General features: G+C 32.3%; 62 protein-coding genes and 2 pseudogenes (1 of these 64 only partly in view). 24 read left to right on the forward strand and 40 right to left on the reverse strand.

Annotated elements, in window-relative coordinates; all coding sequences use genetic code 11:
- Nucleotides 1-290: the 5' end (the start) of a DNA topoisomerase III gene (locus SBL15_RS08860; protein WP_107614074.1), read on the reverse strand. The gene continues 1846 nt to the left of window position 1, outside the view; only the first 290 of its 2136 coding nucleotides appear in the window; it begins with the start codon at nucleotides 288-290; its stop codon lies off the left edge, out of view.
- A gap of 148 nt (nucleotides 291-438) precedes the next feature.
- Between SBL15_RS08860 and SBL15_RS08865 the strand changes: the two genes are divergently transcribed.
- The 3 genes from SBL15_RS08865 (at nucleotide 439) to SBL15_RS08875 (ending at nucleotide 3166) form a co-directional block, all read left to right on the forward strand.
- Nucleotides 439-1311 (forward strand): GNAT family N-acetyltransferase, encoded by an 873-nt coding sequence (locus tag SBL15_RS08865; RefSeq protein ID WP_317955783.1) that lies wholly within the window; start codon nucleotides 439-441, stop codon nucleotides 1309-1311.
- 173 nt (nucleotides 1312-1484) lie between these two features.
- Nucleotides 1485-2348: a GRP family sugar transporter gene (locus tag SBL15_RS08870; protein WP_107611821.1), complete on the forward strand. Its 864-nt coding sequence runs from the start codon at nucleotides 1485-1487 to the stop codon at nucleotides 2346-2348.
- Nucleotides 2349-2374: 26 nt separating this feature from the next.
- Nucleotides 2375-3166 (forward strand): glucose 1-dehydrogenase, encoded by a 792-nt coding sequence (locus tag SBL15_RS08875; RefSeq protein ID WP_037535999.1) that lies wholly within the window; start codon nucleotides 2375-2377, stop codon nucleotides 3164-3166.
- A gap of 69 nt (nucleotides 3167-3235) precedes the next feature.
- Here the strand turns inward: SBL15_RS08875 and SBL15_RS08880 are convergent, their stop codons facing one another.
- Complete coding sequence (locus SBL15_RS08880) at nucleotides 3236-4144, reverse strand: AEC family transporter (protein ID WP_107611822.1); 909 nt, start codon at nucleotides 4142-4144, stop codon at nucleotides 3236-3238.
- Between the two features lie 139 nt (nucleotides 4145-4283).
- Here SBL15_RS08880 and SBL15_RS08885 point away from each other — a divergent pair, with 139 nt between their 5' ends.
- Nucleotides 4284-4451, forward strand: a complete 168-nt coding sequence (locus SBL15_RS08885; protein ID WP_011275116.1) for an SE1832 family protein — start codon at nucleotides 4284-4286, stop codon at nucleotides 4449-4451.
- Nucleotides 4452-4596: 145 nt separating this feature from the next.
- Entirely contained in the window at nucleotides 4597-4914 is a 318-nt protein-coding gene (mspA, locus tag SBL15_RS08890; RefSeq protein ID WP_011275115.1) for a membrane stabilizing protein MspA, read from the forward strand.
- A 42-nt stretch (nucleotides 4915-4956) separates the two neighbouring features.
- On the opposite strand, the pseudogene SBL15_RS08895 reads toward mspA, so the two are convergent.
- From SBL15_RS08895 to SBL15_RS08905, 4 genes and pseudogenes are all read right to left on the reverse strand, one after another.
- A pseudogene (locus tag SBL15_RS08895) lies at nucleotides 4957-5121 on the reverse strand (IS5/IS1182 family transposase); the annotation flags it as partial.
- A gap of 83 nt (nucleotides 5122-5204) precedes the next feature.
- Nucleotides 5205-5413, reverse strand: a pseudogene (locus SBL15_RS13020) (hypothetical protein).
- A gap of 46 nt (nucleotides 5414-5459) precedes the next feature.
- Nucleotides 5460-8642 (reverse strand): efflux RND transporter permease subunit, encoded by a 3183-nt coding sequence (locus SBL15_RS08900; protein ID WP_317955787.1) that lies wholly within the window; start codon nucleotides 8640-8642, stop codon nucleotides 5460-5462.
- A gap of 137 nt (nucleotides 8643-8779) precedes the next feature.
- The gene (locus SBL15_RS08905) at nucleotides 8780-10039 is read right to left on the reverse strand and encodes a lipid II:glycine glycyltransferase FemX (protein ID WP_107611825.1); all 1260 of its coding nucleotides are present in this window, start codon (nucleotides 10037-10039) and stop codon (nucleotides 8780-8782) included.
- Nucleotides 10040-10202: 163 nt separating this feature from the next.
- Here SBL15_RS08905 and SBL15_RS08910 point away from each other — a divergent pair, with 163 nt between their 5' ends.
- The gene (locus SBL15_RS08910) at nucleotides 10203-10454 is read left to right on the forward strand and encodes a hypothetical protein (protein WP_107611826.1); all 252 of its coding nucleotides are present in this window, start codon (nucleotides 10203-10205) and stop codon (nucleotides 10452-10454) included.
- On the opposite strand, the gene SBL15_RS08915 is transcribed toward SBL15_RS08910, so the two are convergent.
- On the reverse strand, nucleotides 10451-11212 hold the full coding sequence (locus tag SBL15_RS08915) for a VOC family protein (protein WP_317955789.1): 762 nt from the start codon (nucleotides 11210-11212) through the stop codon (nucleotides 10451-10453). The genes SBL15_RS08910 and SBL15_RS08915 overlap by 4 nt on opposite strands.
- A gap of 176 nt (nucleotides 11213-11388) precedes the next feature.
- Between SBL15_RS08915 and SBL15_RS08920 the strand changes: the two genes are divergently transcribed.
- Together SBL15_RS08920 and SBL15_RS08925 are read left to right on the forward strand one after the other, a co-directional pair.
- Nucleotides 11389-11826 carry a MarR family winged helix-turn-helix transcriptional regulator gene (locus tag SBL15_RS08920; protein WP_037535988.1) on the forward strand — a complete coding sequence of 146 codons (438 nt, stop codon included), beginning with the start codon at nucleotides 11389-11391 and terminating at the stop codon, nucleotides 11824-11826.
- A complete protein-coding gene (locus SBL15_RS08925) occupies nucleotides 11823-13028 on the forward strand; it encodes an MFS transporter (protein ID WP_107611828.1) in 1206 nt (401 codons plus the stop codon). Before SBL15_RS08920 ends, SBL15_RS08925 begins: the two co-directional genes overlap by 4 nt.
- Before the next feature lie 55 nt (nucleotides 13029-13083).
- On the opposite strand, the gene SBL15_RS08930 is transcribed toward SBL15_RS08925, so the two are convergent.
- The 7 genes from SBL15_RS08930 to glp form a co-directional block, all read right to left on the reverse strand.
- Nucleotides 13084-13437, reverse strand: coding sequence for a SarA family transcriptional regulator (locus SBL15_RS08930; protein WP_011275108.1), 354 nt, complete (start codon nucleotides 13435-13437; stop codon nucleotides 13084-13086).
- Between the two features lie 299 nt (nucleotides 13438-13736).
- Complete coding sequence (moaA, locus tag SBL15_RS08935; protein ID WP_053016652.1) at nucleotides 13737-14759, reverse strand: GTP 3',8-cyclase MoaA; 1023 nt, start codon at nucleotides 14757-14759, stop codon at nucleotides 13737-13739.
- Nucleotides 14760-14772: 13 nt separating this feature from the next.
- A complete protein-coding gene (gene mobA / locus SBL15_RS08940) occupies nucleotides 14773-15378 on the reverse strand; it encodes a molybdenum cofactor guanylyltransferase MobA (protein ID WP_037535981.1) in 606 nt (201 codons plus the stop codon).
- Between the two features lie 6 nt (nucleotides 15379-15384).
- Nucleotides 15385-15618: a molybdopterin converting factor subunit 1 gene (gene moaD / locus SBL15_RS08945; protein WP_037535979.1), complete on the reverse strand. Its 234-nt coding sequence runs from the start codon at nucleotides 15616-15618 to the stop codon at nucleotides 15385-15387.
- A 1-nt stretch (nucleotide 15619) separates the two neighbouring features.
- Nucleotides 15620-16069: a molybdenum cofactor biosynthesis protein MoaE gene (locus SBL15_RS08950; RefSeq protein ID WP_107611829.1), complete on the reverse strand. Its 450-nt coding sequence runs from the start codon at nucleotides 16067-16069 to the stop codon at nucleotides 15620-15622.
- A 6-nt stretch (nucleotides 16070-16075) separates the two neighbouring features.
- Nucleotides 16076-16546, reverse strand: coding sequence for a molybdopterin-guanine dinucleotide biosynthesis protein B (gene mobB, locus SBL15_RS08955; protein WP_037558600.1), 471 nt, complete (start codon nucleotides 16544-16546; stop codon nucleotides 16076-16078).
- Entirely contained in the window at nucleotides 16543-17802 is a 1260-nt protein-coding gene (glp, locus tag SBL15_RS08960) for a gephyrin-like molybdotransferase Glp (RefSeq protein WP_107613251.1), read from the reverse strand. Before glp ends, mobB begins: the two co-directional genes overlap by 4 nt.
- Nucleotides 17803-17864: 62 nt before the next feature.
- Here glp and moaC point away from each other — a divergent pair, with 62 nt between their 5' ends.
- On the forward strand, nucleotides 17865-18347 hold the full coding sequence (gene moaC, locus SBL15_RS08965) for a cyclic pyranopterin monophosphate synthase MoaC (RefSeq protein WP_011275101.1): 483 nt from the start codon (nucleotides 17865-17867) through the stop codon (nucleotides 18345-18347).
- Nucleotides 18348-18454: 107 nt separating this feature from the next.
- Here the strand turns inward: moaC and SBL15_RS08970 are convergent, their stop codons facing one another.
- From SBL15_RS08970 to modA, 5 genes are all read right to left on the reverse strand, one after another.
- A complete protein-coding gene (locus SBL15_RS08970) occupies nucleotides 18455-18961 on the reverse strand; it encodes a molybdenum cofactor biosynthesis protein B (RefSeq protein ID WP_107611831.1) in 507 nt (168 codons plus the stop codon).
- 11 nt (nucleotides 18962-18972) lie between these two features.
- On the reverse strand, nucleotides 18973-19977 hold the full coding sequence (locus SBL15_RS08975) for a ThiF family adenylyltransferase (protein WP_107611832.1): 1005 nt from the start codon (nucleotides 19975-19977) through the stop codon (nucleotides 18973-18975).
- Between the two features lie 210 nt (nucleotides 19978-20187).
- The gene (locus tag SBL15_RS08980; RefSeq protein WP_107611833.1) at nucleotides 20188-20793 is read right to left on the reverse strand and encodes an ATP-binding cassette domain-containing protein; all 606 of its coding nucleotides are present in this window, start codon (nucleotides 20791-20793) and stop codon (nucleotides 20188-20190) included.
- A complete protein-coding gene (gene modB / locus SBL15_RS08985; protein WP_011275097.1) occupies nucleotides 20794-21465 on the reverse strand; it encodes a molybdate ABC transporter permease subunit in 672 nt (223 codons plus the stop codon).
- A 12-nt stretch (nucleotides 21466-21477) separates the two neighbouring features.
- Nucleotides 21478-22272, reverse strand: a complete 795-nt coding sequence (gene modA / locus SBL15_RS08990) for a molybdate ABC transporter substrate-binding protein (RefSeq protein ID WP_037535964.1) — start codon at nucleotides 22270-22272, stop codon at nucleotides 21478-21480.
- A gap of 201 nt (nucleotides 22273-22473) precedes the next feature.
- Here modA and fdhD point away from each other — a divergent pair, with 201 nt between their 5' ends.
- On the forward strand, nucleotides 22474-23268 hold the full coding sequence (gene fdhD / locus SBL15_RS08995) for a formate dehydrogenase accessory sulfurtransferase FdhD (RefSeq protein WP_107611834.1): 795 nt from the start codon (nucleotides 22474-22476) through the stop codon (nucleotides 23266-23268).
- 35 nt (nucleotides 23269-23303) lie between these two features.
- On the opposite strand, the gene SBL15_RS09000 is transcribed toward fdhD, so the two are convergent.
- From SBL15_RS09000 to SBL15_RS09040, 9 genes are all read right to left on the reverse strand, one after another.
- Complete coding sequence (locus SBL15_RS09000) at nucleotides 23304-24068, reverse strand: GNAT family N-acetyltransferase (protein ID WP_107611835.1); 765 nt, start codon at nucleotides 24066-24068, stop codon at nucleotides 23304-23306.
- Nucleotides 24069-24102: 34 nt separating this feature from the next.
- Complete coding sequence (locus SBL15_RS09005) at nucleotides 24103-24651, reverse strand: biotin transporter BioY (RefSeq protein ID WP_053016643.1); 549 nt, start codon at nucleotides 24649-24651, stop codon at nucleotides 24103-24105.
- Nucleotides 24652-24719: 68 nt separating this feature from the next.
- On the reverse strand, nucleotides 24720-25670 hold the full coding sequence (locus tag SBL15_RS09010; RefSeq protein ID WP_182477442.1) for a nucleoside hydrolase: 951 nt from the start codon (nucleotides 25668-25670) through the stop codon (nucleotides 24720-24722).
- A 101-nt stretch (nucleotides 25671-25771) separates the two neighbouring features.
- The gene (locus tag SBL15_RS09015; protein WP_037535953.1) at nucleotides 25772-26689 is read right to left on the reverse strand and encodes an ABC transporter substrate-binding protein; all 918 of its coding nucleotides are present in this window, start codon (nucleotides 26687-26689) and stop codon (nucleotides 25772-25774) included.
- Between the two features lie 310 nt (nucleotides 26690-26999).
- The gene (locus tag SBL15_RS09020) at nucleotides 27000-28142 is read right to left on the reverse strand and encodes an acyl-CoA dehydrogenase family protein (protein ID WP_182477443.1); all 1143 of its coding nucleotides are present in this window, start codon (nucleotides 28140-28142) and stop codon (nucleotides 27000-27002) included.
- 160 nt (nucleotides 28143-28302) lie between these two features.
- A complete protein-coding gene (locus tag SBL15_RS09025; protein WP_317955794.1) occupies nucleotides 28303-28647 on the reverse strand; it encodes a transcriptional regulator, SarA/Rot family in 345 nt (114 codons plus the stop codon).
- 486 nt (nucleotides 28648-29133) lie between these two features.
- Nucleotides 29134-29457 (reverse strand): PH domain-containing protein, encoded by a 324-nt coding sequence (locus tag SBL15_RS09030; RefSeq protein ID WP_011275088.1) that lies wholly within the window; start codon nucleotides 29455-29457, stop codon nucleotides 29134-29136.
- A gap of 20 nt (nucleotides 29458-29477) precedes the next feature.
- Entirely contained in the window at nucleotides 29478-30221 is a 744-nt protein-coding gene (locus tag SBL15_RS09035) for a transcriptional regulator, SarA/Rot family (protein ID WP_107612706.1), read from the reverse strand.
- Between the two features lie 263 nt (nucleotides 30222-30484).
- A complete protein-coding gene (locus SBL15_RS09040; protein ID WP_317955796.1) occupies nucleotides 30485-31213 on the reverse strand; it encodes an AraC family transcriptional regulator in 729 nt (242 codons plus the stop codon).
- Between the two features lie 803 nt (nucleotides 31214-32016).
- Between SBL15_RS09040 and SBL15_RS09045 the strand changes: the two genes are divergently transcribed.
- Nucleotides 32017-32766, forward strand: a complete 750-nt coding sequence (locus SBL15_RS09045; RefSeq protein ID WP_317955798.1) for a CHAP domain-containing protein — start codon at nucleotides 32017-32019, stop codon at nucleotides 32764-32766.
- Between the two features lie 446 nt (nucleotides 32767-33212).
- On the opposite strand, the gene nhaC is transcribed toward SBL15_RS09045, so the two are convergent.
- Entirely contained in the window at nucleotides 33213-34619 is a 1407-nt protein-coding gene (nhaC, locus tag SBL15_RS09050) for a Na+/H+ antiporter NhaC (protein ID WP_107612715.1), read from the reverse strand.
- Between the two features lie 27 nt (nucleotides 34620-34646).
- The gene (locus SBL15_RS09055) at nucleotides 34647-35717 is read right to left on the reverse strand and encodes an NAD/NADP-dependent octopine/nopaline dehydrogenase family protein (protein WP_317955800.1); all 1071 of its coding nucleotides are present in this window, start codon (nucleotides 35715-35717) and stop codon (nucleotides 34647-34649) included.
- A gap of 409 nt (nucleotides 35718-36126) precedes the next feature.
- Here SBL15_RS09055 and SBL15_RS09060 point away from each other — a divergent pair, with 409 nt between their 5' ends.
- From SBL15_RS09060 to SBL15_RS09080, 5 genes are all read left to right on the forward strand, one after another.
- Nucleotides 36127-36555 carry a DUF4870 domain-containing protein gene (locus SBL15_RS09060; protein ID WP_107612186.1) on the forward strand — a complete coding sequence of 143 codons (429 nt, stop codon included), beginning with the start codon at nucleotides 36127-36129 and terminating at the stop codon, nucleotides 36553-36555.
- Between the two features lie 318 nt (nucleotides 36556-36873).
- Nucleotides 36874-37521: a CHAP domain-containing protein gene (locus tag SBL15_RS09065; protein WP_317955802.1), complete on the forward strand. Its 648-nt coding sequence runs from the start codon at nucleotides 36874-36876 to the stop codon at nucleotides 37519-37521.
- Between the two features lie 637 nt (nucleotides 37522-38158).
- Nucleotides 38159-38488, forward strand: coding sequence for a DMT family transporter (locus SBL15_RS09070; RefSeq protein WP_037535934.1), 330 nt, complete (start codon nucleotides 38159-38161; stop codon nucleotides 38486-38488).
- Between the two features lies 1 nt (nucleotide 38489).
- Nucleotides 38490-38801 carry a DMT family transporter gene (locus SBL15_RS09075; protein ID WP_053016633.1) on the forward strand — a complete coding sequence of 104 codons (312 nt, stop codon included), beginning with the start codon at nucleotides 38490-38492 and terminating at the stop codon, nucleotides 38799-38801.
- An 81-nt stretch (nucleotides 38802-38882) separates the two neighbouring features.
- Nucleotides 38883-39839 (forward strand): 2-hydroxyacid dehydrogenase family protein, encoded by a 957-nt coding sequence (locus SBL15_RS09080; protein WP_053041464.1) that lies wholly within the window; start codon nucleotides 38883-38885, stop codon nucleotides 39837-39839.
- A 94-nt stretch (nucleotides 39840-39933) separates the two neighbouring features.
- Here SBL15_RS09080 and SBL15_RS09085 read toward each other — a convergent pair whose 3' ends face one another.
- From SBL15_RS09085 to SBL15_RS09115, 7 genes are all read right to left on the reverse strand, one after another.
- Complete coding sequence (locus tag SBL15_RS09085; RefSeq protein ID WP_317955805.1) at nucleotides 39934-41058, reverse strand: FAD-dependent monooxygenase; 1125 nt, start codon at nucleotides 41056-41058, stop codon at nucleotides 39934-39936.
- Between the two features lie 96 nt (nucleotides 41059-41154).
- Entirely contained in the window at nucleotides 41155-41934 is a 780-nt protein-coding gene (locus SBL15_RS09090) for an N-acetylglucosaminidase (protein WP_107612191.1), read from the reverse strand.
- A 25-nt stretch (nucleotides 41935-41959) separates the two neighbouring features.
- Complete coding sequence (locus SBL15_RS09095; protein ID WP_029376663.1) at nucleotides 41960-42178, reverse strand: hypothetical protein; 219 nt, start codon at nucleotides 42176-42178, stop codon at nucleotides 41960-41962.
- 280 nt (nucleotides 42179-42458) lie between these two features.
- Nucleotides 42459-42932, reverse strand: a complete 474-nt coding sequence (locus tag SBL15_RS09100; RefSeq protein ID WP_037535920.1) for a DUF1641 domain-containing protein — start codon at nucleotides 42930-42932, stop codon at nucleotides 42459-42461.
- Nucleotides 42932-45886, reverse strand: coding sequence for a formate dehydrogenase subunit alpha (gene fdhF, locus SBL15_RS09105; protein ID WP_107612192.1), 2955 nt, complete (start codon nucleotides 45884-45886; stop codon nucleotides 42932-42934). The genes SBL15_RS09100 and fdhF overlap by 1 nt, the downstream gene beginning before the upstream one ends.
- A gap of 327 nt (nucleotides 45887-46213) precedes the next feature.
- Complete coding sequence (locus tag SBL15_RS09110) at nucleotides 46214-47161, reverse strand: LCP family protein (protein ID WP_049395577.1); 948 nt, start codon at nucleotides 47159-47161, stop codon at nucleotides 46214-46216.
- A gap of 110 nt (nucleotides 47162-47271) precedes the next feature.
- Nucleotides 47272-48063, reverse strand: a complete 792-nt coding sequence (locus SBL15_RS09115; RefSeq protein ID WP_390894807.1) for an inositol monophosphatase family protein — start codon at nucleotides 48061-48063, stop codon at nucleotides 47272-47274.
- Between the two features lie 389 nt (nucleotides 48064-48452).
- On the opposite strand from SBL15_RS09115, the gene SBL15_RS09120 reads away from it, so the two are divergent.
- The 6 genes from SBL15_RS09120 (at nucleotide 48453) to SBL15_RS09145 (ending at nucleotide 54041) form a co-directional block, all read left to right on the forward strand.
- Nucleotides 48453-49151 carry a helix-turn-helix transcriptional regulator gene (locus SBL15_RS09120; protein ID WP_182703543.1) on the forward strand — a complete coding sequence of 233 codons (699 nt, stop codon included), beginning with the start codon at nucleotides 48453-48455 and terminating at the stop codon, nucleotides 49149-49151.
- A 69-nt stretch (nucleotides 49152-49220) separates the two neighbouring features.
- The gene (locus tag SBL15_RS09125) at nucleotides 49221-49571 is read left to right on the forward strand and encodes a hypothetical protein (RefSeq protein WP_107637828.1); all 351 of its coding nucleotides are present in this window, start codon (nucleotides 49221-49223) and stop codon (nucleotides 49569-49571) included.
- A 211-nt stretch (nucleotides 49572-49782) separates the two neighbouring features.
- Complete coding sequence (locus tag SBL15_RS09130; RefSeq protein WP_107612196.1) at nucleotides 49783-50835, forward strand: MupG family TIM beta-alpha barrel fold protein; 1053 nt, start codon at nucleotides 49783-49785, stop codon at nucleotides 50833-50835.
- Nucleotides 50835-51722, forward strand: a complete 888-nt coding sequence (murQ, locus tag SBL15_RS09135; RefSeq protein WP_107612197.1) for an N-acetylmuramic acid 6-phosphate etherase — start codon at nucleotides 50835-50837, stop codon at nucleotides 51720-51722. The genes SBL15_RS09130 and murQ overlap by 1 nt, the downstream gene beginning before the upstream one ends.
- A 12-nt stretch (nucleotides 51723-51734) precedes the next feature.
- Nucleotides 51735-53168, forward strand: coding sequence for a PTS transporter subunit EIIC (locus SBL15_RS09140; RefSeq protein ID WP_107637829.1), 1434 nt, complete (start codon nucleotides 51735-51737; stop codon nucleotides 53166-53168).
- Entirely contained in the window at nucleotides 53169-54041 is an 873-nt protein-coding gene (locus SBL15_RS09145; protein ID WP_107612199.1) for a MurR/RpiR family transcriptional regulator, read from the forward strand.
- A gap of 234 nt (nucleotides 54042-54275) precedes the next feature.
- Here the strand turns inward: SBL15_RS09145 and SBL15_RS09150 are convergent, their stop codons facing one another.
- Nucleotides 54276-55664 carry an amino acid permease gene (locus SBL15_RS09150; RefSeq protein ID WP_037535896.1) on the reverse strand — a complete coding sequence of 463 codons (1389 nt, stop codon included), beginning with the start codon at nucleotides 55662-55664 and terminating at the stop codon, nucleotides 54276-54278.
- Nucleotides 55665-56086: 422 nt separating this feature from the next.
- Here SBL15_RS09150 and SBL15_RS09155 point away from each other — a divergent pair, with 422 nt between their 5' ends.
- Nucleotides 56087-56437, forward strand: coding sequence for a hypothetical protein (locus SBL15_RS09155; RefSeq protein WP_107612200.1), 351 nt, complete (start codon nucleotides 56087-56089; stop codon nucleotides 56435-56437).
- The gene (locus tag SBL15_RS09160) at nucleotides 56437-56628 is read left to right on the forward strand and encodes a hypothetical protein (RefSeq protein ID WP_011275061.1); all 192 of its coding nucleotides are present in this window, start codon (nucleotides 56437-56439) and stop codon (nucleotides 56626-56628) included. Before SBL15_RS09155 ends, SBL15_RS09160 begins: the two co-directional genes overlap by 1 nt.
- Before the next feature lie 103 nt (nucleotides 56629-56731).
- Here the strand turns inward: SBL15_RS09160 and SBL15_RS09165 are convergent, their stop codons facing one another.
- Together SBL15_RS09165 and SBL15_RS09170 are read right to left on the reverse strand one after the other, a co-directional pair.
- Entirely contained in the window at nucleotides 56732-56923 is a 192-nt protein-coding gene (locus SBL15_RS09165) for a hypothetical protein (RefSeq protein ID WP_053016622.1), read from the reverse strand.
- Nucleotides 56924-56927: 4 nt separating this feature from the next.
- Nucleotides 56928-57572 (reverse strand): HAD family hydrolase, encoded by a 645-nt coding sequence (locus tag SBL15_RS09170; protein WP_107637831.1) that lies wholly within the window; start codon nucleotides 57570-57572, stop codon nucleotides 56928-56930.
- Between the last annotated feature and the right edge of the window lie 99 nt (nucleotides 57573-57671).

Below are 57671 nucleotides of genomic sequence, written 5' to 3' on the forward strand. Positions count from 1 at the left end.
TTCACTTTTTTATCTAAAATCAGTGACTTAACAGTTTTAAATTGTTTACTTGTTTTACCAATAACTACTGTTTGCATGTGTTTCGGTATGATAGGTAAATCTTCAAGTTTCCATTCCTTGTACGCTTTATCATAGTGTTCCGGTTGAGCATTAGTGACTAAATGACCCAATGCCCATGTGACAACATACTTTTCGTTTTCAATATATCCATTACGTTTTCCCTTTACGTTCATAGCTTCAGCTATATCTCTAGCTACGGATGGTTTCTCTGCCAAAATTAATGATTTCATAGAACTTTCCTTTCAATAAAAGATCTCTTAATACATGTATTTGATGTAAATACAATTGTAACACGATAGACAATAGTCTAAACTTTCAATTACTAATAAATAAACTTATAATTAATTTAACAAAATGATATTGAAATGGAGGTACGCTATGGACATAGTCAAAGTAAGCAACCTGAACCAAATCATATCTTTTATTAATACATCATCAGACACCCTTGCGTCTTATATATATAAACTTCATACGTCTAAAGGTGATGTAGAACAGTTACTAAATGAATCTATCCATACTACTGGTGTTTTCTGTTTAATAGAAGATGATTCAATTGTCGCATTAATCACTGGAATTTTATATGAAGAAGATAAATACAAAGTTATTGGACCATTTGTTAGTGAAGATTTTACTCTTACAGATAATCATTTTATCTCATTATTTTCTGCATTAATGGAATCACAATCTGTTCATGCTACTTTTAACTTCTCTTATAATGATTGTGCACAAGATTCAAAACCTTTAATGAAGTTAATTCATGCTAATTATAACTTCACAGATTACTATTTAAATGTTTATAAATCATTAAATGAACCCGAGTCAGATTTCAATATCATTGAATATCAGCCAGGGTTCCAAAGAGCTTTCAGTAAGTTACATGAACAGACATTTAGACACAACGCATTAACTCCTAAAGAAATAGTCAATACTTTAGATGAACATAACCGATTATTTTTATTTGTTAGTGAAGGCTTGTTAAAAGGATACCTTTATTTACAAATAGACACGTTATCATCACTAGCTGAAATACGATATTTTAGTTCACATACTGATTATCGTCTAAAAGGGATAGCATTTGACTTACTTTCATATGCAATTCATTATGCATTTGAGCATTATTCTATTGATAAAGTTTATTTTAAAATACGTAGTAAAAACGCCACTTTAGTTGAACGATTTAATGAATTGGGATTCGAAATTGAAAGTGAATATACTAAATATAAAATTGATCCAAGTCAATTGAATTACTAGCATGCCATTAGAGCATATTAAGATAATTACACATTAAATCTTAATATGCTTTTTTTATTTAATTCAACGTATGAGCGTTTACATTTTAAAAGTTATTTTTTTCAGATAAAATGTTCACGAGTGTTATAGGAAGGAAACACTTGAAGTAAATAAATAAGGAGAGTGTTTACATAATGCAATTTATAGATATACTTATCGCATTATTACCTGCCCTATTTTGGGGGAGTGTCGTTTTAATTAATGTTTTTGTTGGGGGCGGACCTTACAACCAAATAAGAGGTACAACATTGGGTGCACTTATAGTTGGTATTGTATTGCTCTTAATTGGTAAAGCACAATTTGATAATTTAACAGTAATTATTGTTGGTTTAATTTCAGGTGCTTTGTGGGCCTTTGGACAAGGTAACCAATTACGTTCAATTAGTTTAATTGGCGTTTCTAAAACAATGCCTATTTCTACAGGTATGCAATTAGTTGGTACTACATTATTTAGTGCTATTTTTCTTGGAGAATGGAGTACTGGTATTCAAGTAACAATGGGAATTATTGCCATGGTTCTATTAGTTACAGGTATCGCGTTAACCTCTTTACGCGGTAAAAATGAAGGTAAATCGAATGATCCAGAATTTAAGAAAGCAATGTTAATATTAGTGATTTCAACAATTGGTTATGTTGGATATGTAGTAATAGCCGATATCTTAGGTGTCAGTGGTACTGATGCATTATTCTTCCAATCAATTGGTATGGCTATAGGTGGCTTCTTGTTATCAATGAAACATGAAACTAATATTAAATCTACAGCCCTTAACTTAATACCAGGTGTTGTATGGGCGATTGGTAACTTGTTTATGTTCTATTCACAACCTAAAGTTGGTGTTGCAACAAGTTTCTCATTATCACAACTACTCGTAATCGTTTCTACTCTAGGTGGTATTTTCTTACTAGGTGAGAAAAAAGACAAACGCCAAATGATTGGAATTTGGTCTGGTATAATCTTAATCGTTATCGCCGCATTTATACTCGGAAATCTTAAATAATTTAACATTACAAAGGAGGAACCAAAATGTTTTCAGATTTAGAAGGTAAAGTTGTAATTATAACTGGTGCTGGGAGTGGTATTGGTAAATCCTTTGCAGAAAATTTTGGTAAATCAAAAGCAAAAGTGGTTTTAAATTATCGCTCTGATCGTCATTTAGATGAAATTGAAGAAATTAAGCATATGATTAGCGATGCTGGTGGTGAAGCAATTGCCGTACAAGCTGATGTGGCTGTCGAGGAAGATGTAAAACGATTAGTTCAATCTGCTGTTAAAGAATTTGGCACGCTAGATATTATGATAAATAATGCAGGATTTGAAAAACCTATCCCAACCCATAAAATGTCAGTTGATGAATGGCAAAAAGTGATAGATATTAATTTAACTGGTGCATTCATAGGTTCTAGAGAAGCAGTTAATCAATTTTTAAAAGAAGATAAAAAAGGAATAATCATCAATACATCAAGTGTACATGATACGATTCCATGGCCTAATTATGTTAATTATGCTGCTAGTAAGGGTGGCTTAAAGTTAATGATGGAAACAATGTCTATGGAATACGCACAATATGGTATACGCATAAACAACATTTCTCCAGGTGCGATAGTCACTGAGCATACTAAGGAGAAATTCTCTGATCCAGAAACTCGTGCTGAGACATTGGAAATGATTCCGGCTAAAGAAATTGGTGAAGCTCAAGATGTAGCTAATGTGGCATTATTCTTAGCTTCAGATTTAGCGAACTATATTCACGGTACTACCATTTACGTTGATGGTGGTATGACTAACTACCCTGCCTTTATGGGTGGTAAAGGTTAAATTTCAAACACTATGCAATAAAAAGCAAGCAATCCTTAAAGTAGAATTGCTTGCTTTTTTCATATTTAATCAAATAAATATCGCTTGATAAACATATAAAATGATTATACTTAAGATAATCGAAATGTTAGTAACCATACCTACTAAAGGCAATGTCTTGTATTTAAATTGAATAGAATACGGAATAATCGCTACTCCTACTGGTAATAACCAAGCAATGAGTAATGTCGTTTTAATCATATTATCTGAAACAGGTAAGAAGAAATGAACGAGTAAACCAGCTAATAAACCTAAACCATAATGAGCTAATAAATATTTAACTGCGATTGGTAGGAAATGACGTTCAATTTTAAAATTAAGCATAACACCTAAAAGTATCATTGATAGTGGCATATTCGCTTTAGATATTATAGTGAAAAAATCAATTGATACTTTAGGCAAATGAATATTTAACATATTTAAAGTAAACATGACGATATATGTGACAAGGGGCACAGAAGTAATTAATTTTTTGCCTAAAAATTTAAAATCAAACTGATCTCCACCTTGACTGAAATAGCTTCCTACAAAATAAGTTACTCCAAACATAATAATTGCCCCACCTATATCAGCCATTCCAAAATAAATCATTCCATTTTTTGGCCAAATCGTATCAACAAGTGGATATGCAAATAAACCTATATTAAGTGATGCAGTCATCATTCCAACTGTACCTTTTATATGATTGTTATGCTTATTAAACAGCCATAATACAGTGACTTTAGCAAGGACGCCATACACAATCATCATTATAGGTAATATCGAAAATGACAAATCTAATTCTGCACTATTTAGATTGACAATGACTAAAGAAGGTAGTGTGACATTGAGTACTAATGTTGATAATACCTGACTATCTGCCGCTTTTAAAAAGTTTATCCATTTCAATAAATAACCTAATGCGATTAAAAGAATAATCATTATAAACTGCTCTGTCACGATAGTTCCTTCCTTCTTTTTAACGTTATTATTACAGTTAATTACTTTAACATAATTTACTTCATTTTTAGAAGTGGATTGTTTCATGATATAATTCAATGTGATTGTTAAATTTTGAAATTAAAGGGGTTTAAGATTAATGAATTTAGAATCACAATTAGATGAATTGAAGTATGATTATGTTCGTTTACAAAATGACCTCGAGAAACGGGAATCTTTAAATCAAAATATAGACCCTCTCGTTAAGCAACTTGAAGATATTGAATTACAAATCTCTGAGATACGTTCAAAATTACGTCAGAAATAAATAATTTTTCTATCTTATGAGATGATTAAAGTTGTGTAAATCTAGTATGATTTCTATTCAGTAATTCAGTCAGCAACTTCGAATTTGTTATATAGTGTCAAAATTATATTTTGTCTAAGGTTAATTATAGAAAGGAAGACAACAGGTGAAACTTTACTTATTATTATTGCCTATTTTATATCTCATCGTTAGTTACATAAGCATTTTTAAAATGCATTCGATTATTACTCGCATTTTACGCATTATTATGGGTGTATTATTACTGTTTGTACTAGCAGTTACAACTCTACAATTCCCTGCTGAAAACTGGTGGGTATTTATTGTTTTAGCATTACTTGTTGGTAATGTTGAAGTAACTGCATTCAAAGAATTGAAACATGATACTAAAGCTGTTTCAATTTTAAATATTTTATCAGTTATATTATTTATCATTTATGTTATTTTAACTTTTATCATGTATTAAATTAGTATAATTCAGTCAACTACTGCCAATATATAGTTATATAGGATGGTACGAAGTTGCACCAAGGTGATGTCTGAATTCGTCGAATTCATTGTCAGGAATTGTTTCAACAATATCATTTACATGTCGTGAAATATCATTTGTGGGGATAAGAACTGAAGTTTCCATTGGTAGAGTAAGTTGAGTCATGTTATAATTTTTATACATAAGGCACCTCGTTAATTTAGTTTAGTGATGTTTATTAAATTATACGAAAGTGCCTTATTTTTTTAAAGTATTACAATGTAAAATTACATATAAATACAAAGTATTTTGGCGAGACTCTTGAGGGAACAGGACAAGCTGAAGACTACAAGGCTGAAGCTGTCCCCTAAGAAGGGCCCCAACACAGAGAAACTGAGTTAATTAGTTTCTACAAGCAAAGCACGTTGGGCAAGCGAGCCAACAATACGGAGTATTGTAAATAAAGAAGCCAGTAAATGAATTTGTTAAAACTCATTTACTGGCTATTTCTCTAGGAATTATGTCCCAGCCTCTTTTGTTTTTTATTTTCTTGTTAACTTACCTTTAAGTGTAAAGAGAATTTCGTAAATTACGGGAACAACAATTAATGTAAGAAGTGTAGATGAAATCAATCCTCCGATTACAGTTGCTGCCATACCTTTTGAAATCAATATTGAGCTATCTTGTCCAAATAATAAAGGCAATAATGCACCAATTGTTGCAATGGCAGTCATAAGAATTGGTCTAATACGAGTGCCTCCCGCTTCTAACAATGCCTCCTTCATTGACATACCTTCATGTTCATTTGTTATCACACGATCAATTAACACTATGGCATTGGTTACTACGATACCAATTAACATTAACATTCCAATTAAACTTGGAACAGATATTGTTTCACCTGTAATCAATAATGCTAATACGACACCAATAATAGTAAATGGTAGTGAGAATAGTATTGTGAAAGGTGCTAAGCCACCTTTAAATGTGATGACTAATACTAAATATACGATAACAATAGCGACTAACATGGCGAATGCCAGTTGCGTCATCGCTTGATTAATGTCATCAGTAGCACCACCCACATTAACTTTAACGTTGTCTGGTTTATCTATATTATTGATTTTATTCATTACCTTACTAGATACACCACCTACGTCTGAATCAGTAATTTTACCGGAAACAGTTGTTGCGTAGTCACCATCTTCTTGAACTAATTTACTTGGCGTAGTTGTACGTTCTAGTTCGGCTATATCTTTAAGTTTTACCGTTTCACCTGTTGGTGATTTTAATTCCATATTATTTAATTTATTTCGAGACCAATCCGTCTGCTTGTTTTGTTTTACTTTGACATCGACTTTATTGTCATTTTCTTTAACTGTAGTAATCGTCTTTTCAGGCAAATTCTCATTTAAATTTAATGCTAATTGTCCTGCAGAAATACCTTTCTCTGTTGCTTTATTTTGATCTACTTTAATTTCATATTGATCATAGGTTTGCGATAAATCTGATTTTACATTGGTGATTCCGTTTACTGATTTCATCTTTTGCTCTACTTTAGCAACTGTATCTTTAATTGCATTCGTAGATGGCCCTTTGACTGTAACTTCAACTGAATCATTACCAGAACCATTACCCATGTCTTGATTTTTCCATTCACCTGGTTGATTCATTTTTGATAAATGCGAGATAACTTTATCAGGCTCTTCTTCAAAGTTAGGTGTATCTTTGTCATATTCAACCATAATAGCCATACTATTCGTACTACCAGTTGGGTCTGCTGGTGAAGGACCTCCCACTGAATATTGAACTGTTTTTACTTTATCCTTGGATTGTAAATATTTCTGCGCTTGCTTTGCATGATCTAAAACAGCTTTTTCAGTTTCACCGGGTTTAGGTGTATAGGTTACGGCTAAGAATTTGTCATCACCTGTTGAAATATAGCTTGTACCTAATTTTGCACCACCTAACGCAATGCTTCCTACTAGAATAACGACACTAATAATTAAGACTATCCATTTATGATTTAATGACCAATTTAAAATTTTACGATAACTCTTGCTTACAACACCTAGTCCTCTATCATTCTGATGTTGTGAATTACGTTTTAACTTAATACCTTTTTTAAAAAATGTAGAAGCCAATGCTGGCACCACAGTAATGGATACAAGTAAAGATGCTAATAAACTAAATGCAATTGCTAATGCGAAAGGTCTAAACATTTCACCAACTGAACCTGACACAAATGCTAGTGGTAAGAACACGATTATAGTAACGATTGTTGAAGACAAAATCGGTTTAAATACTTCTCTTGTTGCACTAATGACTAAATTGTTGCCAGACAATTCTTCTTTAGAATCTGATAATCTTCGATAAATATTCTCTACAACAACAATTGAGTCATCTATCACACGACCGATAGCAATTGTTAATGCACCTAATGTCAAAATGTTTAGCGATACATCACTTAATTTTAATGCGATAAGTGCTATTAAAATCGAAAGAGGAATGGAAACAATTGAGATAGCCGTTGTTCTAATATTTCTCAAGAATAATAAGATAACTATAATTGCGACTATCGTTCCTAAAGCTGCTTTTTCAACCATTGTATATAATGAATCTTCAATTGGTTTAGCAGTATCCATGGTTTTCGTAGCTTTTATGTCATCATTATTTTTTACAAATTCATCAATTTTCTTTTGAGCTTCTTTAGCAACTTGAACTGTGTTAGCATCTTGTGCTTTCATAATTTGTACATTAACTGCATCTTTTCCGTTCGTCTTAGAAATTGACTCACGTTCATCTCCTACAGTTATTGTTGCTAATTCATTTAATGGTACGCTTGGCATTTCTCCACTTGAAGCTTGAGATTGATTACTCATTTGAGATTGAGAACTTGAAGATGATGCATTATCTCCAGTACTACTCATCTCACTACTTGATTGATCATCATTGCTGCCTGATTGACTCTGGCCACTTATTGTTAATGGGATTTCTAAATCTTTAAGTGCTTTAACAGATTTAAATTGTCCATCCACTACTAAGGATTTTTCATTTTTTCCAAATTGAAACAATCCCAGAGGTGTTTCTCGAGTTGCTGTTTTTATGTAATTTTCTACGTCATCAGCTGTTAGTTCCGCTTCATCTAATTTGTTTTGTTTAAATTTCAATGTAACTTGTCTCGTTGTTTGACCATTAAGTTGAGCATTCTGAACGCCATCAACGGTTTGTAATTTAGGAATAAGTTGGTCATTAATTTCTTTTGTTGTGGTTTTTAAGTCATCATTCTTATTAGTAAATGAATAAGCTACGATTGGGAAAGCATCCATGGAATTTCGTGTTAATTCTGGCTCACTAACCCCATCTTTAAAGTCTAATTTATCTATTTCTTTCTTTAATACTTCTTCAGCTTTATCCATGTCTGTACCGTTATTATATTCAACAGTTACAATTGATGCATTTTGTATCGACTGTGTTTTTACACTTTTAACGTATGCTAGAGATCGTACTTGGTTATCAATTTTAGAACTAATCTCATCTTGGGTTGTTTGAGGTGTAGCACCTGGCATTGTTGTTTGTACAGATATAACTGGATTTTCAACATCTGGAAGTAATTCTAATTTTAATTTAGCACTAGAATATATGCCTCCTAATATTACTAAAACAACCATTAAGAAAATTGCGAATTTATTTCCCAACGAGAACGTTAACATCTTCTTTATCACTTATTTACTTCCCCCATTCTTTTTCTTTTAAAAAGCTATAATTTCTTTATTTTTTAATCATTCCTATTATCCTAAAAAAATCTGACGTCACAATGGTTATTGTGGAATCGTTCAGATTTAAATTTAATCGTTAATGACTATTTGCCTTTTAATTTACGAGAAATTTTAATTTTAGCTTTTGTTAATCGTGGTTTAACTTGTTCAATTAATTGATAAAGGGGTTGATTTAATACATAGTCAAATTCCCCTACCTTTTCACTTAAATAAGTGCCCCAGACACGTTTAAATGCCCATAAACCGTAGTGTTCAGAGTCTTTATCTGGGTTATTATCAGTTCCACCAAAATCATATGTTTTAGCGCCATGTTCACGCGCAAACTTCATCATCTCATATTGCATATGATGGTTAGGCAAGAAGTCACGGTAATCATTCGATGAAGCACCATATAAATAATATGATTTAGATCCTGCAAACATTAACAATGCACCAGATAAATAAATTCCATTAGGATGTTTTGCTAATAAGTCAGTCATGTCGTCTTTTCTTTCAATAGATTTTTGAATTTTAGATTCGACATCGTTTAATTTATTTTTAGTCTTTTTATCTTGCTTTCTCTCATATTTATTTTGAAGTTGCGTTTTTTCGTTTCCAAGTTCCTTAAGTTCATTATCAATATCATCTAAGACAGGTTTTGGTTCTAATTTCACAAGGAATAATTCAGCATCGCCATCTTCATGTAATGAGTCATAAATATTTTGGAAATAGCTTAAATCACGTGTTAAAAAGCCGTCACGTTCTCCTGTTATTTTCATTAATTCAGCGAAATTTTTAAGTCCATCGCGATTTGAACGTTCAACTTTAGTACCACGTTTCAATGAGAGTCTTACTTTAGAACGATTACGGCGCTCAAAACTTTGGAATATTTCCTCATCTGATTTATCTATTGGCGTAATCATTGTCATACGTGGTTGAATATAGTCTTTAGACAATCCTTCTTTGAAACCTTTATGTTTAAAACCTAGCGCATTTAAATTTTTAAGTGCATCTATACCTTTGTCTACTTCTACATCTGGATCAATTTTAATAGCATAGGCTTTTTCTGCTTTAGCTACTTTTTTAGTTTCTTCTAATAACTGTTCCAATGCAGCTTTATCACTATAATCCGTTACGAAGCCACGAGAAACGTAACAAAGCGTGAATGGTAGTTTAGGTATCTTTTTAAATAATAATTGACCTACACCTTTAATCTCACCATCTTCGCCCACTGCCACACGCTTTGAATACCATCCTGTTAGGCGTTTAGTTTCTGCCCATTTTGTTAACTGTAATAAATCACCATTAGGATGAGCTTTCACAAACGCATCATGCTCTTGGTTAGTGATATTCATCTTTTCCATGCTATAAAAACTCCTTTTTCTTTACATTAATTATAATTATACAATGTCATGTTTTGAGTGTCGACAAACTCGCCGTGCGATTAAAATATTATTTCTAGTTTTAAATTTTTGATATACTATAAAAACTTAAAATTTTAAATTAGTCTTTAAAAAGAGGTTTAACATGCGATATTTATTATTAATACTATTTATTTTGTTTAACACGATAGCTATTGTTGTCACTATGACTCAACCTTTAACAGTTTCATATTTTAGTTTAAGAGTAATGTTCGTTGGACTGTCGTTCGTCTTAACTATCTTTTTCTTACTTTTAAGGAAGTCTAAAGTGACTACATATCTCAGCATACTATCTCTAATACTTTCAATCGTTCATATGGCACTTATCGCCCATAGTACTTATATTTATCTATACTAACCTTCAGGCTCGAATCGATATTTCGCACCTTTCGTAATAATTGAGTAAGGTGCAGTCGTTTCTGTATCTTTAAATATAATCGTATTATAGCCTGACGTTTTACCATCTTGAATACGGTAAATAATATGGTCTACCGTTAATTGTACATCTGTATAATTTTCTCCTTCTTCAAGAATAGTCACATCGAACCATTTTTTCCATTTAGATAGTGTTTTAGAGCGTTTTTCACTATCAATAATTATTTTATGGATTTTAAATTGTTTTTGGAAAAGCGGGTCTAATTTCTGATTGTGCACTTCTTCCCTTTCATCCCATTCTATGAAAAATGGAGGCTTTACCATGTAATCAGGGTCTGCAATGTAAAGTAATTTCCAATTTACTTTATCACCTTTTTTATTCTCTCTATGCATTTCTATTGGTCCAATCGTATCAATGTTACGTTCTTCTAAAGATTTTTTTATCAATGCAATATTTGATGTTCTTAATGCAATTGTTTTAAACCCTTGTTTGTAATGGTCTTGAACGATTTTAGTCGCAAAAGCAACACGACCTTCTTCTGTTTTAGATTCTTTAATTAATTTTTCTTTATCTTCTACATCTATCAATTCTATGTAATTTTCATTAATATATGATAAACGATTGAATGTTCCAAATTTGTGATGTTTGCCACCAGAACTAATTTTCAGAATATCTCCTGGATATTTAAAGTTTTTAAGGTTGTCTACATAATGAATAATATGGTCAAATCTGAGTTCCATTGATCGTATTCCCCTTTAATTGTTCGACTTGCATCTATCTTATCAAACTTCTTGTAAGATTACTTCTTTTATTCACGTATCTTATTGATTTAGTATTGCATTTTTTTAAAATACGTCATATAATATTTTTTGTCTTAAAATAGTTAGCAAAGCTAACTTGTTGAAAGGAGTATATTATGTTAACAAATGAATTTTTTAACAGTTTCATTGGTTTATACCGTCCATATATGAAACGAACGCAATCTATACTGGACCAATTTGATTTACATCCTGGTCAATGGTTGATATTAAGAGATATTGCCAGTACCTCTCCAACGACCTTAGTTCATATTTCTAAACGTCGTTTTATTGAAAAACCCACTACACGTAAAATTATTAAAGTGTTATCTGATAAAGAGTTATTAATTGTAGAACCAAGTAAGGAAGATAAGCGTGAGAAGTTACTAAGTCTCTCTGATAAAGGTCAAACATTATATGAAGACGTTTATCGTAAGATATTACCAGTTCAGCGTGAGCTTATTGAAAATGCTGGATTATCTGACGTGGAACTTGAAAATGTTATTTCAGTAATGAACAAACTTCATCATGCATTTTTAGAGGAGGAATCAGAATGACTCAGAATACGAGTGTAAAACAGCCTATTTTCACGAAAAGTTTTACAGTTAATTTCTCAATCAATTTTTTCGTTTATTTGTGTATGTATCTTTTATTAGTAATTATCGCTGATTACAGTAAGACAACTTATCACGCCTCAGATAGTTTAGCTGGATTAGTAGTAGGATTATTTATTATTGGTTCTTTAATAGGTAGATTTGGAACTGGTAAATATGTAAATAAATTTGGTCCAAAGAAAATATTAATTACTGGATTATTATTGCTTGTGATTACACAATTACTTTACTTCATCCCTGGATCAATCACATTCTTAATGTTCGTACGTCTAATTAATGGGATTGCGACTGCTATAGCTACTACTGCAACTGGTACTATTGCAGCACATGTCACACCGGTTGAGCGTAAGAGCGAAGGTATTAGTCTATTTTCACTTAGTTTAGTACTTGGTACAGCTATAGGCCCATTCTTCGGTATCTTATTATTAAAATCATTCTCTATCAATTTACTATTTGCTATATGTTTAGTTTTAGGTGTGATCAGTTTAATAATTTCACTATTTATTAAAATTGATTTTGATGCTGTTCATAATAATACAGATGCTAAAATTGCTAAAGCATCAGGCTTTAATATACACAACTTCATTGCAAAAGAAGCAGTACCAGTATCAATAGTTATGATGATCATTGCACTGAACTATGCTTCAATACTGACTTTCTTGAAATTTTTTGCTGAACAACGTCATTTATTAGAAGCATCTAGTTACTTCTTTATTTGTTACGCGATCGCTTCTTTAATTACACGTCCAATTGCAGGTAAAATGATTGATGCACGTACAGAAAATGTTGTCGTTTATCCTGCATTTATCGCACTTATCATTACTTTTATAGTATTAGTATTCAGTTATAGTGGATGGATGTTATTACTAGCTGGTGTCTTCTTAGGTATTGGTTATGGTAATTTATCATCATCTATGCAGGCTATTGCAATTAAAGTATCACCTACTAATAAATATGGGATTGCAACTTCAACTTACTTTATTGGTCTAGATATAGGTATAGGATTTGGTCCATCTTTATTAGGCTTATTCACAGGTTTCATTAGTTATACAGAAGTTTATGTCATTATGGCCATCGTCGCTGCACTTAGCACCGTACTTTACTTTATTGTTCATGGACGAAAAGTTAAAACACAATTAAATTAATATGTAGAAAGCGCTAGAAAATATGTCAATATTTTCCAGCGCTTTTTATAATCTATTAATTAGCAATACTAATTGCTTCAATTTCAGATTTCATTTTATCAAGTAATTTCTGTTGCGTTGCATTAAAGAAATAAAATACTTGTCGTTCATCAGTTTCAGATCGTAATTTAGAAATGAGTTCTTTCTTATAAATTTTACGTATAATTACATCAATTTTACTTGTGTCCCACAACATCTCGAAATGTAATGTATCTCGTAACTCCTTACCACTAATTTTCTTACCTTCATAAACTTTAAATAACACTACAAATTCCTCTATTGAAATTTTGTACGATGATTTTAACCAATGTTTCAACTGGCTTAATTCTCTTTCTGCTGCAATAAAACGTTGTACTTTTTCTGTTGTCATAATTAAAGCCCTCCAATGTAAATTCTAAGATGTAGTTATAGCTTTATAAATTGAATTTCCTTAATAAAATTATATAACATATACACAATTTAATCTATTACAAATTTTATTTATTTTCCGATTAATGTTTAATACAAATTCAGTTATTCATATACTCAATGCTATTATGATAATCATATTCTTTAATCATAGGTATTACATTCAATAATGATTTACTTTAAATTTAAAGTATTAATTGTATATATTTTCCAAAAATAAAAAACTCTAGCAATAGTCATAACCATTGCTAGAGATGTTACCTAACCACCGATGTAGTTCATATTAATTTTCTTGCGTTGTCGATTTTTAACCGTTTGCTCTGTACGTTCATCTGAATATCGATCATCTCGAACATTCCACAAGCTAATAAGTTGTTCTCTTAATTCATCATCGGTTACGCCTGATCGTATAAATGATTTAATATTAAAGCCCTCAACAGTGCTGAATAAACATCCATAAAATTTTCCATCAGATGATAATCGTGCTCTCGTGCAAGTAGAACAAAATGATGCTGACACACTTGTAATTAAACCAAATTGAGCGCCATTATCTTTGTGCTTATAGTACTTCGCTACTTCTCCGAAATATTTGGGGGGTACTGGTTCAATATCAAAATGAGACTCAATCATATCTAGCATCTCATTTTTAGTTACAACTTTACTAAAATCCCAGCCATTATCATTACCTACATCCATGAACTCGATAAATCTGATTTCAATATTCTTATCTTTAAAGTAATCTACCATTGGAATAATTTGATCATCATTAATACCTTTTTGAATTACAACGTTTACTTTAACATGGAAACCAATAGAAACGGCGTAATCAATTTGATCTAAAATGGTAGTTGCTTTGATATTGCGATTATTTATCGCTTGGAACACTTCATTATCTATGGCATCTAAACTAACATTAATGCGACGTAAACCGGCATCGTATAATTTTTGTCCGTGTTTTTTTAATAATAGACCATTAGTGGTCATACCGATATCTTCAATACCATCAATTTGATTTAACTCAGCTATAAGTTGATATAAATTTCGTCTAAGTAGTGGTTCGCCACCAGTTATACGTAACTTCTTCACACCAAGTTCTGCATAAACTTTCGCGATTCTAACCATTTCTTCAAACGTTAATAACTCATCTTTAGGTAGGAATACATAGTCATCACCGAAGATTTCTTTAGGCATGCAATAGTCACATCTAAAATTGCAACGGTCTGTTACTGAGATACGCAAATCGCGAATGGGTCGACCTAATTTATCTTTGATTTGTGCAACCATAAATGGACCCTCCTTAATGATTTATCTGTTGTTTCAAGTCATCTAAATCTTCTTGATAGTTGATATTTTTATACCAATATTCAGGTGATTGTATGTTAGTAACATCTAAACATTCCGTCGTCACATTATTATAAACATGTCGTAGACTATAGTCATTCGAAGCTAAAGCTTCATTCATAACGTTTATACAATTTGGATGATAAAAGGCTATAGTTGGTATAACTCGATCATGTTCAGAATAAGCAGCTATATCAATTTGATCTTCTATGAGTCTTGATACTAGAAATTGGTATAAAGCACTAATAGCCTTACCTGTTACCATAGGGGTATCAACAGATATTACAAAAAACAGTTCTTCATCGTTGTATTGTTTCATTACAGTATGAATACCGGCAAGTGGCCCTTTATCTTTATTGTTAGCGTCATCTATAATAACATTGTCATGTTTAAATTGATTAGCTAATTGATCATTGGTGCTTATAATAATATCATTAAACATATTAGTCTCTTGTAAGGTTTGAACAATTCGTTGGTAAAATAATTGTCCATCTATTTCGGCAAATGCCTTTGCCTTACCAAAACGTTCTGAATGACCACCTGCTAAAATAATTGCTTTCATTTCCCGTTAACCTCCACTTACTGGAGGAATCAATGCAACAGTGTCTGTTGGTTGTATGATATCCTCATCCTGTACAAATTCTTCATTTACTGCAACCTGAAACTTTTTAGATTTAATTGAAGGATGTCTCTCAAACAGATTTTGTTTAAAAGCATCAACGTTAATTGATTCATTAATATCAATTGTTTCACTATCAGTTTGCAACATTTCTTTTATTTCAGCGAAGTATAATACCTTCACGTTAGTCCTCTCCTTTAGCAGCTAGATCGTGGCTACCTCTTTGATGTCCTTGCCACTCTGCACCGTCTTCCCAAATTTCCTTTTTCCAAATTGGAACGACTTCTTTGATACGTTCAATAGCATATTCGTTAGCTCTATATGCATCTTTACGATGGGGTGATGAAACTGCAATTAACACCGCTATATCTGAAATTTGAAGTGGCCCAATGCGATGAACAATTGTTGTAATCGTTCCTGGCCAACGCGCTTCAATTTCATCACCTATTTGTGCTAATTTTTTCTCTGCCATAGGTATATATGCTTCGTATTCTAAATATTCTGTTTTAATACCTTTAGTCCATTCTCTTACATGTCCTGTAAATACAACTACAGCACCTTGGTGTTCATTTATAGTAAATTCTCGATACTGTTCTGTTTGGATGGGTTCAGTAACGATTTCAAATTGTTTCATTTAATGTCAATCCCTTTGCTCTATCCATTGTAATAACCAATTATCATAGTGTGATAACGCATGTTTATCATGAACATCATAACAATATTTAACACCGGTTAATTGCTTTAACCGTTCTAATTCTTCAGTAGTCTGATAGACGACCACTTTATCAAAATGTTCATCTTTAAACCCTTCAACCAAAATGATATTACAATCAATTGTAACAGATTGGTCAATCATTTGAGTAAGATTTTGTTTATATGCACGCGTGACAGTTTGTTGATAGTGTTCACCTTGCACAATACTCTGATCTGCTCCAGCATTAAAATGTTTCATATGATCTACATGGTCTTCTTGAAGTGTTATATCCTCACCAATGTGGCCATGGTGCTTGATTGTAGCTATTGTGTAACCATAAGATTTTAAAAATTGTATCGTGTGTTGCATCAAGGTTGTTTTTCCTGAATTTTTAAAACCAACTATTTGCAAAATCATAGTGTCATTTCCGTTTCATAGACATTCGATTCTGTTAAAATAACATTAACTGTATGACCTGCTTTAAATCCTCTAGTGCCCCCTGGCATCATAATCATTGAATTGCTATGTGCAATTGCTACTACTGCACCAGATTTATTAAATCCAGATGGCACTACTGTCGCACCACTCTGTGAAAATGTAGCAGATGCTCGAATAAAACGAGTAAAGGGATTCGCCTTAGTAAAATCTTCCATTAAAGTAGCTTTAACAACTTGAGGGTAATAGGCAGTTGCCCCCATCATATGTTGAATCGCAGGTTTGACAAATAATTCAAATCCAGTGAAACAAGCTGATGGATTACCTGATAAACCAAACAAATATTGCCCATTTGCAACAGCTACGGTTGTTACACTACCTGGTCTCATTGCAACTTTATTAAATAATACCTCTGCATTTACAGCTTTGTAAATTTCAGGTAGATAGTCAAAATCTCCAACAGAAACGCCACCCGTAGTAATTACGATGTCATGTTTTGACATGGCATCTTTGACAACTGAAATACTACTTTGCAAATCATCTTGTTGAATTTTATATGCTTCAACGTTTAATCCAGCTTTTTCAGATAGTGCTTTGATCATTGGACCATTTGAATTGCGTATTTTACCTGGTTTTAACTCATCATCCACATCTAATAGCTCACTACCAGTTGCAATGACTGCAATACTTGGGCGTTGTGTCACAGGAACTTTAGAGTAACCATATGTTGCTAGAACGGCTATTGCACCTGGATTAATGACTTGACCTTTTTTCAAGACAATATCACCTGTTGTTGTTTCTTCACCCTTAAGAGATACATTTTCATTTGCTTCAAATGACTTACGTATTGTAAAGGTATCTCCATCCTCAACTGTTTGTTCAAACATGACTACTGCATCTGCACCTTCTGGAATTTGGGCTCCTGTCATAATACGTACTGCTTCATTTTGACCTAGTATTTTATCTGAAACTGAACCTGCGCCTATATGATCAATCACTTTGAATCGTTTACGATTTTCTGAGTATGCACCAGCAGAATCTTTACTTCGAATAGCAAACCCGTCATAAGGTGATTTATTAAAACGAGGAATATCATAAGTTGCAACAATATCCTCCGCAAGTACATATCCTAAGCTATCTTCTAACTTCACTTCTGTAGTATTCAAATATATATCCTGTTGAACAACACGATTTATCGCTTCTTTAACTGGTATTGGGTTTCTTTTTTCAACTGACATACTTATCATCTCCAAATTATAATTTAAAATCATGATATACTAACCCTATCAGGAGGGTTATTATGTCAAAATTCACTCATATCAATGAACAAGGTAATGCTAAAATGGTAGATGTATCAAATAAAAATATTACTAAACGTACTGCTCAAGCTCATTCTAGCATTACTGTTAATGAAACAATTTATCAACAAATTATAGATAATACTAATAAAAAAGGCAATGTACTTAACACTGCACAAATTGCTGGTATTATGGCAGCTAAAAACACATCGACGATTATACCTATGTGTCATCCTCTACCTTTAACAGGTATAGATGTTCAATTTAACTGGCAAATTAATGATAATACTACATACACATTAAATATCACGGCTATTGTCTCCACTACTGGAAAAACAGGCGTTGAGATGGAGGCATTAACAGCCGCTTCTGCAACTGCTTTAACTGTTTACGATATGACAAAGGCAGTCGATAAAGGTATGATTATCGGTGAGACTTACCTTGAATCAAAATCAGGTGGCAAATCTGGTGACTATCGTCGTTAAGTTATTTCGAGCGCTCATATAATGTTTCAATTTAAATAATAAAGTCATGGATGCAAAACTTCAATTAGGGAAACCTATCATTTAAGTTTAAATCCATGACTATTTTATTATTTATTCAATTCATGCAACATATGGTTTAATTCTGGCTTGATTAACTTTTCAATAGCCAATTTCACAGCTCCAGTAGATCCTGGTAGAGTATAAATTAATTTGTTCTTCACTGAACCAGCTACTGCTCTTGATAACAATGCTTTAGTTCCGACATCCTCTGTGTAACTTAAATATCTAAATAATTCTCCAAAACCTTCGATTTCTTTATCCAAAAATGGCTTAACCGCTTCTATCGTAACATCTCTTTGTGCAATGCCAGTTCCACCAGTTGTAATTATGACATCAATATCAGATGCCAACCATTGTTCAATTTGAGATTGAATAGCTACTTTATCATCTTTGACAATAGCATAGTTTGAATTTAATACTTCGACATTGATATCTTGTATTAAAGTTTGGACAAGTTGACCACCTTTATCCATCTCTTTATCCCTAGTATCAGATACAGTCAAAACTGCACATTGAATTATTCTATCTACTTTCGCATGATCATGTTGATGCATTAATTCCACTCCTATCCGAATAATTGATTGATTAAATGAATGGCATCTAACGTCTTCGTTGTACCATGTATAAGCATTCGTCCACCCTCAAAACTAACAATTCGATGTCCTTTATATTCAAACATTATCATATATTTGTTTTCTCGATAATTAAGGTGATGTTGCTTAAGAAATTCACGTACCATTTCCTGGGAAATTTTATCATTATCATATTGTACTGTATCTCTACCACATAACGTTGCATATAATGTATGCTGTTTATTTAAATAAGGAAAGGATGGATTTGAACCACATGTTGGACACTCTTTTCTAAACATACGGCTAAAACCAAATGTAAAATGTTGACCATCCCATATATCTCCATAAGTTAATTTAGTAGGCACTGATTGCTCAGTTAATAATTTAAAGGCATCTCGCAATTGAAAACTTGTAGTCATCGTAACAGCAGGTTGTATAACACCTACAGTGTCACAAGTTAAATTAATTGCTGGTAGTTGAGGCATTAAACAGTTGAAACAAGGTGTCTCTCCTGGAATAAATGCTGCTTCTATATAAGTACTCTGCACGACACCCCCATATATCCAAGGTACATTCTCTTTAAAAGCAAAGTCATTAATTAATTGTCTTGTTTCAAAATTATCTGTCGCATCAATAATAAGATCTACATGTTTAGTATACTTATCTAAAAAATAATAATCGACATGTGTGATAAAAGTATTTAGTTTCAAGTCATGGCGCAATGCTTTTAAATGGCGTTCCGCTGCTACAACTTTAGGGAACATAGTATTAGCATCTTCTTCAGTAAATAATGTTTGTCGTTGTAAATTGCTAAATTCAATATAATCTCTATCTACAATTGAAAGTGTTTTGATTCCCGCACGAACGAGACCCTCAGCAACATGAGTTCCTAACGCTCCCATACCAACAATGAGTACATGTTTTTGACTAATTTTCTGTTGTCCTTCGTGTCCTATTCCTTTAAACAAAGTTTGTCTAGAATAACGTTCACTCGTCATATTCATTGCCCTCTCTAGTTAATATCCATTTCTATCATTATATCGAACAAAGCGGGAGTGGTACAGAATACAATATGAATTCTTCGGCCCACCCCCGCAATGTTGACTAGATTTAAAAAGTCTATTATAAGTGCCTTATTAACTTAGATAATAATCATAAATTCGCTATAACGCTAAAATTTTATTATTTTCATCCCAATCTAGCTTTAATTAACCTATCTTAATAATTTTATCAGCCAATACTTCAGCCTCAAAATTAGAATGTGTGACAAAGATGATTGGTATTTTCCATTCTTTAAAAATACGTTTAATTAACTTTATTCCTTCACCTCTCGTTGCATCATCTAGACTTGAAAATGGCTCATCTAATAAAATCAAGTCTGGCTTTGTACTTAGTGTTCGAGCTAAAGCAACACGTTGAGATTCTCCGCCAGAAAGTGTCGATGGATATTGCTCTTTTAGATGATGAATATTTAGTCGATCCATTAAATCATCTATATGGACAGATGGTTTAGACATAAAAGTTATATTTTTGTAAACTGTCATATTAGGAAACAATTGGTAATCTTGGAACAAATAGCCAATTTTGCGATTTTGTATTTTCATATTAACTTTATGCTCAGTATCAGTAATCAGTCTGTCATTGATTTTGATATAGGCTTTATCTGGGGTTCTTAAGCCTGCTATCATATTTAGCACTGTGGTTTTACCTATTCCAGAAGGCCCTCGTATTGCGTAAATTTTAGGGACTGTATCGTTAATGTTAATATCAATAAATGTCTTTTTTAATTGATATTGAATCTTTAACTCTAACATCTACTCTACCTCCCTATATTTATCTTTATTCGCAAAATTCAATACACCAATTACCGTAATTGAAAATGCAACTAACACAAGCACCCATAACCAAGCTTGATTCTCTCTACCTTGTTCAACTAAGAAATAAATTTCAAGTGGTAACGTGTTAGTTTTATTGGGTATATAGCCTGCAACCATTAATGTTGCACCGAATTCACCTATTGCACGTGCAAAACTCATCATTATACCCGCTATAATTGAACGTTTAGATAGAGGTAAAATTAGACGATAGAATATTTTATTCTCACTTGCCCCCATGGTGCGAGCAGTATTTAGCATTTTCGGGTTAATACTTCTAAATCCTTGAATAGTGTGTTGATACATTAACGGAAAACTAACAATGACAGATGCAATTACTGCACCTGTCATTGTGAATACTACTGGAAGATGTAGTATGTTTTCAAAAAATTGTCCTACAACACTTCTAGGAGAAAATATTATAAGTAAAATAAACCCTAGCACCGTGGGAGGTAGAACAATGGGTAATAATATAAAACTTTCAAGGAGTTTAGTAAGATGCCCTTTTCCTTTATAAAGCAACCGGCAAACAAAGATACCTAGTACTGATACAATAATGGTACTTATGACAGCCACTTGAATCGAAATCCAAAAAGGTGTAATGTCAGGCATACTTATTACCTCCTAAATTTCAAAATGATATTCTTTCAAGATATCTTTTGCTTTTTTAGATTTTAAGAAGTCCATCCACTCTTTTGCAAGTTTCTTATCTGAAGTAGCACCTGCTTCGTAAGTGATTGGTTTTTTAAGTTCCGCTTCTTTAATTTCGTTTACTTTATCTGTTTTCTTTTTATCAGTATATAAATCAGTTTCATAAACAAAGCCCATTTCAGCGTTGCCTTTTTCAACATAATTTAATACTTGTTTAACATCTTTAGCGTAAACTAAATTATCTTTAACTTCACCGTATAAACCTTGATCCTCTAAGTATTGTTTCGCATATTTACCTGCTGGAACTGTTTTAACTTCACCAATCGCTAATTTTTCATTATCTTTTAAATCTTTAACTGATGATTTATCGCTATTTTTATCTCCGACTAAGACAAGTTTATTATGAGCGTATTTATATGTATCGTGTGCTTTGTCTTTGTCTTTTAACATATCAACATCTTTAGTATTTGCAGACATGAATACGTCAGCTGGAGCACCTTTTTCAATCTGTTGTCTTAATGCGCCTGAACCACCATAGTTAAAGCTTACATCAACATTTTTATGATCTTTTTTAAATTCTTTTTCTAATGCTTTACTAACATCACCTAAGCTCGCGGCAGCCGAAATTTGTAATTCTTGCTTTTTGTCATTATCTTTTTTATTTGAATCAGATGATTTATTGCCACTATCATTGCTACCAGAATTTGAACATCCTGCTAAAATAATAACTAATGTGACAATTACTGCCATGAAATGTTTAATATTCATTTCATAAACCCCTCCTTTTATACATTATATTATACGCTAGTCTTAATCTTTTGAAAGATATAAATTATAAAAATTCACCTAATCTCCATATTATTAAATGTATTTAATATACTATTAATTATTTATATGCAATTTAAATCTTTTCAAATTGTGACTAAAAGTTTTAATATAGAATTACATATCCCTAAAGGAGAAATATAAATGAACAAAGATGTGTTACAGGGGCAATCTATTATCCGCTATGAAGATGGACAATTAATAAATACAACAGATAGTTATGTTACAGAATTTCCATTGACAATCAATGTAAACGGTACGGAATTCGCAACGGTTATTTGTAGCCCTACACATATGGAAGAACTTGTAGTTGGATTTTTAGCCTCAGAAGGAGCTATTTATAAAAAAGAAGAAATAAAATCCTTACAAATAGATGATAGCAAAGGCTTTGCGCATGTAGAGTTAACTAAAGATTTAGGCAATCGCTTTGAATACTCTACTAAACGCATGATTGCATCTTGTTGCGGAAAAAGTAGAGAATTTTACTTTCACAATGATGCGGCAATAGCTAAAACCTCAATGTCAAAAATAACCTTAACTCCTAAACAAGTACTCAATATGATGACTGGATTACAAACTGCAAGTACATTATTTAAACAAACTGGTGGGTTGCACAATGCCGCCATTAGCGATGGTGATGAATTTTTCGAACATAGACAAGATATTGGTCGCCATAATGCACTTGATAAGCTATATGGGTTTTGTCTTGAAAGACGTATTCCTGTAAGAAATAAGGTGCTTATATTTAGTGGACGTATTTCATCTGAAATATTATTAAAGGCAGCTAAAATAGGTGTAGGCGTTATATTATCTAAATCCGCACCTACGACTTTAGCTATTACATTAGCCAACGATTTAAATATTACTGCTATTGGCTTTATTAGAGATGGAAGTTTTAATGTTTATAGTCACCCTGAACGTATTAAAGCCACAGAGTAGTTGGAATAATTAGTTTAAACTACTCTGTGGTTTATTTAATTAACTTCTTCTTTAACTATGTGGTAAACAAAACTTTGATACGTATAACCTTGTTTTAAATACATATCTTTTGCTGTGTCTTCTCCATCAGCTACAAGTATAACTGGTCGTTCATTTGCTAAGTCACCTATGTATGCTTGTATTGTTGATCCAATACCTTGTCTTTGAAATTGCTCAATTACACCAAAACTATCAATTTCAATAGTTTCGTCAGTAATAATAACATCAACAGTCCCTACTGGTTCATTATCAACATAAGCAACTAATCGTTTTTTATCGTCTTTTTTTTGTAGGATGGTTTGTCTTGCATTATTGACACTTTCAATAGCAAATGGTTTACCATAGGGCAAGGCAAATGAATAATAGATATTCAAATAATCTTCTATATTGCTTTCATCAACTTCTTTAATGTCTACATCATTTCTACTAGTTAGCTGTGTTAATTCAGTTCCTTCTATAATATAGAATTCAAGTATGCCTAATTGAAAACCTCTATCTTTAATTGCATTTATCCACTCTTGGCTTAATCTTTCATTCTCTGGAAAAGTAAACGCTAAGTGATTTGAATGCTGTTTTTGATGCAGTTCACATTGAGAGGTCATATCCTTGAACCACTGATCTAATGTGGGCATTTCTTTATAAAACCACTTATTCGTATCATACTTAAGCGGTTCTGAAGGTGTTAAATAAATAATTTTCTGCTTATCTTCATGATATAAATGCCCATCTTGAGCAATATTATGTATTGATATATTTGACATTGCTATATTCACCCACCTTGTTAGCTTGATAAATTTATTGTATCAAACTTTTAAAGCGTGAATGATTTAGAAGTGTTACGCCAATTAAACTTGCAATAATGGCTTTAATAATATCTCCAGGTATAAATGTAAATGACAATAAGAATGCTTTACTTGCATGGATATCTATAATGAAGCCCATAATAATCGTTCCCACGATATCTAAGAATAATACACCAATAACTAAAGTAGCGACTAACAATATCGCGAAGTTAATTTTATTAAAGTATCGGTCTCTCACTAATCCTATACCAAATGCAACTACTGGATATAAGAATAAGAATCCGGCTGATGGTCCCGCAAATACTCCGATTCCTCCACGTCCACCAGATAGAACTGGTAAACCTGCAGCAGCTAATAATAAAAAGACGATGACACTCAGTGTCCCATATTTTTTTCCTAGAATAATACCTGCTAAAAATATGCCTATATTTTGTAAAACAATAGGTACTGGCATAATTGGAAGCGGGATTCCTGGTACCAATCCTAAAACACAAATAATTGCTGTCATTAAAGCTGTGTAAACTAAATTTCGTGTATTCATGTTGTATCCTCCTTCTACGAGAATGATTATACCACTAATGTAAACTTTATAAAATAAAAAGTTTACATTTAAGAAGGAGAATCTACTTTTTTAGCTAAATCAGTAATATAATTAAAGAAGTCATCATGCTTAACATCGGTGACAACTTTGATAGGACGCCCACTTTCTTTAATAAATGTACGGCCTTGACTAGGACCTTTAAATTCTACATCTACATTCAATGATTTATATTGAACTAAATCAGGTTTCCCTATATAAGCAGTGGTTAAAACACCCCATAAGAAGTATGTAGAATTTGTAATAAAATGTGTCAAAGGTGGTACTGCAGCATAGCTAACACCTAAAAAATCTACACCTGGATATTGACGTTCATCAGCCCACATTTGTCGAATGTCTAAGGTTAACGGAACTTGATTGGTGCTTTCTAAAGCTACCATATCTATCGCTATCTCACTATCAAATACTGTCTTAACCGCCTCCGGATCCCAAAACGCGTTCCACTCAGCTGTTCCATCATGTTCAGGCTCTTCTACGTTACCTTTTTCGAGAAACGTTCCACCCATCCAAACTAATTTTTCAATATTATTTTGAATGCTAGGTTCAATTTTAAGCGCTTTAGCCAAATCTGTTAGTGGTCCAGTAAATAGTAAAGTTACAGGTTCACTTGATTGACTTAACACTCTGATAATGTCCTCATACGCTTCTACATCACTGATGGTAGACTGTTCATTGGTAGTTGATTCATTTAATATGGGTAACGCATCCATAAAGAATGCATGCATTCTCCATTCTTTTGGAAAAGGATTAGCCCCACGTTCATAGGACGGCGCAACCTGTAAAGAATTATTAGAAAATCGATTTATAATTTTACATGAAGCGCTGACTGAAGGTTCTAAATAACAATCTGCTCCTATAGTACTAACACCTACTAATTCGATATCATCCATTTGTAATAATAAAAACAAAGATATTAAATCATCTACTCCACCATCGTGATTAAAATATACTTTACGCAAAATGTTTCCTCCTTACATACATTTGTAAATTTAAAAAAGCTACGACTACATTATATGTAATCATAGCTTAAATAACATAATTAATTGATTATCGTTTTTATATTTTATTTACTAGCTTTAAGTAACTTGTCTTTTAAATCTTTTCTCATAAAGTCAAGCGTATAAGGGTCATTATACCAGTATGTTTCAGCTTTAACTTCAATAACGTTATTATTTTTCACTGCAGGTAAATTTTTCCATATATTAGTTGTTTCATAACTTGGTTTAGATTTACCTTCACCAGTTGATACGATATAATCGCCAGCTACGTCTTCAATTTTTTCTTGGCTTACTTCAGCCCAGCCTTCTTTTTTAACTAAATCTTGTTGGCCTTTAGGCATTTTTAAATCAAAGGCTTGATATAATACTTCGCCACCACGACCCCAGTTATCGCCATATGTGTAAACTTTTTTATCAAATTCATCTAAGATAGAAACTGTTGAATCTTTACCAATTGCATCTTTGATTTCTTTTCCATCTTTTTCAGTTTGTTTCTTCCATTTGTCTTCCCATTTTTTAACTTCGTCTTCTTTACCCATAATTTTACCTAGCATTTCTTGTTGTTCTAAATATTTATGTTTTCCATAATCAACTACAATTGTTGGGGCAATTTTTTGATATTTTTTAATGTTTTTATCAGTAGAGTAAACAATAATTAAATCAGGTTTTTTCTTAGCAACTTTCTCAACGTCAGCTTCACCAATTTTAGTCGTGTCTTTAAATTTATCTTTTAAAATTGGACTTTGATCAACTTGATTATTTACTGCAACAATATTTGCGCCTAATTTATGTAAACCACCCGCAAATGTAGGTGCTACTACCGCAATACGTTTAGGATCTTTAGGGATTTTTATAGTTTTCCCACTATCTAATTTATATGATTTTGTTTCTTCTTTTGAATCGGATTTACCTGAACCACCATTATTACCACATGCAGCTAAAACGATGATTAGAACAAGTAAAGGTAAAATTAACTTTTTCATAACATCCTCCTGTTGAAAACGATTATCAATTTCATCAAAAATTATATACTACTACTTCATTATTTACAATAAAAATTTTAATAATTTGTGAAATAAAAATTTTAATAATTTTTGAAATAAAAAAGAGGCTGGGACAAAATAAAATGTCTCAGCCTACTTTATCATTTTGTCAGTAGCTGACTGATTTGAAAATGCGCTTGAATCAAGCTTTTTTCAAACCTAGTCATCCTTGACGGGGTAGGACAACGAAATAAATTTTGAGAAAATATTATTTCTGTCCTACTCCCTAAAATCTATAGTTATTATTCTCTTAAAATAAATTACATAAAGATTTCGCTATATTAGTGTATGCTGCATCTTCCATTGGTGGATTGTGTAATCCAGCTCTCATATCTCGATAATAGCGTTGTAACGGACGATCCATTTCCAGACTTTTTGCACCAACAATTCTCATCGCTAAGTCAACAACTTCTAACCCTTGATTCATCACTAGCACTTTACTAGCAGATGTTTCATTCCATAAGTGCGGTTGATTTTCTGAACAATTATATCCTTTTGCGGTACTCCATAAAAAGTGACGCGCTGATAAAAGTAAAGACTCCATTTTCCCAATATTTTGTTGTACAGTTGGTAAATGACTAATAGTTCCTTCTATACTATTCGGACCATAACTTGTCGCAAAGTCTATAGCATAATTTCTTGCCGCCTGTGCAATTCCTAAATATGTGCTTGGAATATGTAATATCCAGCCATTCGGTTGTGGCTTTCTTTTTGACTCTACGAAAAAGTCTTTAGGTATCCATACATCATTCAATACTAAATCGTGACTTTCTGTAGCTCTCATACCTACCATATTCCAATTATCTGCAATTTCTACACCATCAAATTCTCTTGGTACTAAGAAGAAACCTACTTCCTGTAAATCATCTACATATGCAGCTACAATATAATGGGTCAATGCTTTACTCATTGATGTGAACGTTTTAACACCATTTAATAAGTAACCGTCATCTTGTTTTACTGCGTGTGTTGCAGGTCTGCCTCCGCGAGTTGGGCTTCCTGTATCCGCTTCACTTACCGCTCGATTAACAAGAGCTCCATTTTCGATATCTTTTGCAAAGCGATTAAGCATATCCTGATTCCACATCGTTTGTTCATATATTTGTCCTATAACACTTAAATGCCAACCAATAGATAATGCTGTTGCTCCGTCAATAGCACCTAAATATGTTTGCAAAACAACCATATCTTCAATAGTGGCACCTTCTCCACCATATTTTACCGGTAGCGTTAGTAAGCTATAACCTTCTTTAACTAGCCATTCAATATTCTCATAAGGGAACCTAGACTGTTTATCATTCTCTGTTGCTCTTGCTTTAAACGTCTCTTCTATTGATTGAAATTTTTTTATCCATTTCTTTTGAATATCTGTATTAATCAGAACTGAATCGATCAATTATATCACCTGTTCATTGTCATTATTATTTAAACCTAGTTTATCACTCGACATTACAAATTGGAAGTTAACCACTTAAGGGATTATAAACACAAAAAGACTTAAGTCAATGAGATTGAATCTCTCAAAGCTTAAGTCTTTTATGAATAAACGTTGATTACTTAATGTACTTCTCTAATTCAGCAATCAGTTTATTAATTTTGTCTCGTTGTTCATCTGTTACATAAAGAATAACTATTCTTTCATCTTGTATGCTACGTTTTTTTGAAAGTAACTGTAAATCTTTTAACTTCTGTAATGCTTTAGTTAAGTAATAAGGTTTAAACTCTGAATACGTTGCAATTTCCTTTGAAGTTATTTCATTCGTTTTACTTCTCACAATATAATTTAAAATATAAACCTCTTCATAATTTAAATTATATTTCTTTTTAGTATCTTTGAAGAACTTTTTAACTTGAAATGTTGCGTTAACTAAATCATTGATGTCTTTAATTTGTCCCATATTCTAAACCACTCCTCTGATGTACGTCTTGTTGCTACAAGGTTCATGTCTACTATTTATTACTTACCAAACATTTCTTATGCTATAAAATTTATTTTATAACATTTATGTATAATATTTCAATATTTTTATGAAATTAAAATGATATTAATTATCAATAACAAGTTACATCAATTAAATTATATATAATCAATTAGTCACAATAGGTATTCATTTGGAGATAAAAAAGAGGACTGGGACAGAATTCTTTTTAAATTCGTCGTCCCACCCCTACTAGAATGACCCGAACTGAGAAAAGCATCATTTAAGCGTCTTCTCAGGTCAGTCAGCTACTGCGAATCTGCAAAGTAGCATCATTATATTATTTACGTTCCAGACTCACATGTTTTTTTAGCCTCGGCTAATTGTAATAATAATATAACTATAACAAGCGTTGCTTCCTTTAGAATCATAGTAGCGTATTTTAGATATTATTCAACTTTTTGATTATTTAATTTTAGACTCCACATAATCAACGAATGCTTTAACGTCTTTTGTTTTGATTTGTTTCATTGGTACTTTCCCAATATTAAAAGTAAACACAATATCTGTGCCATCAAAATGTATTTCTTCTATTTCATTATATGGGATATTTCTATAATAGAATTGACCATTCATATCTACATTCATAATTAGTCTTTCAGAAGTAGCAATAAATGCTCCTTCAAATTCACTTTGGCCTTGAACATTATACTCAATGACGCCTAATACTGAAGGGCCTTTTGACTCTGTTGGAAACAAATCGTTGGGATTCACATTATCTAGAATCATGAATTCATTCTCCTTACTTATTATGATATTTTACTGTACTTCATTTCCTCTTGGAACTTATTGTAACATCTAATAAATAATTGATTTGTTTCATATGCTCGTGATTCAATAAATTTTACATTTACAATACGTTCATCTATTGAATTACGATACTTTTCTAAATACCCTTTTTGATAAAGATCATTAATAACCACGTTCATACATATTAAATATCGATATGACATTGCCTGAATTTCTTTTAATGAAATAACTTGTCGACTTGATAGTAACTTACCTAATAAAAACAATTCATCCAAACTCAAATTAGACTCCTTTGCTATGTTTCGAACTTTGTAAAGTGCGTCAAAAATGGTTAAAACATGCCCTAATTGATTATAGTGGGCTGTTGTTTCTATTGAATAATCAAAATTCTTCCCTTTTACCATTTCACTAACTTCCATAAACATAATGTTCAGTTTCTCTTGACAGCTATTGGATGGGAGAAATAATATACGTCTTTGGTCATTATCATCACTCAATTTAGTGATCCATCCTAAATGATATAAATGCTCTAAATGATGTCGTAATTGTCTTTTTGAAATGGTTTGATAAGTGATTAACTCATCTATATAAACGCCCTGTTGATGAACATGAAAATATTTAATGATTTCATACAATGTTTTTAATTGCTCAAATTTTAGTTGGTAACTATATTTTAGCACCTCACCTACCGCTTTCATAAAAACAAGATAAAATAGTAATGTTTCTAGCTTATTTTTATCCATCATATCTATCACCTCAAAACACTATTTCAGGATTGGGCGGTTAAGAGTTGCCATGCTAATTTGATAACAAATTGTCTAATCATAGCCCATATTTTAAAACTGCATTTGAAACTATTAAATATATAACTCTATATTTACCCAATCTATTAAAGATAGACATTGACTTGAATTCTTAAATAAACAACATTATCTTTATAATTTATCAATTGAAAGGTCGTGTTTACTTGTACTCAATCATCATGTTTGACTTATATTTATTATTATTAGGCTAAACTGTAATTATCTTTTGCTTCAGCAATTAATAATTGTGTTTCTTCATCTAATGGTATTTCTGATTGATTAAATGATTGATATTGATGTGATTGATTCTTAGTTCTGATTTGACCAGGTGTGGTGCCGTATTTTTTATTAAATAAAGCAATGAAATGTGGAAAATGATTGAATCCATGCTTATATGCAATATCTTGTATTAAATGATTACTTTTTAAAATGTCTATCAAACATAATTTTAATCTAACATCATTAATATATTGTGTAATATTATGATAAGGTTTGTGATACTTGATGACTTTACTAAGTTCCTTGGCTGACATATTGAGTGCATTAGCCATATCTTGGCGACTTATCTTATTACTGTGATGTTTAATAATATACTCATGTACTTTGTCAACTAAGGCATTATCTAGTTTGTAACGAATGCGTTGATTTCTCTGCAAGTATCCTAATTCTACACATAAGTGTTTTACCAGCTTATCTTTTATTTGTAATTTATCTGACTTACTACTTTCAAAATCAAGTAAATTTAAAATAAAGGGTTCTAATTGTTTTCTTTCAATAGAAGGAAATTTATATCCATTAGACTTAATATAATCATCAGCATATTTCAAATAATCTTTGAATGCTATTTCAATACTAGCGATAATTGCTCCATCCTCATTCTCAATCGAGTAAATATCATTTAACATTACAAATAATAAATCTCTCTCTTTCATTTGAAATTTCTTTAAATTTAAAATTACTCTCCCTGACCCCTTTAGCCAATAGATTAATTTAATATTTGATTCCTTTTGACTACTTATCTTTATATTTTTTAAAAGCTTTACCGAAAAGTCATCAATCATACGAACGTCCTTTCACTTTATAATATATAAAGATATGACATAAACAGAAATAATAAATTATCCCCCATAATGCTAATAACTATTGCTGCATTAATAACGATTTTCTAATTAAACGCTTTTTTTGAATGCCTATCTTCATATATAATTGTATGTTTTATTTCGGTATTAGCAGTAGCAAACTTTTAACCAATTATATCATTTTATTATCTTATATAAATGTTTTTGTATATTTTTTATAATGTTTGTATGAATAATCCCCAATAAGAGCTTCTTTTATAGCATTTCAGAGTAATAATACAATTTAATTAATAGATCTTTTGTATACATATAATTTTAAAACAATACAAAAATAATGAATTCTATTAATTTTATATCAAATTTATTTTTGCTGTTACTTTACAAAAATATTACAAGAAAATGAGTATCTTTTTCATATATTTTTTTAAACGTTGTTATGACAACGTTTTTTAATATTACAAAAAATTACTTATTGTATTTAACTCAACACTATTTATTAGCAAAAAATTACAAAATGATAACAACGCACACAAAATGATTTTTTTCTGATAAAGTATGTCTTGTCGTTAAGAAACTTATTAAAAACTGGACTCAAGGGTCATCAAATGACTATTAAATATAAAATATTAATTTAATTCTCAGGAGGAAATTTTACAATGAAAAAAATCGCTACAGCTACAATCGCTACTGCAGGAGTTGCAACAATCGCTATCGCTGGACATGGTCATGAGGCACATGCAGCAGAACAAGGATATAACCCAAATGATCCAACTTCATACAGCTACTCTTACACTATCGACCAACAAGGTAACTATCATTACACTTGGAAAGGTAACTGGAGCCCAAATCAAGTAATTCACTCTAGTCAATCTAATTATTCATACAACAACTATTCATATAATTACAATAACTATAATAACTACAACAACTACAGCAATAACACTCAATCATATAGTGCAAATACTCAACAAACTGGTGGTTTAGGTGCTAGTTACTCAACTTCAGATCGTAACATTAAAGTAACTACAACTACTGCTCCATCATCACAATCAACTGGCGTTTCAATTTCAAGAACTTCAAGTTCAGGTAGTAACTTATATACTGCTGGTCAATGTACATATTATGTATTTGATAGAGTTGGCGGTAAAATCGGTTCAACTTGGGGAAATGCTAATAACTGGGCAAGCGCTGCAGCTGCTTCAGGTTACACAGTAAACAATTCACCATCAGCTGGTGCTATTTTACAAACTTCACAAGGTGCATATGGTCACGTAGCATACGTTGAAAGTGTTGGTAGTGACGGTTCAGTTACAGTATCAGAAATGAACTATGGTCACGGTGCTGGTGTTGTTACTTCACGTACTATTTCAGCTAGCCAAGCTGCTTCATATAACTACATTCACTAATTCTATTAGTAAGTTTAAAAGCGATCCAAAAAGGATCGCTTTTTTGCGTTTACTTTTATACTCAAAGATATAAACATTAAACAACATGCACCTATACTAGTTTGAAAATCTTATTATGAGATATAAATAGCATCCTGCCATATAATTAAAAACAAAAAAGATTGGAAAGTAATAATCAATACTTTCCAATCTTAATCTATTTCGAACAAATTCATTCTTTCTTGATTTGTTATATCTATTACTACATAATTGTTGATAATAAATTCGTTTGTCCATCGTTCATGGATCCAATTCTCGCTACAAAAATTGAACCCACTACTGTTAAATATTTTGAGGATATTTTACAGTTAAAACTTTATAGCATCAGATATCATCGCTACAAAAATATCTATGTAATGTTTTAACATACTTAAATATATCCTTTTCACAAATGATTAAACATATTTTTACGAATTTTTTACATTACTTTTGTCGTCTAATTTACGAATACCAATTCCAGTAAAGCCGTAAATAATTGCTAATACTGCACACAAGTAGCATGGAAGTGTCCAAATAAAGAATTGATCTACTGATACTCCCAGTTGTTGCGTGTAGTATATGCCTGAAGTTCCCCATGGTATTAACGGTAACACCATCGTACTTGAATCTTCTAAAGTTCTTGATAAATTTGATTTATCTAAATTCCTACTAACAAACATGTCTTTCATTAAGACACCCACCATAATAATTACTATAGATGCTACACCAGCTGCAAATACTAACATTAAACAGCAAATGACTGTTATTAAAATAAGTGTTCCAACTGAATGTATACCTTTAGAAACCGTTTTTAACATGACATCTAAACATCCCGATACTTCAACAATACCTGCAAATGCATACCCACAAAATATTGTCACTAGTATCTCTGTCATACTCATCATTCCACCTTGTTCTAATAGCGATGTTGCATTGGTAGAAAGATTGGATTGTCCAGTCATCGCAGGTGTAAATCCGTTAAACATAGCTTTAAAACCATCAACTATATTAAAATGATTATTTAATGTTCCAATAATAACGGCACTTAAACTTGATGCTAACATAGATGGTACAGTAGATACGTTACAAACTAAACATATGATTATGACTAGTAATGGCACCCACACCCAAATATTTATATTATAGATACCATCAAGTTCATTCAGTAACTTATTAATTTGTTTCGTATTCACTGACCCTTTTGAAGTTAACCCTGCAAAGAACCAAACTATTAGTCCAATAATTGAAGCAGGTATCGTTGTCCACATCATTGATCTGATATGAGAAAAGATATTTACCTTAGTTACTAAAGCAGCTAAGTTAGTTGTATCTGATAATGGTGACATTTTATCACCAAAGACTGCACCTGCAATAATAGCACCTGCTGCCATACCCATATCGATATTCAACTGATGCGCAATTGATATCAACGCAATACCAGCTGTTGAAGCTGATCCCCAGGCTGTCCCTGTTGCTAAACTACAAATAGCCGATATTAAAAAGGCAGAAACTAAAAAGTAATGTGGATTTAAAAACTTTAGACCGTAGTATATTAAAGCTGGAACAGTTCCAGAATACATCCAACTCCCAACTATTATACCTACAGCTAGTATAATAAATATTGCAGGCATAGCTGTCGTTAATCTTCGAGTGATTCCCTCTTCTAAATCTTTCCATTTTAAGCCTACTCGCCAAGCTATCAAAGCTGCATATGCAGATGATATGAGTAACAGTACCTGAATGGGAATATTAAATTTTATAAAGCCTATTGTCACGACAATAACCATAACGATAATTGTAGATATGGCTTCCAAAAATGATGGCTGTCTTTTCATACACATTCCTCTTTTCCTTTTAGTTAATTATTCTAAACCAAGTTTTTCTAAACCAAGTTCTTCTACTTTTAGACCTTCATCGAAAAAGTCACGTTCTAAAATGGTTGATGCAATCATAATAACAGCATCAATATTAGGCGTTTCAACATCAATTGCACGCCCTAAACTTGACCATAGTACTAATCCATATGCAATATCTTCAGTTAAATAACGATTTTGTACTGAATTAGGCCCTGGTATTTGAGAAAACACAGGACTTGTATTAAATAAACGATTTAATGGTTCATCTTCGTCTTTACGTTCTAAATAGCCTCTTTGAATACGTGCTTCTTTGGCTGTTAAAAGTTCAAATCCTAATTTACGCCCTAGTGTTAAACGTTCCAACTCAATTGCATGTAATAATCTTACTGTGTGCTTCGTAATACCTTCTTTATAAAGGGCGAATGAATCAGCATAATCAATTCTTCCTACATTTAATAACGTTGGACCAGGATGAACCTCTGGGTTTCCGTTTTCTAAATTTGTCTTCCATAGATTTTCTTCTTTAACAAGATACGGATATATTTGACTTACTTTTTCAAAGCTGTCACTAAGTTCCTTCTTATTATATGTAGAAAAGAATACTTTACGTACATTCAATGATAAGTCTACGCGTGCATTTTCAAAGTCAACGCGCGTACCGTAAGTAAGTGTATTAGCTTCAGCAAACTTCGGCTCTACCTCAATATGTTTATCTTCAAGTACGTTAATAAATCGAATTGACGCCATGGCAGCTGCAATATTGAAGAAAATAAGTTGATCACTTGTTACATGCTCAGCCATAATTTCTGCATAGTATTCAATATATGATGATGGAATGATAACTTGAATTATCTCAGCATCTTTTAATACATATTCAATGTCATCACTTATTTCTGTAAATGGTACAAATGATTCTGCACCTTCATTATTAAAATCAAATCCACCCTTTTCTAATGCGTTATTAAATTTTTTAATGGATGAATTTCGACAATATAATTTCACATCATGTCCTTGATTTACCATATCTACTGCCGCTGTAATTGCACCGTTACCTGATCCTACTACCGCTATTTTCATAGTTATAACTTCCTTTCTTAATCAAATCAGCATCTCTGCTTTTCATTTAAAAATAAAGGGAGCAGGTTAGAAATCTAATAAGTGTAAATAGATTTCTTTATATCCTCAAATACAACCATTTATTAAAATGATTATATTTAAGTCCCGCTCCCGGGCAAAGTTGGCTAGAATAAAAATATATCTTAAATCAACATTATTTCTATTCAGTCAGCTAATGCCAAATCCTAATAATGAGTTTTACTAATATCATTAGTAATCAATTTTTATACAACGCTAAACTATATCCTATTTTTCAAAAATTAAACACAACTCAATTATTTATATTTATTTTAAAATTAACTAATCTTTTTTAAGTAACTTTGTTATATTAATTATGAAACATAACTTTTTAATTGAGAGGAGTATTATTATGTCGGATTATTATGATCAATCACAAGACTCTACCGTAAAGAGAGATAATGAAGATGATGCCCGATTAATGTCTATGTTAATTTTCCTATTGGGGTTCTTCACTTCTGTAATAGGTCCAATTATTATTTGGGCTATCAAGCGCAATGAATCACGATTAGTTGATAAAGCTGGAAAGAATTACTTCAACATGCTTATTTCTTATTTAATTTGGAACTTTGTTATTGGTATATGTATGGTACCTGTATTTTTCATATATGTAGTTAATAATGAAGCAGCGATCATTATCGCTACAATATTATTATTTGTTCTTTCATTACTATTAATTGTACTTACTATCCTATATGTAGTTTTTCATATCGTTGCTTGCGTTAAATATTTTGGTGGAAAAGAGTATGTAGTGCCTTTATCAATTCGTTTCTTCAAATAAGTTGTACAGCATCTAATATTACAAAGGATTGTAACAATAATCATTTGTTAACACTAACTAAATATTAGATTAATGTAGTATACATGCATAATTCAAGCTATATTACAGTACGTAACCTTGAGCTACTCTTTATTACGGAGTTGTTCAAGGTTTTTGTATTTCATTTACGAAACCGTAACATTGCACACAGTGCTAATAGAATCTGATAAAGTATGACTTGTCGTTGGGAGCGGCAAAAAAATACAAATTCAAAGTCTATTCAACATATCGCTATTTTTAACCTATTGTTGAATAAAAATTTTGGGAGGACTTTTTACTATGAAAAAAATTATTACAATTTCAACTTTAACAGCAGGCATTGGTGTATCAGCATTAGGATTAAATGCTAACCATGCAGATGCTGCAGAATATAATCACAACCCAGCACCACAATACAATCAATTCGGACAACAAGGTCCACATGGTCAAAATATGCAATTTAGTCATCAACAAGGACAAGGTTATCAACAACCTCAATTTAAACAACAATCTTTCAACTATAATCAAAGTACTATAACTTCAACAACATCAGATGGAAGTTCGTCATCTAGTAGTTCTTCTACAACTACTTCTTCTTCAACTCAAACTACATCTTCTACATCAGGTAATTTATACACAGCCGGTCAATGTACTTGGTATGTATATGACAGAGTTGGTGGTAAAATCGGTAGTACTTGGGGAAATGCTAATAACTGGGCGAGTGCAGCATCAGCAGCTGGGTACACTGTAAATAATACTCCAGAAAAAGGTTCAATTCTTCAAACATCTGAAGGTTCTTATGGACATGTTGCGTATGTAGAAAGTGTTGGTAGCGATGGTTCAGTAACTGTTTCTGAAATGAATTATTCTGGTGGACCATATGTGAAAGATACACGTACAATTTCAGCTAGCCAAGCTAGTTCTTATAACTACATCCATTTATCATAATTTTAAATAAAGCTTAAATGATGCTAATCAGAAATATAGAATAACATTATACTATAGAGCTGTATTGTAAATTCACAGTAGCTAAATGAATTGAGAAGTCGCTTTAAATCAAGCATTTCTCAATTCTAATCATTCATGTAGGACTGAGGCTGGGACAAAATAAAATGTCTCAGCCTTTTTTATCATTTTGTCAGTAGCTAACTGATTTGAAAATGTGCTTGAATCAAGCTTTTTTCAGACCTAGTCATCCTTGAGGGCGTAGGCGGGGCCCCAACAAAGAGAATTTCTCAAAGAAATTCTACAAGCTAAGCAAGTTGGGGTTCGGGGCCCCAACAAAGAGAATTTCATTAAGAAATTCTACAAGAGCAATGCAAGCTGGGGTTCGGGGCCCCAGCAAAGAGAATTTCATTAAGAAATTCTACAAGCAATGCAAGCTGGGGTTCGGGGCCCCAGCAAAGAGAATTTCATTAAGAAATTCTACAAGCAATGCAAGCTGGGGTTACAACGAAATAAATTTTGAGAAAATATTATTTTTGTCCCACTCCCTAGTCCTTTTTTAAGTTTTAAAAATTGAATTAAAGGTAACGCTTTGAGAGAATAAGCATATTAGTCTTTATTTTATAAGGAGTGTGAAGGTATGCAATGGCTTAAAGTCATCTTAGCTGGCCTAATAGAAGTTATTTGGGTAATTGGATTAAATAATGCCCATAATTTTGCAACTTGGTTATTTACATTAGTTTTTATTGCACTAAGCTTCTACTTAATGATTTCCGCTTCTAAACAACTTCCAGTCGGTACAGTTTATGCAGTATTTGTGGGAATAGGAGCTGCTGGTACAGTTATTGCAGATATGCTTTTCTTTGGAGAACCATTTACAATAATGAAAGTTGTATTACTGCTTCTGTTACTAGTTGGCATTATTGGACTTAAACTGTCAACGAATGACTCACCTAAGGGAGGAATGTAATATGTCATGGCTATATTTACTCATTGCAGGATTATTAGAGGTACTTGGCGTCATATGGTTAAACCAATATGCACGCTCAAAACAAAAATTTTATATTGTTTTAATGGCAATTACGTTTATTTTTAGTTTTAGTGTATTAAAATTAGCTATGACAACAATTCCAATGGGAACAGCATATGCTATATGGACTGGTATTGGCACAGCCGGAGGAGCTATTATAGGAATGTTATTTTACAAAGAATCAACACATTTTAGCCGTATCATTTTTATTTTCTTGATACTCTTCTCTGTAATCGGCCTTAAAATGATTTAATAAAATTGTATGAATTACATTTGTATACGTTTTCTCCTTTTATTATACTTAAAGAGAGATTATTGATAAGGAGTGAGCTTAATGGAAAAAGTTTATATAGCAGGTGCAATTCCAGAAGTAGGATTAAATTTACTTAAAGAACACTTTGAAGTAGAAATGTATGAAGGTGAAGGCATTATTGATAAAGAAACACTTATTGAAGGTGTCAAAGATGCTTCTGCGCTTATAAGCATTCTATCTACGAATGTTGATCAGGAAGTGATTGATAGTGCAAGTAACCTCAAAATCATTGCAAACTATGGTGCTGGCTTTAATAATGTGGATGTTAAATATGCACGTGAAAAAGATATTGATGTAACAAATACACCTAAAGCATCAACAGCCTCAACTGCTGAATTAACTTTCGGACTCGTTTTAGCAGTTGCGCGTCGCATAGTTGAAGGAGATAAATTATCTCGAACACAAGGTTTTGATGGATGGGCACCTTTATTCTTTAGAGGCCGTGAAGTGTCTGGCAAAACGATTGGCATAATCGGTTTAGGTGAAATTGGTAGTGCAGTAGCTAAGCGTGCTAAAGCTTTTGATATGGATATCTTATATACTGGTCCTCACCAAAAGAAAGAAAAAGAACGTGAAATTGGTGCAAAATATGTAGATCTAAATACCTTACTTGAAAATGCTGACTTCATCACAATCAATGCTGCTTATAATCCTGATTTACATCATATGATTGATACCGAACAATTTAAACTGATGAAATCTACAGCCTATTTAATTAATGCTGGTCGCGGTCCAATAGTTAATGAAGAAGCTTTAGTAAAAGCTTTAGAAGACAAAGAAATTGAAGGTGCTGCATTAGATGTATATGAATTTGAACCTGAAATTACAGAAGGTTTGAAATCACTAGATAATGTAGTTATCACACCTCATATTGGTAACGCAACATATGAAGCTAGAGATATGATGTCTAAAATCGTCGCAAATGATACGATTAAAAAGTTAAATGGTGAAACTCCACAGTTTATAGTTAATAAATAATTTATAATGTAAAAAAGACGGAAACTGAAAGAGACTACGAAGCATATTAATCATTAACTTATATGCTTAATTAGTCTTCAGTATCCGTCTTATTTTATTTATGCTTCGCTTTATACAGGAATTTAGTTTGTCCACTTAACAAACGTTTAGGTGTTCGTTTCATAACACTATTACGTAATGAAATAGCAAACGTTTTATCTTTTTGCGCTATTTTACCAATTTTTCTTGAGCGTTTGATAACTTTTGCAGTATGTTTAACTCTTAATTTATCATAACGTTTTAATGCTTTTTCTATATCATATTCTTCTAAACAATTAACTAGTACAATCGCATCTTCCATAGCTTGTCCAGCACCTTGACCCATATTAGGCGTCGTTGCATGCGCTGCATCCCCTAACAATAGAATACGTTGATTTACAAATGATTTGAGTGGTTTCATATCATATAAATCATGCTTCAGAATACCTGTTTCACTTTGCTTATCTAAAATTTGACGTACTGGTTCAGGATAATTATTAAAATATGCTTGTAAATGTGGTTTTTCAAACGATTGATATTTGGTATCCTTTTCAGACGCATTAATTGTGATAAACCAATAAGCTTGGTTGTTAATAAGTGGCACTATTCCTACTCGACCACGTTTACCCCAATATTCACTAGCAATATCAATGTTATGTAGATCAGCATCATCCACTAGGCCACGAAAACACGTATACCCTTGATAAAGTATCTTCGCATTCGGATGAATAGCTTGTCTGACAACAGAATGAAGTCCGTCCGCACCTATACATAAATCAAAACTTTGACTTGCATGATTTGAAAAGTGAACCATCGTATGTTGTTCGACATTTTCAACCTTAATAACATCATGGTCTGTATAAATGCATTGAGGATTAACATAAGATTGTAACAATTCAATCAAAGTTTGTCGCGCTAATGTTACATTCAACGTAGCCTCTTTTAATATTACTGCAGACAAAATATTTCCTTTATCATCTAGTACATTCATTGCAGATAAGTTCTGGCCAGCATTTTTAATTCCTTTAGCTAGGTCATGTTTACCTAATTTCTTGATAACATTATCACCAATTCCTATACCTGCACCAACTTCACTTATATTTGATTGTCTTTCAAATATAGAAACGTCATGTCCTTTTTGTGAAAGAAGTGCGCCAGCGGTTAAACCACCTATACCTGCACCTATTATTGCAATTTTCATTTATTTACACCTCAATATTAAATTCACCTAAATTTTATCTTAACAGTATGTTGCAGTTGCAACTTAAATTGTATATCACTCTATTAGCCAATCAATTTAGGAGGCATAGAAGTTCTTACGTACATCATCTTTTTTTATACCAAATTGGTCATAATATGCTTGCATATACTTTGCGATTTTATCTGCCCACAAAATATCGCTTGCATACTGATGTTGGCCTGGACTTTTTGGATTCCACCTCATTTGATATAGCGTAATTTGATCATTATCAAAATAATTCGTTCTAATAAATTTAGCTCCACCAAATATCGCTTTTCGTGGTGAAGTCCATGATGCTTCCTTAGCGTAACTCTTACCTGTATGAATAGCATTTTCATCGAAAGCACCGACACCAAAAAAGTTGTAATAACGATTGTTACCTTCTTTAATACCACTGGCAAGTTTAGAGTTACCATTAGCAGTCTCCACACGTGCATGGCTTATTAAATAAATAATATTGACTTGATATTTGTCTTGAGCCTCTATAAAAGCATCAGCTTGATCTTCAAGAATACCATTCCCTTGTAACATCTTTTTAACTTCTTGTTTTGTCATAGGAACTTGTTGTGAAATATCCATGTATTTAAACTTATTATCGTCTCGAGTAATGCGCATTGCCCTCTCTATTTCTCGGCTATTTGCATTCACAAACTCACCATCTCTGTCTACTGTATTCAATACACTCGAATCTGTTTGTTTCTGAATTGCTTCTTGAAAGCTATAGTTGCGATCATTGTCCAACAGTTCTGAATGATTAATTATTAATAATACTATGAAGATAATGATAATAATAAGCAACAGTATGAATGGTAAACGCAAATGATTTAATTGCTTCATGTAGATGACAATCCTTTATAGCTATTTAAGATAAATAAAAATAAGTAATTATAATAACAATTAAGACTATAGCAAATGATATGTTGATGACTATCTTCATGCCAGTTCGATCTCGAAAAAGCACGTTAAATATAACTAAACTAATTGCTAACGACACAGCGAACATTGAAATCGCTAACACCATTTGCATCATAATTAAAAAAATAATTCCTAAAACAATAAAGACGTTAGAAATAACTGTCATAATTTTAATCGCGTTTGGATGAATTGTTCTCACCCCTTCTTTAGTAATAATATATACTACACCTTACCATAATTTGTGTAGAAAGTACGTATAAATCTTATTAAATAATGAAAGAAAGGAGCGAGACAGAATTCGATTTGAATTCATTATCCCACCCCTAAGGATGACTTGAACTAAGTAAGTTTAGAATAAGTGCCTTCTCAATTCAGTCATCTACTGCATATTTACTTTGTAGTCTTTGATTATTTAATTTGTACCAATCTCTTTATACATTAATGTATTATTTATCTTCTCTAGACATCCCTTTAAGTAAATTAAGCATATAAGTTAAGCTGCGATTCATATCATCGTCTTTGAGTACGCCCATTAGACTACGAATACTTGTTTTAGCATTAGGATTTGCTTGATTTGCAACGTGCAATCCTTTATTTAATTTATTTAAGAATTGGCTTAACTCTTGAACATTAAGCTCACCTAACATAAAGACCATTGGTGCTAAATTTGTAATTAGACCCGCATATAAATCTTTGTTAAGTTCTGTCATAAATTTATTGATAATGACTTGACGTCCTCTAATGCCACCGTTCATTAAATCAAGAATTTTAGCTTCATCTAATGCTTTTACTAAACGTATTGCTTTTAAAATACTATCTTTATTTTCTGCAATAGCATCTGTTACTTCATTGATACTCTCGATTTTAATTTGTTCTTCTGATTTCTCTAAACGTTTAATTTTAGTTATTCTTTCAGCCATTATTTATCCACCACATTTCCTGGGAAAACATAGTCAGGACGTTCCCATTTTTTCTGTACTTGGACACTATACTGCGGGTTACGTTGTTTATCGACACGGAAGTTTGTTGGATTTAATGGTGATTTACCTTTACGGGTCAATACTTCCATACGACAACTTGTTCGTTTATAAGATGGTGTATCTGTATATTTATCTACATCACTATTAGTTAATTTATTGATAGCACCTAAATCACCATTTGACATAGCATCATTATTTAAAGGAATATAAATTTCTCTGCCTTTAACTCGATCAGTTACTGTTGCAATTAATGTTGCTTCACCCGTTTCTGAAATCAATCGTAATTCTGCGCCTTCATGAATATCACGATCTTTAGCTAGCTCTGGAGAAATTTCTACAAATGCATTTGGCACTTTATACTTAATCATTTCAGTTTGATAAGTCATATTACCTTCATGGAAATGCTCTAGTAAACGACCGTTATTTACATGTAGGTCATAAACCTCATCTTCTTTAAAGAAATTGTCAAATGTTAATGGGAATAACTTAGCACGACCATTTTCAAAGTTAAAGCCATCCATATATAATGTTGGCTGGTCTGTACCATCTGGTGCTACAGGCCATTGAAGACTATTGAAACCTTGTAATCGTTCATAATTTACACCTGAATATGATGGTGTTAATCGTGCAATTTCATCCATGATTTCACTTGGATGTTTGTAATTCCAATCTACGCCCATGCGTTGTGCGATTAATTGGAAGATTTCCCAGTCTGGTTTAGAATCGCCTAGCGGTTGTAATGCTTTATTAATACGTTGAATTCGGCGTTCTGTATTCGTGAATGTACCATCTTTTTCTAATGATGGACTAGCTGGTAAGACGACATCTGCATATGTTGCTGTGAAAGTTAGGAACTCATCTTGAACAACTAAGAAGTCTACTTTTTCTAAAGCAGATTGAACAAAATTAATATTAGAATCAACAATACCTGTATCTTCACCGTATAAGTATAATGACTGAATATCTCCATTATGGATACCTTCCATCATTTGGTGATTATCGCGTCCAGGTGTTGGATTTAATTCTACACCATATTCTTTTTCAAATTTTGCTCTCACTTCATCATCAGCTACTTTTTGATAACCTGGGAATTGATCTGGCATACTTCCCATATCACTTGCACCTTGTACGTTATTGTGACCACGTAATGGATAAGCACCTGAACCTGGTTTTCTATAGTTACCTGTCACGAGCAATAAGTTTGAGATAGCTGTACTTGTATCACTACCGATATCTTGTTGTGTAACACCCATTGCCCAACAAATTGACATTGATTCAGCTTTTGCAGCTTCTTCTGCAAAACTAATGATTTGTTCTTTAGGAATACCTGTTGTTTCTTCAGCAAAATCCATAGTGAACAATTCTAGTGATTTATAGTAATCCTCATAATTATCGACCCAATCATTCAAGAAAGCTTTATCGTGTAAATCGTTGTCAATGATATATTTAGTAGCTGCACCTAACCAAACTAAATCTGTTCCTGGCTTAGGTTGATAGAATGCATCTGCACGTTCAGCCATTTCATGTTTTCTAATATCGAATACATGCATCTTTTGCCCGAATAACTTTTGTGCACGTTTCATTCTAGATGCAATAACTGGATGCGCTTCAGCTGTGTTTGTACCGATTAGAACAGTCATAGCCGCTCTCTCAAGGTCTTCAATTGAACCAGAGTCACCACCGTGACCTACAGTTCTAAATAGACCTTTCGTTGCTGGTGCTTGGCAATATCTTGAACAGTTATCAACGTTGTTAGATCCAAAGACTTGTCGTGAAAGTTTTTGCATTAAATATGATTCTTCATTAGTACCTTTAGAAGATGCGATAAATGCTAAATGATCGCCACCATATTCATTTTTGATTCGCTTAAAGTTAGTTTCAATAACATCTAAAGCTTCATCCCATTCAACTTCATGGAATTCTCCATCTTTTCTAACAAGTGGTTTCGTTAAACGTTGGTCTGAGTTAATGTGACCCCAAGAGAATTTACCTTTAACACATGTAGCAATTTTGTTTGCAGGAGAATCATGTGATGGTTGAACTTTAAGCACTTCTCTGTCTTTAGTCCATACATCAAATGAACAACCTACACCACAATATGTACAAACTGTTTTCGTTTTCTTAATGCGTTCTTTACGCATTTCCGCTTCTGAATCAGAAACTGCAAATAGTAATCCATCACCTGGTTCAGCCTTTTTAGTTAAATCAATCATTGCAGCAAGTGAACCTGGTTCAGTATCTGTCATGTAACCAGCATTACCTTCCATATTCACTTCCATCATGGCATTACAAGGACATACAGTTGCACATTGTCCACACGATACACATGATGATTCATTAATAGGAACATCATTATCCCAGATAACTCTAGGATGCTCACGATTCCAATCAATTGAAATTGTTTCATTTACTTCGATATCCTGACACGCTTCTACACAACGACCACAAAGAATACATTGGTCTGGGTCATATCGATAGAATGGACCATAGTCTTTTTCATATGGTTTCGTTTTGTATTCGTATGATTGTTCTTCTAATCCCCATGCGTCCATAGCGTTATGTATTTCACAATCACCGTTATTATAATCACATACTGTACAATACAGCATATGTTTTTCTAAAATGCGATCTAAAGCTTCCTTTTGGCTAACTTTAACATCACTATTCTGAGTATTAACTGTCATAGGTCGATCTACAACAGTACTACACGCACGTTCAATTTTGCCATCAATTTCAACCATACATGTATCACATGTTTGAATTGGTCCCATTGATTCGTTATAACAAATTGAAGGTACGAAAGTATCACGAGATTTTATAAACTCGAGTAAACTTGTTCCAGGTTCTACAAGATAATCAGTGCCATCAAGCGTGACGATTAAATGTTCTTGCATACTTTCCACCCCATCTATATAAATTTTCCGTAAAATGACTTTGGCTACTTAACTATTCCATTTCAATACCCCACATATATTGAACATAGAATTACTTTAATTGTATTACTTATTTCATTAAATGTTAAGCGTTTCATAAATTTTTGCAATTTTAAAAGAATTAAATATACATTGTGTTTCAAATGTTAAAAAAACTAACTTTAATGCAGATACAATTTAAAAATAAAAAATAGAGATAGGACTGAAATGATTTCTCACTCATTGTCCTACCTCTATAAATTTCCTAGTATTAACTGCTAAAGTAAAAACGTCTATTGCATTAAAAATTTAATTTTGTAAATTATTATTCAATATTTCAGTGGCACTTTGTTTTGAATCGTCATTAGGTATGAAATACCACAATCCATCGTCTTGAATACCACCCTGACCTTCTAATTGATGTCGGTTTACAGTTGTATTAGCATTTTTATAATTCTTTCTAATATCATTCATGTCATTCAATGTTAAATCGGTTTTAACATTTTTCTGGATCTGATTAATTAATGATGGGAAATGCGTGAGCGCCGAAGTACTTGTCATCTTATTAGCCATTGCTTGAAGGATAAGTTGTTGTCGTTCTTGACGACCAAAATCTCCTCCAGCACCTTCCTCTTTACGACTACGTATGAAGGCCATTGCAGTATCTCCATCCACATGAGTTGATTGACCTTTTACAAAGTTAGTTCCTTTAGTGGTGAAAGTATCATTACTAGTAACATTCACACCGCCCAAAGCATCAATCATATCATGTAACCCATCCATATCAACTGTTGCATAATGATCAATAGGAACATTCATTAATTTTTCTAATGATTTAACAGCCATCGTTGGTCCACCATAAGCATATGCATGATTAATCTTCTCAGTCGTGCCTTTACCTACAATTTCAGCTTGTGTATCACGAGGTACACTTACAATTTCTGTAGTTTGTTTCTTAGGGTTAATAGAAAGAAGCATAATTGTGTCACTTCTTTCACCGTCATTCTCACTTTTACGTTGAGCATTTGAGTCTACACCAAATAATGCAATAGTAAATGGATCACCATTTGACAAACTTACATTTTTCGTTCTCAATTCTGAATGTTGTCTGTTTAGAGGATTATGAATCTTACCACTTGTAATAAAAATACTAGCTACTACAAAAATTGACGCAACTATTGCTAAAACAACTAATATTCCTATAAACCATGTAATTATTTTAACGGGCAGGCTCATTCGTCTATGCGTTCTACGCATCCTACCACTCCTATTCTGTTTTATGAATTAATATAATTATTATATATTAAAATGATTAACTTTCTATACGTCTTAAGAAGTAACTTTTCATAAAACAGCTATCAATATTATTAAATATGATACCCGCCATTCCGATTAATAATTGCTAGTATATCTTTGTAACATCCGTGATTACTAATAATGAATGGTCCACTCTTAGCAAAGTCTAACGGTTCGCCATTTAATTGACTCATTTTCAAATTTAATTCTTTCGCAAATAAAAATTGCGCTGCAATGTCCCATGGCTTTGGGTTTGTATTAATATGTGCACCAAATTGTCCTTTAATCACTCTTACTGAATCTAAACCACATGAACCAATATTTCTCACACTGAACGAAGCATCGTATAATGCTTTGCTTGTATCATCATTTATATATTGAGTCCCAAAAGAGATAATGGCGTCTTGCAATTTTAATTCATTAGGTGGCACCAATTGTTGCCCATTAACAAATGCACCTTCACCCGCTATTGCTTTATATAATTTATTGTGAGGATAATCATATATATAAGAAAGTTTAGGTTCGCCATCAACAAAATATGCGATGATAATACAATAGTCTTCTTGCTGTTTTACTAAATTAGCTGTACCGTCAATTGGATCCATAATCCATAAATGTCCCTCATATGGCCGAATCATGCTATTATCTTTTTCTTCACCTAATAATTGGTGACTTGGAAAGTGTTCAGCTAAATACGCTTCAAACTTATTTTGAAGTTGTTTATCTACATTTGTAACTAAATCAAATCGATTTATTTTAGTATCAGTAATCAGATCTGTTATCAAATTGGGGATAACATCATCGAGATGTTTTAACCAATCCATGATATGCGCATCTATATTATGAAGTTTGTTTTGCATGATTTCACCTCAACTATCTATTTCACTTTATTGTATCTTACTGCTCATATTTGTCATAGGAATTTTTAAATGAAGACACAAAAAAATCGGCTAGTCATCTGCTAGCCGACAAATAGAAAGGAAAGTAAGTAATAAATATTGAAGATGTTTCGATGTAACTTGAACGATTCACAACAAGCTATCTGTTATATAGCTTCTACCCCTTTGTTTGAACTCGTTCTCCCCTGTTACAAATATTATAATAGCATAAAACATTTAATTTTGTAAGCGTTTTCCTAATAAAAAAATGTTTAATTTTACACGCATAATCTACTAAAGTAATGAAAATGTCTTCATACGCAGTGTTATGTTATAATTAATGTAATATGTAATGGTTATAGGTGGTGTTTATGTTGAAGAAATTAGATCGCCAGAATCAAATTATTTCATTAATACAACAAGGTCATACAATTAATGCATCTGAATTGGCGCAACACTTAAATGTTTCTGTTCGTACAATTAGTCGTGACATTGTCGATTTAGAAAATCAAGGTGTTCAAATATATGCTCATAAAGGCAAAAATGGTGGATATCAGATTCAAAAATCTGAAGATAAAATAAAACTAAATTTTACTGAACAGCAACTATTATCTCTGTATCTTACCTTAATAGAAAGCCAATCCTATTCAACATTACCATACACTAACGAGATTCAATCTATCATTAATCAGATTATCAATATTCCTAATACTCGTGTTCGTAAATCACTAAACCAAATGACTAACTTAATTAAGTTTGAAGATACAGAACAAATAACATTACCCCATTTATTTGCAGACATTTTAATTTTTAGTTCTGAACGAAATGTTATGTTGATAGACTTTATTGATAATCAAGAGACTATTGCTGAGAATGTCATATTCATTGGTTTACTATGTCGTAATGGTGAGTGGCTATCAATTATTTATGAAATCGGTTTAGGAAGAACAAGAGAATTACCAGTTCTTGATATTTATGACATTTCTTATTCCTTTGAAAAGACCATTAAAACTTATGACATATCCATTGATAATTATACCCAATTTTTAAATCCAATTGAGACGAATGAATAATTTTCTCGATTGGTTCTCCTCATTCATACCTCTTCTACAATTTAATATTTTCAAGGAGTTGCATTGAATATGCTTCAATCCACATTAATGCGTCAACAACTCATAATTTTACTCACTCACGTTGAAAAAATAAGATATTACTATTTAATGGACAATCGATTTTTAAATCGAGAAATAGAAGCGTATAACACATCCATTAAAAATTTTACTGACAATTTATCGTTAACCATTCAAAACAGTACTAATAACTTTGACTCTAAATCCTCTATGGAATCAGATCACTTCTTTTTTAAATTACTAAATGATCTATCATTAAAACCACTACACGAATTCCATCAAGGGACGATATTAGTTGATTTACAACAACGTCAAGACCAATTGCACCAAACATTAGTTTATTTGTTAAATGAATATAAGTAAATGAACCTCGTATATCACATTTGCAATTTCAATATCCAATCCTTGATTTTTTAATAGCGTAATAAACGCCTCAACTACCTCCTTCAATTTAACTAATTATCCAAGTCGCTCAAGCAATTAATTATAAAAATTATATAATATATATGTAAATTGTAATAAAAAACGTGAAACGCTATAATTGTAAGTGATTACAGTAATTAGGAGGATTCATATGCTAGGTTTCTCAGTCTATTTAGGTCAACCATTAAACAAATCATACATATTAAATATGGTTGATCTCGGTTACGACGTTATTTTCACATCACTACAAATACCTGAGGAAAACGATCAAACTAAATTGACATATTTGGGAGAATTATGCCAATTGCTAAAAGATGAATCGGTAACCTACATTATTGATATAAATCCATCATTACTGAATCAGAATGTTTATCGTTTTTTCAATCAATTTTCTAATGGAGACTTTGTTATTAGAATTGATGATCATTTTAATTATGATTTAATTGCAGATTTGTTTCATCATAATTTACAGTGTTGTCTAAATGCCAGTACTATCACTACTGAAATTTTGGATACACTTTATAATCAAAAATCATTACCTAAAGTCTATTTTTGTCATAACTATTATCCTAGACCTGATACAGGTTTAGCTTTAAACCTTTTTGAACAACGAAATAACCTCATTAGAAAATATGATGAACATGCCTCAATAATGGCTTTTATTCCTGGAACTACATTGAGAGGTCCATTGTATAAAGGACTTCCTACCATTGAACAACATAGACACATGACATTACTTCAATCTGCACATTCACTATTAAAATATAACTTGGATTATATTCTTATTGGTGATACTGCAATCAACTATGCAGAAGCAGTTGCATTACAGCAGATGATTTATCACCGTCATTTCAAACTTCGTCTATCTTATTTTGATAAATCATATGAACAACTCATTTTCAAACAACATACATCTCGTTTGGATGCACCTGAGAATGTAATACGCTCCAAGTATTCTAGATTAACAAAAGTAAATATTCCTCCAATCAATAACTTCAATCATTATCGCTATAAGGGAGACGTCACGGTTGATAATTCACTTAATCAACGTTACGAAGGTGAGCTACAAGTGATTAAAGCAGATTTGCCTAATCATAAGGCGATTAATCATGTAGCAACGATATGTGATGAAGATAAAGTCGTTATTGATTTAATACAACCTGGTGACACATTTGAATTTATTACTGAAAAGGAGAAACGCTAATGGAACATTTAACTACTGAAAGCAGAAACACACAAACAATGCATTTAGATGAGATGTCGATTTTAGAAGCTTTAAAAACAATGAATAAAGAAGATCAACTAGTAGCTAAAGCAATTGAACCTATTTTACCCCAGTTAAACAGAGTAATCGAACAAACAATTACGCGCTTTCGAGATGGTGGACGTCTAATATATATAGGAGCTGGTACAAGTGGTCGTTTAGGTGTATTAGATGCAGCTGAATGTGTTCCAACTTTCAATACGCATCCTAATGAAGTAATTGGCTTAATTGCTGGAGGGCAACAAGCTATGACTGAAGCGATTGAAGGTGCTGAAGATAACTATGAAATGGGAATGACTGATTTGAAAGCAATCCATTTAAATGAAAAAGATGTCGTTATTGGTATTTCAGCAAGTGGTCGCACGCCTTATGTTAAAGGGGCATTAATATACGCGAATGAAATAAGTGCACCGACTGTTGCTCTCTCTTGCAATACGAATAGTGACATTAGTACTGTCGCTTCCCATGCACTTGAAGTCAATGTTGGTCCAGAAGTATTAGCAGGATCTACTCGCTTAAAGTCAGGTACCGCTCAAAAGCTTGTGCTTAATATGATTTCAACAATGACTATGATTGGTGTTGGTAAAGTTTATGATAACTTGATGGTCGATTTAAAAGCGACAAATTATAAACTTGAACAGCGTTCCATACATATTATCGAAGAGATTTGTGGCTTAACTTTTGAAGAAGCTCAAGAACTCTATATAAAAGCCGACAATGATATTAAAATTGCAATCGTTATGAATTTATGTAACACAACTAAAAGCGATGCTCAATCAAGACTCGTAAATAATAATGGCATTGTAAAAAAAGCAATTCAATCTTAAGGAGGCAGCGATATGAATAAGGATCAACAATTGGCCCATCACATCTTAGATGCGGTTGGTGGCATTGATAATGTGGATAATATTATCCATTGTATGACACGTGTGCGCTTAAAAATTAACGATGAGACACAAGTTGATTATCCTAAACTTAAAAACATAGAAGGCGTGCTCGGAGTCGTACAAGATGAACGACTTCAAATTGTAGTCGGACCTGGAACGGTAAATAAAGTATCCGCAGAAATGGTAAAGCTAAGTGGTGTTCAATTAGGTGAAGATATCCCCCATCTAAGTAACACGTCAAATATTAAAAATCAAGCACATCAAAATAAACGTGAATTCCAACAAAAGCGTAAACAAAGTAAAATGAATACAATTTTAAAGTCAATTGCTAATATTTTCATACCTCTCATACCCGCATTTATAGGAGCTGGACTTATTGGTGGTATTGCAGCTGTATTGAATAACTTTATAACTGCTGGTACTATTTCAGCTGATTGGGTAAAACAACTTGTGGCCGTATTAAATGTCATTAAAGATGGCATGTTAGCCTATTTAGCTATTTTCACTGGTTTTAATGCAGCAAAAGTATTCGGTGCAACACCAGGTTTAGGTGGTGTCATTGGGGGTACGACTTTATTAACAGGTATTACTGAAGATAATCCAATTAAAAATGTATTTACTGGCGAACCATTAATAGCTGGTCAAGGTGGCATTATAGGAGTGATCTTAGCGGTATGGTTATTAAGTATAATTGAGAAAAAACTACATAAAATAGTTCCCAATGCTATAGATATTATTGTAACACCAACAATTACACTACTTATCATAGGATTAATAACCATATTCTTCTTTATGCCTATAGCTGGATTTATTTCTGATGGATTAGTAGGCGTAGTGAATTGGGTAATTGGTGTAGGTGGTATATTTAGTGGGTTTATTATAGGTGCATTTTTCTTACCACTAGTTATGTTAGGATTGCATCATATTTTCACCCCAATACACATTGAATTAATAAATCAGTCAGGTGCAACATATTTGTTACCTATTGCCGCTATGGCTGGTGCAGGTCAGGTTGGGGCTGCATTAGCACTATGGGTAAGATGTAAAAACAATACTACTTTAAGAAATGCAATTAAGGGTGCGTTACCAGTCGGATTTTTAGGAATTGGAGAACCACTTATTTATGGTGTTACCTTGCCGTTAGGTCGCCCATTCATCACAGCATGTCTTGGTGGTGGAATCGGTGGCGCAGTTATAGGTGGCATTGGTCATATAGGTGCCACTGCTATCGGACCTAGTGGTATTTCATTATTACCATTAATTGCCCATCAAAAATATTTAGGTTACATCATAGGGTTATTATCTGCGTACCTAGCTGGCTTTATTTTCACATACTTCTTCGGTACGACTAAAGAAATGAGAAACTTAAACAAACTAGGTGATTAGATGACAAACATTTTACATTTAATCGACGAAAATTATGCTTCATTTTCTAAAAATGAAAAGAAATTATCACGATTTATATTAAACTCACCACATAAAGTTATTAGCATGTCGAATCAAGAGATTGCTAAAGAACTTGAAATGAGTGTTTCAACGTTAAATCGATATAGCCAAAAATTGATCAATCAAAGTTTTCATGAAGTTAGATCACAACTTGCGATGTTATTTCCAAAACAACAAACACCTTATAAGATAGAATTGCTTAACAATGAATCGGTAGATACTTTAAAAAAGAAACTTTATCATCGTGCAGAAGAAGCACTTCAAAAAAGTTCTACATTTGCAGATAACACAACGATTGATAACATATGCCAACATTTTAAACGTGCAAATAACATCTTTATCTTTGGGTATGGTGCATCGTATGTCTGTGCGACAGATTTATATCAAAAATTATCTCGAATTGGCCTCAATGTCCAACTCGTTCAAGAAACTCATTTATTCACAACCATGTTGTCTACGCATGATAAAGAAGATTGCGTTGTATTTATATCTAATAATGGCGATCAAAGTGAACTTCGTGCAATGGTTAAAGTTGTGTCGGATTATAATATCCCTGTTATTACAATTTCAAGTTCAGAGCATAATCACGTAGCTCAGCATTCTGACATTGTTCTGACATATGGACATTCAGACGAAAATGAATTACGTATGGGTGCGACAACTTCTTTATTTGCGCAAATGTTTACCATTGATGTTCTTTTCTATCGTTATATCGCACTAAACTATGAATCGTCATTAGACTTCATCACACAATCTAAAATGGCTCTTGATAATTATCGAAAATACCTATCTAATGTGGAATTTAAACATTAAGATTCCTATTAAAAATTCAAGACATATAGAAGGTATGAATATGAACAAAGTTTATTATTCTTCTTTTAACCTAAGTTATTCACAGTTATTCTGCTATTAAGTAATAACTATCACAAAAAGAGGTTGAGACAACGTTATTGTCTCAACCTCTTTTAAACATGAATCTAAGTACTTTGTGCCTTAGTTTAGTTTGAATAATGTGTTGATTATTTATAATATGATTTATTTAGTATTCTATTTAACTTTTCGGAATCCATCATTTTTATGATGTCCGCGAACGAAGTAGTATACAGTTACCGCAGCTAAGAAGATAATACCAATCACTACAGAAACAACTGTTTCTTTGTTAAATAACATTCCTACTAATACGACTAATAAGAATAAAATCGTAATTGCACTTGCAAATGTACCGCCAGGCATCTTAAATGGATGTCCTTCAACTTTTTCAGGATGTAATTTTCTGAATCGAATATGACTAATTAAAATCATAAACCAAGGAATCATACCCGGTAAAATAGATGCACTATAAACATATACGAAAATACTATCTGCACCTTTAATGAATAAAGGAAGAATAACGTTTAATAATGCACCAACTAAGATACCTAAAGCAATGGCTAATACTGGGTAGAATGGTACACCATTTTTCATTACTCTTGTAAAGATTTTAGGCATTTGACCTTTTTGTGCTAATGTAAAAATCATACGACTTGCACTAAAGATACCTGAGTTACATCCAGATAATGCTGCTGTTAATACAACGAAGTTAATTAATCCTGCAGCAAATGTGATACCAATTTTTGCAAATGTAGCTACGAATGGACTTCCGATTTCACCTAATTGGTTCCAAGGATAGATAGAAACAATTACGAAAATCGCTCCAATGTAGAAAATCAAAATACGCCAGATAACACCATTTACCGCACTTTTGATATTTTTCTGTGGATCTTTAGTTTCACCAGCAGTAATACCAATTAATTCTACACCTTGGTAAGAACCAATAACAATTGATAATGCAAAGAAGAAACCTACAAATCCATTTGGCATAAATCCACCATGAGACCATAAATTAGAGATACCAATCGCATGGCCACCATTACCAATACCGAAGAAGATTAAACCGAAACCTGCAATGATCATTAATACAATCGTTACAACCTTAATCATTGCAAACCAGAATTCAAATTCACCGAACGCTTTTACTGAAGTCAAGTTAGCTGCTAGTAATAATAGTACTGCAACCACACCAGGAATCCATTGAGGTAAGTTCGGGAACCAATAGTTCATATATTCACCGACTGCAATAACTTCACTCATACCTACTACAATCCATTGGAATATATTACTCCATGCCGTCATATAACCTGCAGCAGGGTGAATGTAATCACTTGCAAATGTTGCGAAAGATCCAGTAGTTGGATTTAAATAAATCATTTCTCCCATTGCTCTCATGATTAAGAATAAAAAGATACCTGCAATTAAGTACGCAAAAATAACTGATGGACCAGTCCATTTAATTGTACTAGTTGCTCCCATAAATAAACCAACACCGATAGTACCGCCAAGTGCGATCATTCTAATCTGACGTGCACTTAGCCCCCTATGTAATTCATTGTTATCCATTAAAATAACCCCATCTCTATTAAATCTAAGGTTCGAATACTTTTGTCTTTCAGAAAACCCTCTTTTGCTTTCCTTCTTTTCCCTTAAAAGTTCCTTTACCTTAATGAAGTTATTATACTATAATTTGACAAAATTAAAACATAAATTTTACAAATTTTTGAAATCGCTTCCATTACTGTTATGATTACTCTTTTCAAATTTTAAAAAACGTTGATTTTACAACGTTTTCATTAATAAAAATGAGTTACTTTTTACAATATTTTTTATTGGAATATTTCACTTTTATAAATAAAAATCATTTTATACTATTGCATATAATCAGTTCGATAGAAATGTATTGCTTAGTGTTTCGTAAAAAATCGATTTAGAGTGTGATATACTTTTGATAGATTTTTACTGTTAGGTAAAAGGAGAATTAATGAATGCAGTCATTATTAAAAAAGAGCGTTAAAATTTCTATAATATTTGGCATTGTCTTCTTCCTATTAAATTATTTCAGTGCCAAGCATGATACAGTTTATCCGCTAATAATAAGAACGATTATCGCAACTCTAACATTTTTCTTATTATATTTAGCTATATTTACGATTTTCAATTCAGATGAACGCAAACTTAAATTTGGTATTACGTTACCCCTCTCTTTAATTGTTTGCTTAATTATAGGTGGAATCTTTTTTACGCTTGAAATTGGAATTATTGCAGGGCTTATCATTGGCCTAGCAGCCGGTTTTATTTGGGAATGGATTGACAAACGAAATGGAGGTACAAATTAATGTCTGTCACAATAGGAATTATATTAATTATTGTCTTACTTATTCTTAGTTTAGTGCCGAATTACAAAGCGATGCAACAAGCTAAATCGCAAGGACAGAAATCAACCCGTTTTACAATTATGGTAGGTATTGATTTAATCCTAATCGTATTATTAGTTGTTACAATCATACTAAAATTATTTATTAACTAAACTCATATGATTTTCAGTCATTAAAAAAAAGATGGAATGGCAGTGGAACATCATTCAATGTTCCTACCCTTTTCCATCTCTTTTTTAAACTATACTACGTAATCTATATTCTTCCTTGTAATAATAAGTAATAACCGATTGTAGCTAAAAGTAAATAAATCATTGTTCCAACTAAGAAAGAACGCATTTGAACTTTAAATGGTATATGTTTACTAAATATTGGACCTAATACTAGATTTCCTATGCCGATTATAATAGGACCTGCTAAAAAGAATAGGATAACTTGCCACGACATATGTTTACTCCTTTTTTAGCTCAAAGAAATGATTTTTAATTTCCTCAAAGCTTAAATCTTTACCTACAAAATTTATAGTCGAAAAATCTTGTGCTTCTGTCATCTCGTTAGTATTAATTATTACATCCAATCCAGCATTCATAGCACCTGTTGCTCCATTAGCTGAATCCTCTATGGCTAAGCAATGGGCTGGTGAATAATTTAAACGTTGAACAGCTGTTAGATAAAGTTCTGGATCAGGTTTAACCGCTTCGACATCTTCTCTTCCAACAATAACATCGACATACTCATTGATACCCAACGCATTTATCGTAGGCATAATTTCTTCTCTATAACTACTTGTTGCAATCGCCATAGGTATGTGTCGTTGTTTCAAATATTTCATTAATGAAGAAACTGTATCAATAATGTCGAGTTCATGGCTGGTATCATTATGCTCATCATATATTTTTTGTTTCTTTTCTAAACCAATCTGTTGCTCAATATAATCATGTAACCCTTGAGCGTGTCCCCCTATTTGGCTTCGATAAAACTCCAGAGAAACAGGCTTCACACCATGAAAGGCAAGATGTTTGTTAATAATGTCGTATAGGTGTTTTTCTGTATCTATAATTGTACCGTCGAAATCAAATACTACAGCTTTATACATAAGTTTGCTCCTTTAATAACTACAATATTGCTAATTTTATCATATGAATATTTGATTTTCACACTTCACTAATGAAATTACCAAACACATTTTAACTAA

Source organism: Staphylococcus sp. NWU MKU2 (genome assembly GCF_033283605.1).
In the GTDB taxonomy this organism is placed as follows: Bacteria; Bacillota; Bacilli; order Staphylococcales; family Staphylococcaceae; genus Staphylococcus; species Staphylococcus haemolyticus.

What these genes read in the sequence shown, in the direction of transcription:
- moaC (WP_011275101.1), top strand. Translation starts at nt 17,865, where the DNA reads ATGTCAAAATTCACTCATATCAATGAACAAGGTAATGCTAAAATGGTA.
- SBL15_RS09145 (WP_107612199.1), top strand. Translation starts at nt 53,169, where the DNA reads ATGACAAACATTTTACATTTAATCGACGAAAATTATGCTTCATTTTCT.
- SBL15_RS09075 (WP_053016633.1), top strand. Translation starts at nt 38,490, where the DNA reads ATGTCATGGCTATATTTACTCATTGCAGGATTATTAGAGGTACTTGGC.
- SBL15_RS08875 (WP_037535999.1), top strand. Translation starts at nt 2,375, where the DNA reads ATGTTTTCAGATTTAGAAGGTAAAGTTGTAATTATAACTGGTGCTGGG.
- fdhD (WP_107611834.1), top strand. Translation starts at nt 22,474, where the DNA reads ATGAACAAAGATGTGTTACAGGGGCAATCTATTATCCGCTATGAAGAT.
- SBL15_RS09140 (WP_107637829.1), top strand. Translation starts at nt 51,735, where the DNA reads ATGAATAAGGATCAACAATTGGCCCATCACATCTTAGATGCGGTTGGT.
- SBL15_RS08920 (WP_037535988.1), top strand. Translation starts at nt 11,389, where the DNA reads ATGTTAACAAATGAATTTTTTAACAGTTTCATTGGTTTATACCGTCCA.
- SBL15_RS09000 (WP_107611835.1), bottom strand. Translation starts at nt 24,068, where the DNA reads ATGTCAAATATATCAATACATAATATTGCTCAAGATGGGCATTTATAT.
- SBL15_RS09060 (WP_107612186.1), top strand. Translation starts at nt 36,127, where the DNA reads ATGTCGGATTATTATGATCAATCACAAGACTCTACCGTAAAGAGAGAT.
- SBL15_RS08865 (WP_317955783.1), top strand. Translation starts at nt 439, where the DNA reads ATGGACATAGTCAAAGTAAGCAACCTGAACCAAATCATATCTTTTATT.
- SBL15_RS09155 (WP_107612200.1), top strand. Translation starts at nt 56,087, where the DNA reads ATGCAGTCATTATTAAAAAAGAGCGTTAAAATTTCTATAATATTTGGC.
- mobA (WP_037535981.1), bottom strand. Translation starts at nt 15,378, where the DNA reads ATGAAAGCAATTATTTTAGCAGGTGGTCATTCAGAACGTTTTGGTAAG.
- modA (WP_037535964.1), bottom strand. Translation starts at nt 22,272, where the DNA reads ATGAATATTAAACATTTCATGGCAGTAATTGTCACATTAGTTATTATT.
- fdhF (WP_107612192.1), bottom strand. Translation starts at nt 45,886, where the DNA reads ATGCAAGAACATTTAATCGTCACGCTTGATGGCACTGATTATCTTGTA.
- SBL15_RS09040 (WP_317955796.1), bottom strand. Translation starts at nt 31,213, where the DNA reads ATGAAAGAGAGAGATTTATTATTTGTAATGTTAAATGATATTTACTCG.
- SBL15_RS09090 (WP_107612191.1), bottom strand. Translation starts at nt 41,934, where the DNA reads ATGAAGCAATTAAATCATTTGCGTTTACCATTCATACTGTTGCTTATT.
- SBL15_RS09080 (WP_053041464.1), top strand. Translation starts at nt 38,883, where the DNA reads ATGGAAAAAGTTTATATAGCAGGTGCAATTCCAGAAGTAGGATTAAAT.
- SBL15_RS08870 (WP_107611821.1), top strand. Translation starts at nt 1,485, where the DNA reads ATGCAATTTATAGATATACTTATCGCATTATTACCTGCCCTATTTTGG.
- SBL15_RS09055 (WP_317955800.1), bottom strand. Translation starts at nt 35,717, where the DNA reads ATGAAAATAGCGGTAGTAGGATCAGGTAACGGTGCAATTACAGCGGCA.
- SBL15_RS09125 (WP_107637828.1), top strand. Translation starts at nt 49,221, where the DNA reads ATGCTTCAATCCACATTAATGCGTCAACAACTCATAATTTTACTCACT.
- SBL15_RS09100 (WP_037535920.1), bottom strand. Translation starts at nt 42,932, where the DNA reads ATGGCTGAAAGAATAACTAAAATTAAACGTTTAGAGAAATCAGAAGAA.
- SBL15_RS09045 (WP_317955798.1), top strand. Translation starts at nt 32,017, where the DNA reads ATGAAAAAAATCGCTACAGCTACAATCGCTACTGCAGGAGTTGCAACA.
- SBL15_RS08950 (WP_107611829.1), bottom strand. Translation starts at nt 16,069, where the DNA reads ATGAAACAATTTGAAATCGTTACTGAACCCATCCAAACAGAACAGTAT.
- SBL15_RS08975 (WP_107611832.1), bottom strand. Translation starts at nt 19,977, where the DNA reads ATGACGAGTGAACGTTATTCTAGACAAACTTTGTTTAAAGGAATAGGA.
- SBL15_RS09165 (WP_053016622.1), bottom strand. Translation starts at nt 56,923, where the DNA reads ATGTCGTGGCAAGTTATCCTATTCTTTTTAGCAGGTCCTATTATAATC.
- SBL15_RS08905 (WP_107611825.1), bottom strand. Translation starts at nt 10,039, where the DNA reads ATGGAAAAGATGAATATCACTAACCAAGAGCATGATGCGTTTGTGAAA.
- SBL15_RS08930 (WP_011275108.1), bottom strand. Translation starts at nt 13,437, where the DNA reads ATGACAACAGAAAAAGTACAACGTTTTATTGCAGCAGAAAGAGAATTA.
- SBL15_RS08970 (WP_107611831.1), bottom strand. Translation starts at nt 18,961, where the DNA reads ATGCATCAACATGATCATGCGAAAGTAGATAGAATAATTCAATGTGCA.
- SBL15_RS08980 (WP_107611833.1), bottom strand. Translation starts at nt 20,793, where the DNA reads ATGTTAGAGTTAAAGATTCAATATCAATTAAAAAAGACATTTATTGAT.
- SBL15_RS09025 (WP_317955794.1), bottom strand. Translation starts at nt 28,647, where the DNA reads ATGGGACAAATTAAAGACATCAATGATTTAGTTAACGCAACATTTCAA.
- SBL15_RS08915 (WP_317955789.1), bottom strand. Translation starts at nt 11,212, where the DNA reads ATGGAACTCAGATTTGACCATATTATTCATTATGTAGACAACCTTAAA.
- SBL15_RS09095 (WP_029376663.1), bottom strand. Translation starts at nt 42,178, where the DNA reads ATGACAGTTATTTCTAACGTCTTTATTGTTTTAGGAATTATTTTTTTA.
- SBL15_RS09070 (WP_037535934.1), top strand. Translation starts at nt 38,159, where the DNA reads ATGCAATGGCTTAAAGTCATCTTAGCTGGCCTAATAGAAGTTATTTGG.
- SBL15_RS09085 (WP_317955805.1), bottom strand. Translation starts at nt 41,058, where the DNA reads ATGAAAATTGCAATAATAGGTGCAGGTATAGGTGGTTTAACCGCTGGC.
- SBL15_RS09065 (WP_317955802.1), top strand. Translation starts at nt 36,874, where the DNA reads ATGAAAAAAATTATTACAATTTCAACTTTAACAGCAGGCATTGGTGTA.
- SBL15_RS08925 (WP_107611828.1), top strand. Translation starts at nt 11,823, where the DNA reads ATGACTCAGAATACGAGTGTAAAACAGCCTATTTTCACGAAAAGTTTT.
- SBL15_RS09005 (WP_053016643.1), bottom strand. Translation starts at nt 24,651, where the DNA reads ATGAATACACGAAATTTAGTTTACACAGCTTTAATGACAGCAATTATT.
- SBL15_RS09030 (WP_011275088.1), bottom strand. Translation starts at nt 29,457, where the DNA reads ATGATTCTAGATAATGTGAATCCCAACGATTTGTTTCCAACAGAGTCA.
- SBL15_RS09170 (WP_107637831.1), bottom strand. Translation starts at nt 57,572, where the DNA reads ATGTATAAAGCTGTAGTATTTGATTTCGACGGTACAATTATAGATACA.
- murQ (WP_107612197.1), top strand. Translation starts at nt 50,835, where the DNA reads ATGGAACATTTAACTACTGAAAGCAGAAACACACAAACAATGCATTTA.
- SBL15_RS09130 (WP_107612196.1), top strand. Translation starts at nt 49,783, where the DNA reads ATGCTAGGTTTCTCAGTCTATTTAGGTCAACCATTAAACAAATCATAC.
- mobB (WP_037558600.1), bottom strand. Translation starts at nt 16,546, where the DNA reads ATGATTTTGCAAATAGTTGGTTTTAAAAATTCAGGAAAAACAACCTTG.
- modB (WP_011275097.1), bottom strand. Translation starts at nt 21,465, where the DNA reads ATGCCTGACATTACACCTTTTTGGATTTCGATTCAAGTGGCTGTCATA.
- SBL15_RS08910 (WP_107611826.1), top strand. Translation starts at nt 10,203, where the DNA reads ATGCGATATTTATTATTAATACTATTTATTTTGTTTAACACGATAGCT.
- SBL15_RS09160 (WP_011275061.1), top strand. Translation starts at nt 56,437, where the DNA reads ATGTCTGTCACAATAGGAATTATATTAATTATTGTCTTACTTATTCTT.
- nhaC (WP_107612715.1), bottom strand. Translation starts at nt 34,619, where the DNA reads ATGAAAAGACAGCCATCATTTTTGGAAGCCATATCTACAATTATCGTT.
- SBL15_RS08885 (WP_011275116.1), top strand. Translation starts at nt 4,284, where the DNA reads ATGAATTTAGAATCACAATTAGATGAATTGAAGTATGATTATGTTCGT.
- glp (WP_107613251.1), bottom strand. Translation starts at nt 17,802, where the DNA reads ATGTCAGTTGAAAAAAGAAACCCAATACCAGTTAAAGAAGCGATAAAT.
- SBL15_RS09150 (WP_037535896.1), bottom strand. Translation starts at nt 55,664, where the DNA reads ATGGATAACAATGAATTACATAGGGGGCTAAGTGCACGTCAGATTAGA.
- moaA (WP_053016652.1), bottom strand. Translation starts at nt 14,759, where the DNA reads ATGGTTGCACAAATCAAAGATAAATTAGGTCGACCCATTCGCGATTTG.
- SBL15_RS09015 (WP_037535953.1), bottom strand. Translation starts at nt 26,689, where the DNA reads ATGAAAAAGTTAATTTTACCTTTACTTGTTCTAATCATCGTTTTAGCT.
- SBL15_RS09035 (WP_107612706.1), bottom strand. Translation starts at nt 30,221, where the DNA reads ATGGATAAAAATAAGCTAGAAACATTACTATTTTATCTTGTTTTTATG.
- SBL15_RS09110 (WP_049395577.1), bottom strand. Translation starts at nt 47,161, where the DNA reads ATGCGTAGAACGCATAGACGAATGAGCCTGCCCGTTAAAATAATTACA.